The 56,027-nt window shown below is 63.5% G+C and carries 53 protein-coding genes (2 of these 53 running past the window's edge); 28 read left to right on the top strand and 25 right to left on the bottom strand.

Annotated elements, in window-relative coordinates; translation table 11 throughout:
- The 4 genes in view from ACFE8X_RS10260 to ACFE8X_RS10245 are tightly spaced (at most 3 nt apart) and all read left to right on the top strand, a layout consistent with a single transcriptional unit that may run on beyond the window.
- Nucleotides 1–712, top strand: partial view of an efflux RND transporter periplasmic adaptor subunit gene (locus ACFE8X_RS10260; protein WP_375451371.1) — the 3' portion only. 407 nt of this gene lie to the left of the window's left edge; the window shows 712 of its 1,119 coding nt (coding positions 408–1,119); the start codon falls outside the window, past its left edge; the stop codon is at nucleotides 710–712.
- Between the two features lie 3 nt (nucleotides 713–715).
- Nucleotides 716–1,792, top strand: coding sequence for an efflux RND transporter periplasmic adaptor subunit (locus ACFE8X_RS10255; RefSeq protein WP_375451370.1), 1,077 nt, complete (start codon nucleotides 716–718; stop codon nucleotides 1,790–1,792).
- Nucleotides 1,789–4,875, top strand: coding sequence for an efflux RND transporter permease subunit (locus ACFE8X_RS10250; protein ID WP_375451369.1), 3,087 nt, complete (start codon nucleotides 1,789–1,791; stop codon nucleotides 4,873–4,875). The genes ACFE8X_RS10255 and ACFE8X_RS10250 overlap by 4 nt, the downstream gene beginning before the upstream one ends.
- Nucleotides 4,872–6,020 (top strand): patatin-like phospholipase family protein, encoded by a 1,149-nt coding sequence (locus tag ACFE8X_RS10245; RefSeq protein ID WP_375451368.1) that lies wholly within the window; start codon nucleotides 4,872–4,874, stop codon nucleotides 6,018–6,020. The genes ACFE8X_RS10250 and ACFE8X_RS10245 overlap by 4 nt, the downstream gene beginning before the upstream one ends.
- A gap of 27 nt (nucleotides 6,021–6,047) precedes the next feature.
- Here ACFE8X_RS10245 and ACFE8X_RS10240 read toward each other — a convergent pair whose 3' ends face one another.
- Entirely contained in the window at nucleotides 6,048–6,842 is a 795-nt protein-coding gene (locus ACFE8X_RS10240) for a family 16 glycosylhydrolase (protein WP_375451367.1), read from the bottom strand.
- A gap of 313 nt (nucleotides 6,843–7,155) precedes the next feature.
- Between ACFE8X_RS10240 and ACFE8X_RS10235 the strand changes: the two genes are divergently transcribed.
- A complete protein-coding gene (locus tag ACFE8X_RS10235; RefSeq protein ID WP_375451366.1) occupies nucleotides 7,156–8,238 on the top strand; it encodes an acyltransferase family protein in 1,083 nt (360 codons plus the stop codon).
- Between the two features lie 3 nt (nucleotides 8,239–8,241).
- Here ACFE8X_RS10235 and ACFE8X_RS10230 read toward each other — a convergent pair whose 3' ends face one another.
- The 6 genes from ACFE8X_RS10230 to ACFE8X_RS10205 form a co-directional block, all read right to left on the bottom strand.
- The gene (locus ACFE8X_RS10230) at nucleotides 8,242–8,994 is read right to left on the bottom strand and encodes an SDR family NAD(P)-dependent oxidoreductase (RefSeq protein WP_375451365.1); all 753 of its coding nucleotides are present in this window, start codon (nucleotides 8,992–8,994) and stop codon (nucleotides 8,242–8,244) included.
- Nucleotides 8,995–9,063: 69 nt separating this feature from the next.
- The gene (locus ACFE8X_RS10225) at nucleotides 9,064–10,062 is read right to left on the bottom strand and encodes a substrate-binding domain-containing protein (RefSeq protein ID WP_375451364.1); all 999 of its coding nucleotides are present in this window, start codon (nucleotides 10,060–10,062) and stop codon (nucleotides 9,064–9,066) included.
- Between the two features lie 46 nt (nucleotides 10,063–10,108).
- Complete coding sequence (locus ACFE8X_RS10220) at nucleotides 10,109–11,098, bottom strand: ABC transporter permease (protein ID WP_375451363.1); 990 nt, start codon at nucleotides 11,096–11,098, stop codon at nucleotides 10,109–10,111.
- On the bottom strand, nucleotides 11,095–12,081 hold the full coding sequence (locus ACFE8X_RS10215; protein ID WP_375451362.1) for an ABC transporter permease: 987 nt from the start codon (nucleotides 12,079–12,081) through the stop codon (nucleotides 11,095–11,097). Before ACFE8X_RS10215 ends, ACFE8X_RS10220 begins: the two co-directional genes overlap by 4 nt.
- Nucleotides 12,078–13,595, bottom strand: a complete 1,518-nt coding sequence (locus tag ACFE8X_RS10210; protein WP_375451361.1) for a sugar ABC transporter ATP-binding protein — start codon at nucleotides 13,593–13,595, stop codon at nucleotides 12,078–12,080. The genes ACFE8X_RS10215 and ACFE8X_RS10210 overlap by 4 nt, the downstream gene beginning before the upstream one ends.
- A 2-nt stretch (nucleotides 13,596–13,597) precedes the next feature.
- The gene (locus ACFE8X_RS10205; RefSeq protein WP_375451360.1) at nucleotides 13,598–14,629 is read right to left on the bottom strand and encodes an aldo/keto reductase; all 1,032 of its coding nucleotides are present in this window, start codon (nucleotides 14,627–14,629) and stop codon (nucleotides 13,598–13,600) included.
- A gap of 149 nt (nucleotides 14,630–14,778) precedes the next feature.
- Between ACFE8X_RS10205 and ACFE8X_RS10200 the strand changes: the two genes are divergently transcribed.
- The 13 genes from ACFE8X_RS10200 (at nucleotide 14,779) to ACFE8X_RS10140 (ending at nucleotide 26,293) form a co-directional block, all read left to right on the top strand.
- The gene (locus ACFE8X_RS10200) at nucleotides 14,779–15,660 is read left to right on the top strand and encodes an amidohydrolase family protein (RefSeq protein ID WP_375451359.1); all 882 of its coding nucleotides are present in this window, start codon (nucleotides 14,779–14,781) and stop codon (nucleotides 15,658–15,660) included.
- A gap of 16 nt (nucleotides 15,661–15,676) precedes the next feature.
- The gene (locus ACFE8X_RS10195) at nucleotides 15,677–16,468 is read left to right on the top strand and encodes a FadR/GntR family transcriptional regulator (RefSeq protein WP_375451358.1); all 792 of its coding nucleotides are present in this window, start codon (nucleotides 15,677–15,679) and stop codon (nucleotides 16,466–16,468) included.
- A 7-nt stretch (nucleotides 16,469–16,475) separates the two neighbouring features.
- On the top strand, nucleotides 16,476–16,793 hold the full coding sequence (gene rhaM / locus ACFE8X_RS10190; protein ID WP_375451357.1) for an L-rhamnose mutarotase: 318 nt from the start codon (nucleotides 16,476–16,478) through the stop codon (nucleotides 16,791–16,793).
- Nucleotides 16,790–17,974 carry an L-rhamnonate dehydratase gene (gene rhmD / locus ACFE8X_RS10185; protein WP_375451356.1) on the top strand — a complete coding sequence of 395 codons (1,185 nt, stop codon included), beginning with the start codon at nucleotides 16,790–16,792 and terminating at the stop codon, nucleotides 17,972–17,974. The genes rhaM and rhmD overlap by 4 nt, the downstream gene beginning before the upstream one ends.
- Nucleotides 17,975–18,082: 108 nt before the next feature.
- Complete coding sequence (locus tag ACFE8X_RS10180; protein WP_375451355.1) at nucleotides 18,083–18,886, top strand: ATP-binding cassette domain-containing protein; 804 nt, start codon at nucleotides 18,083–18,085, stop codon at nucleotides 18,884–18,886.
- 59 nt (nucleotides 18,887–18,945) lie between these two features.
- The gene (locus ACFE8X_RS10175) at nucleotides 18,946–19,986 is read left to right on the top strand and encodes a sugar ABC transporter substrate-binding protein (protein WP_375451354.1); all 1,041 of its coding nucleotides are present in this window, start codon (nucleotides 18,946–18,948) and stop codon (nucleotides 19,984–19,986) included.
- Between the two features lie 15 nt (nucleotides 19,987–20,001).
- Nucleotides 20,002–20,991, top strand: a complete 990-nt coding sequence (locus ACFE8X_RS10170) for an ABC transporter permease (RefSeq protein WP_375451353.1) — start codon at nucleotides 20,002–20,004, stop codon at nucleotides 20,989–20,991.
- The gene (locus tag ACFE8X_RS10165) at nucleotides 20,988–21,986 is read left to right on the top strand and encodes an ABC transporter permease (protein WP_375451352.1); all 999 of its coding nucleotides are present in this window, start codon (nucleotides 20,988–20,990) and stop codon (nucleotides 21,984–21,986) included. The genes ACFE8X_RS10170 and ACFE8X_RS10165 overlap by 4 nt, the downstream gene beginning before the upstream one ends.
- Before the next feature lie 34 nt (nucleotides 21,987–22,020).
- On the top strand, nucleotides 22,021–23,211 hold the full coding sequence (locus ACFE8X_RS10160) for an enolase C-terminal domain-like protein (protein ID WP_375451351.1): 1,191 nt from the start codon (nucleotides 22,021–22,023) through the stop codon (nucleotides 23,209–23,211).
- 17 nt (nucleotides 23,212–23,228) lie between these two features.
- Nucleotides 23,229–24,002, top strand: a complete 774-nt coding sequence (locus ACFE8X_RS10155; protein WP_375451350.1) for an IclR family transcriptional regulator — start codon at nucleotides 23,229–23,231, stop codon at nucleotides 24,000–24,002.
- 10 nt (nucleotides 24,003–24,012) lie between these two features.
- The gene (locus ACFE8X_RS10150) at nucleotides 24,013–24,315 is read left to right on the top strand and encodes an L-rhamnose mutarotase (protein WP_375451349.1); all 303 of its coding nucleotides are present in this window, start codon (nucleotides 24,013–24,015) and stop codon (nucleotides 24,313–24,315) included.
- A gap of 30 nt (nucleotides 24,316–24,345) precedes the next feature.
- Nucleotides 24,346–25,263, top strand: coding sequence for a dihydrodipicolinate synthase family protein (locus tag ACFE8X_RS10145; RefSeq protein ID WP_375451348.1), 918 nt, complete (start codon nucleotides 24,346–24,348; stop codon nucleotides 25,261–25,263).
- 1 nt (nucleotide 25,264) lies between these two features.
- Nucleotides 25,265–26,293 carry an aldo/keto reductase gene (locus ACFE8X_RS10140; RefSeq protein ID WP_375451347.1) on the top strand — a complete coding sequence of 343 codons (1,029 nt, stop codon included), beginning with the start codon at nucleotides 25,265–25,267 and terminating at the stop codon, nucleotides 26,291–26,293.
- 18 nt (nucleotides 26,294–26,311) lie between these two features.
- Here ACFE8X_RS10140 and ACFE8X_RS10135 read toward each other — a convergent pair whose 3' ends face one another.
- From ACFE8X_RS10135 to ACFE8X_RS10100, 8 genes are all read right to left on the bottom strand, one after another.
- Nucleotides 26,312–27,673, bottom strand: coding sequence for an HD-GYP domain-containing protein (locus ACFE8X_RS10135; RefSeq protein ID WP_375451346.1), 1,362 nt, complete (start codon nucleotides 27,671–27,673; stop codon nucleotides 26,312–26,314).
- Between the two features lie 91 nt (nucleotides 27,674–27,764).
- A complete protein-coding gene (locus ACFE8X_RS10130) occupies nucleotides 27,765–28,967 on the bottom strand; it encodes an MFS transporter (RefSeq protein WP_375451345.1) in 1,203 nt (400 codons plus the stop codon).
- Nucleotides 28,968–29,048: 81 nt separating this feature from the next.
- On the bottom strand, nucleotides 29,049–29,795 hold the full coding sequence (locus ACFE8X_RS10125) for a ribonuclease activity regulator RraA (RefSeq protein WP_375451344.1): 747 nt from the start codon (nucleotides 29,793–29,795) through the stop codon (nucleotides 29,049–29,051).
- 22 nt (nucleotides 29,796–29,817) lie between these two features.
- Nucleotides 29,818–30,972, bottom strand: coding sequence for a mandelate racemase/muconate lactonizing enzyme family protein (locus ACFE8X_RS10120; RefSeq protein ID WP_375451343.1), 1,155 nt, complete (start codon nucleotides 30,970–30,972; stop codon nucleotides 29,818–29,820).
- 245 nt (nucleotides 30,973–31,217) lie between these two features.
- Nucleotides 31,218–32,303 (bottom strand): ABC transporter ATP-binding protein, encoded by a 1,086-nt coding sequence (locus tag ACFE8X_RS10115; protein ID WP_375451342.1) that lies wholly within the window; start codon nucleotides 32,301–32,303, stop codon nucleotides 31,218–31,220.
- 9 nt (nucleotides 32,304–32,312) lie between these two features.
- Nucleotides 32,313–33,191 (bottom strand): carbohydrate ABC transporter permease, encoded by an 879-nt coding sequence (locus tag ACFE8X_RS10110; RefSeq protein ID WP_375451341.1) that lies wholly within the window; start codon nucleotides 33,189–33,191, stop codon nucleotides 32,313–32,315.
- On the bottom strand, nucleotides 33,188–34,075 hold the full coding sequence (locus ACFE8X_RS10105) for a carbohydrate ABC transporter permease (protein ID WP_375451445.1): 888 nt from the start codon (nucleotides 34,073–34,075) through the stop codon (nucleotides 33,188–33,190). Before ACFE8X_RS10105 ends, ACFE8X_RS10110 begins: the two co-directional genes overlap by 4 nt.
- Nucleotides 34,076–34,230: 155 nt before the next feature.
- A complete protein-coding gene (locus tag ACFE8X_RS10100) occupies nucleotides 34,231–35,745 on the bottom strand; it encodes an ABC transporter substrate-binding protein (RefSeq protein ID WP_375451340.1) in 1,515 nt (504 codons plus the stop codon).
- 237 nt (nucleotides 35,746–35,982) lie between these two features.
- Between ACFE8X_RS10100 and ACFE8X_RS10095 the strand changes: the two genes are divergently transcribed.
- From ACFE8X_RS10095 to ACFE8X_RS10080, 4 genes are all read left to right on the top strand, one after another.
- The gene (locus tag ACFE8X_RS10095; protein WP_375451339.1) at nucleotides 35,983–36,687 is read left to right on the top strand and encodes a GntR family transcriptional regulator; all 705 of its coding nucleotides are present in this window, start codon (nucleotides 35,983–35,985) and stop codon (nucleotides 36,685–36,687) included.
- Nucleotides 36,688–36,708: 21 nt separating this feature from the next.
- Nucleotides 36,709–38,079: a mandelate racemase/muconate lactonizing enzyme family protein gene (locus ACFE8X_RS10090; protein WP_375451338.1), complete on the top strand. Its 1,371-nt coding sequence runs from the start codon at nucleotides 36,709–36,711 to the stop codon at nucleotides 38,077–38,079.
- A 156-nt stretch (nucleotides 38,080–38,235) separates the two neighbouring features.
- The gene (locus ACFE8X_RS10085; protein WP_375451337.1) at nucleotides 38,236–38,562 is read left to right on the top strand and encodes an NIPSNAP family protein; all 327 of its coding nucleotides are present in this window, start codon (nucleotides 38,236–38,238) and stop codon (nucleotides 38,560–38,562) included.
- 10 nt (nucleotides 38,563–38,572) lie between these two features.
- Nucleotides 38,573–39,772: a mandelate racemase/muconate lactonizing enzyme family protein gene (locus ACFE8X_RS10080; protein ID WP_375451336.1), complete on the top strand. Its 1,200-nt coding sequence runs from the start codon at nucleotides 38,573–38,575 to the stop codon at nucleotides 39,770–39,772.
- A gap of 17 nt (nucleotides 39,773–39,789) precedes the next feature.
- Here the strand turns inward: ACFE8X_RS10080 and ACFE8X_RS10075 are convergent, their stop codons facing one another.
- The gene (locus tag ACFE8X_RS10075) at nucleotides 39,790–40,662 is read right to left on the bottom strand and encodes an SMP-30/gluconolactonase/LRE family protein (protein ID WP_375451335.1); all 873 of its coding nucleotides are present in this window, start codon (nucleotides 40,660–40,662) and stop codon (nucleotides 39,790–39,792) included.
- Between the two features lie 9 nt (nucleotides 40,663–40,671).
- Nucleotides 40,672–41,394: a FadR/GntR family transcriptional regulator gene (locus ACFE8X_RS10070; RefSeq protein ID WP_375451334.1), complete on the bottom strand. Its 723-nt coding sequence runs from the start codon at nucleotides 41,392–41,394 to the stop codon at nucleotides 40,672–40,674.
- A gap of 186 nt (nucleotides 41,395–41,580) precedes the next feature.
- Between ACFE8X_RS10070 and ACFE8X_RS10065 the strand changes: the two genes are divergently transcribed.
- Entirely contained in the window at nucleotides 41,581–42,585 is a 1,005-nt protein-coding gene (locus ACFE8X_RS10065) for a mannonate dehydratase (RefSeq protein WP_375451333.1), read from the top strand.
- A gap of 61 nt (nucleotides 42,586–42,646) precedes the next feature.
- Here the strand turns inward: ACFE8X_RS10065 and kdgD are convergent, their stop codons facing one another.
- Nucleotides 42,647–43,552: a 5-dehydro-4-deoxyglucarate dehydratase gene (kdgD, locus tag ACFE8X_RS10060; RefSeq protein WP_375451332.1), complete on the bottom strand. Its 906-nt coding sequence runs from the start codon at nucleotides 43,550–43,552 to the stop codon at nucleotides 42,647–42,649.
- A 174-nt stretch (nucleotides 43,553–43,726) separates the two neighbouring features.
- Here kdgD and ACFE8X_RS10055 point away from each other — a divergent pair, with 174 nt between their 5' ends.
- Nucleotides 43,727–44,512, top strand: a complete 786-nt coding sequence (locus tag ACFE8X_RS10055) for an NAD-dependent epimerase/dehydratase family protein (protein ID WP_375451331.1) — start codon at nucleotides 43,727–43,729, stop codon at nucleotides 44,510–44,512.
- A gap of 11 nt (nucleotides 44,513–44,523) precedes the next feature.
- On the opposite strand, the gene ACFE8X_RS10050 is transcribed toward ACFE8X_RS10055, so the two are convergent.
- From ACFE8X_RS10050 to ACFE8X_RS10025, 6 genes are read right to left on the bottom strand one after another with little or no spacing between them, the layout of a single operon-like run.
- The gene (locus tag ACFE8X_RS10050; RefSeq protein WP_375451330.1) at nucleotides 44,524–45,207 is read right to left on the bottom strand and encodes a response regulator; all 684 of its coding nucleotides are present in this window, start codon (nucleotides 45,205–45,207) and stop codon (nucleotides 44,524–44,526) included.
- On the bottom strand, nucleotides 45,204–47,843 hold the full coding sequence (locus ACFE8X_RS10045) for an ATP-binding protein (RefSeq protein ID WP_375451329.1): 2,640 nt from the start codon (nucleotides 47,841–47,843) through the stop codon (nucleotides 45,204–45,206). The genes ACFE8X_RS10050 and ACFE8X_RS10045 overlap by 4 nt, the downstream gene beginning before the upstream one ends.
- Before the next feature lie 43 nt (nucleotides 47,844–47,886).
- A complete protein-coding gene (kdpC, locus tag ACFE8X_RS10040) occupies nucleotides 47,887–48,450 on the bottom strand; it encodes a potassium-transporting ATPase subunit KdpC (RefSeq protein WP_375451328.1) in 564 nt (187 codons plus the stop codon).
- A 9-nt stretch (nucleotides 48,451–48,459) separates the two neighbouring features.
- Nucleotides 48,460–50,520, bottom strand: coding sequence for a potassium-transporting ATPase subunit KdpB (gene kdpB / locus ACFE8X_RS10035; protein WP_375451327.1), 2,061 nt, complete (start codon nucleotides 50,518–50,520; stop codon nucleotides 48,460–48,462).
- A gap of 13 nt (nucleotides 50,521–50,533) precedes the next feature.
- Entirely contained in the window at nucleotides 50,534–52,243 is a 1,710-nt protein-coding gene (gene kdpA, locus ACFE8X_RS10030; protein ID WP_375451326.1) for a potassium-transporting ATPase subunit KdpA, read from the bottom strand.
- 17 nt (nucleotides 52,244–52,260) lie between these two features.
- Nucleotides 52,261–52,347 (bottom strand): potassium-transporting ATPase subunit F, encoded by an 87-nt coding sequence (locus tag ACFE8X_RS10025; RefSeq protein ID WP_375451444.1) that lies wholly within the window; start codon nucleotides 52,345–52,347, stop codon nucleotides 52,261–52,263.
- A gap of 352 nt (nucleotides 52,348–52,699) precedes the next feature.
- Between ACFE8X_RS10025 and ACFE8X_RS10020 the strand changes: the two genes are divergently transcribed.
- Both ACFE8X_RS10020 and phnN read left to right on the top strand, forming a co-directional pair.
- On the top strand, nucleotides 52,700–53,848 hold the full coding sequence (locus ACFE8X_RS10020) for an alpha-D-ribose 1-methylphosphonate 5-triphosphate diphosphatase (protein ID WP_375451325.1): 1,149 nt from the start codon (nucleotides 52,700–52,702) through the stop codon (nucleotides 53,846–53,848).
- A complete protein-coding gene (gene phnN, locus ACFE8X_RS10015; protein ID WP_375451324.1) occupies nucleotides 53,845–54,414 on the top strand; it encodes a phosphonate metabolism protein/1,5-bisphosphokinase (PRPP-forming) PhnN in 570 nt (189 codons plus the stop codon). The genes ACFE8X_RS10020 and phnN overlap by 4 nt, the downstream gene beginning before the upstream one ends.
- Before the next feature lie 8 nt (nucleotides 54,415–54,422).
- Here the strand turns inward: phnN and phnF are convergent, their stop codons facing one another.
- On the bottom strand, nucleotides 54,423–55,160 hold the full coding sequence (phnF, locus tag ACFE8X_RS10010) for a phosphonate metabolism transcriptional regulator PhnF (protein WP_375451323.1): 738 nt from the start codon (nucleotides 55,158–55,160) through the stop codon (nucleotides 54,423–54,425).
- A gap of 79 nt (nucleotides 55,161–55,239) precedes the next feature.
- Between phnF and phnG the strand changes: the two genes are divergently transcribed.
- Entirely contained in the window at nucleotides 55,240–55,695 is a 456-nt protein-coding gene (gene phnG / locus ACFE8X_RS10005; RefSeq protein ID WP_375451322.1) for a phosphonate C-P lyase system protein PhnG, read from the top strand.
- On the top strand, nucleotides 55,695–56,027 hold the 5' portion of the coding sequence (gene phnH, locus ACFE8X_RS10000) for a phosphonate C-P lyase system protein PhnH (protein WP_375451321.1). It continues 264 nt past the right edge of the window; the window shows 333 of its 597 coding nt (coding positions 1–333); the start codon lies at nucleotides 55,695–55,697; its stop codon lies off the right edge, out of view. Before phnG ends, phnH begins: the two co-directional genes overlap by 1 nt.

The following is a 56,027-nucleotide window of genomic DNA, read 5'->3' as shown; positions in this document are numbered from 1 at the left end:
CGAACGCCAGCAGCGCCTGTTCGACCAGGGGCTCGCCACGCGTAGCGCTTATGACGGCGTGGTGGAGGCGTTCACCACCAGCCAGAGCGCCCTCGAAAGTGCCCAGGCCACCCTGGGCAGCGCCAACGAGGCGCTGGCGCAAACCGAGTTGCGCGCTTTTGCCGATGGGATCGTTACCGAACGCAGCATCGAGGTGGGGCAGGTGGTGCAGGCGGGGCAGACCAGCTTTACCGTGGCCAATGGCGGGCTGCGGGAAGCGGTCATCAATGTCAATGAAGGGGTTTTGACCGACACCTTCGAAAACCAGTCCTTCATCGTATCGATGTCGGGGGCTCCGAACATCAATGCGCCGGCGACCCTGCGCGAGATTTCCCCCACCGTCGATCAGGAGTCGGGGTCGGTCAAGGTCACCTTGGCAATCCAGGCACCGCCCAGCGAAATGACCCTTGGCTCGGTGGTCCAGACCACGGCGGCCTACCAGTCGGTCGAGGCGATCGTGTTACCGGCCAGCGCCCTGACCTCCGACAATGGCCTGCCGGCGGTGTGGGTGGTGGCGCCCGAGAGCAACAGCGTTTCGCTGCGCAAGATCGAGCTCAGTGCCTTCGATTCCGAGGCCCTGGTGGTCGCCAGCGGCATCGAGGCGGGTGAACGCATCGTGACGGCGGGCGCCAGCCTGCTTTATCCGCAACAGGTCGTCTCCTTCAAGGAATAGAAAATGAACGCTGTTGTCGTGAGCGCGGCAGGGATTGCTTGTGCCCTGGTGCTGGCCGGGTGCCAACCGGCGCCGGAAAAGCCCGAGCCGGTGCGGCCGGTACTGACCAAGACCATGGCGCTGGAAGCTCCGACGGCCAGCCGCTTTGCCGGCGAGATCGCGCCGCGCTTTGAAACCTCGTTGAGCTTTCGCATGTTTGGCCGCGTCGTCGACCGGTCGGTCGAGGTGGGCGATTATGTGAAGGCCGGCCAGCAGATTGCCCAGCTCGACGCGACAGCGCAGGAACTGGCGCTGCGCTCGGCGACGGCCAACCTGGCGGCGGCTGAAGCCCAGCTCACCAACCTGCTCGCCATCGAGCAACGCCAGCGCAGCCTTTTGGAACGCAATGCGATTGCCGACGTCGATTTCGAAAGTGCCGAGCAGGCGCGACGGGCCGGCCAATCCTCGGTGGCGCAGGCAGAGGCACAACTCACCAAGGCCCAGGAGCAGTTGGGCTATGCCACCTTACGGGTCGATACCGCGGGCCTGGTGACAAGCGTCGAGATCGAACTGGGCCAGACCGTGACGGCGGGCCAGACGGTTGCGACGGTGGTGCGTCCGGAGTCCAGCGAGGCGGTGGTTTCGGTCGCCGAAGCGGTGGTCAATACGCTCAAGGTCGGCGACCGCTTCACCATCGTCAAACAGGTCGATCCCTCAATTGCCGTGTCGGGCACGATCCGCGAGATCGCGCCGCAGGCCGATGCCGCCACCCGCAGCGTCGAGGTCAGGATCAACCTTGTCGATCCGCCGGAAAGTTTCAAGCTTGGCTCCACCATCATGGCGATGCTGGTCCAGCCCGAGCCCGATCGCCTGGTCGTTCCGGCTACGGCGGTCGTAACGGCGGAGACGGGCAGTTCCGTGTGGGTGGTCGATGCAGCCGCGCAGACGGTGGCGCAGCGCAGCGTGACGGCCACCCCGATCGATGACGCCAGCATGCAGATCACCGCAGGCCTGGCGGTGGGCGATATCGTCGTTGTCGCGGGCGCCCACTCGCTGGAGGCCGGTCAGCCGGTCCGTTTCACTCAAGGAGACGCGCCATGAAGGGCTTCAATCTTTCGGAATGGGCGCTCGATCACCGCTCGCTTGTTTGGTACTTCATGATCATCTTCACGGTGCTGGGGGTATCGTCCTACATCAATCTGGGGCGCGAAGAGGATCCCAATTTCACCGTCAAGACCATGGTGGTGGTTGCCGAGTGGCCGGGCGCCTCGGTGGACGAGACGCTCAACCAGGTCACCGACCGGATCGAGAAGAAACTCGAGGAGCTGAGCCAGCTCGATTATACCAGCAGCACCACGACTGCGGGGCGCACGGTGATCAACGTGACGCTCAAGGACAGCGTGGCGGGCAGCGCCGTGGTCGCCACCTGGACGCAGGTGCGCAATATGATCGGCGATATTGCGGGGCAATTTCCCGAGGGCGTGGTCGGGCCGTTCTTCAATGACCGGTTTGGCGACGTGTACGGCAATATCTATGCCTTCACCTCCGACGGGCTGAGCGACCGCCAGCTGCGCGACTATGTCGAGGGTGTGCGCAAGCAGGTGCTGGGCGTGCCCAATGTGGGCCGCGTCGATCTGGTCGGTACCCAGGACGAGGTGATCTACCTGGAGTTTTCGGCGCAGAAGCTGTCCGCTTTCGGCATCGACCAGCAATCCATCGTCGCGGCGCTGCAGGCGCAGAACGCCGTCGTGCCCTCGGGCGTCATCCAGGCGGGGTCGGAGCGGGTTGCCATCCGCGTGGGTGGTTCGTTCACCTCCGAAGACAGCATCGAGAACGTCAATCTGCGCGTGGGGGACACATTCTTCCGCCTGTCCGATGTCGGCACCATCACGCGAGGTTATGTCGATCCGCCCAGCCCCATGTTCCGCTACAGGGGTCAGGACGCCATCGGGCTTGCCGTGGGCATGGTGCCCTATTCCAACCTGCTCGAATTCGGCAAGGCGCTGGATGCGACCATCGAGTCAGCGGTTGCGGACCTGCCGATCGGGGTCGGGGTTCATCTCGTGTCCGACCAGCCCGAGGTCGTTGAGGAAGCAGTCAACCATTTCGTGACCGCCCTCATTGAATCCATTGCGATCGTGCTCGCCGTGAGCTTTGTGAGCCTGGGCATGCGGGCGGGCTTCGTGGTGGCGCTGGCCATTCCGCTGGTGCTCGCCATCACCTTCGTCATCATGGAATATCTTGGCATATCGCTGCAGCGCATTTCACTGGGTGCGCTGATCATCGCCCTTGGCCTTCTGGTCGATGATGCGATGATCGCGGTCGAGATGATGGTGTCGCGCCTCGAAGTGGGGGACAATCTGCGCAAGGCGGCGACCTATGTCTATACGTCCACCGCCTTTCCCATGCTCACCGGCACGCTGGTTACCGTTGCCAGCTTCATCCCGGTCGGGCTCAATGGCAGTTCGGCCGGCGAGTTCACCTTCACGCTGTTTGTCGTTATCGCGGTTTCGCTCGTGGTATCGTGGATCGTTGCGGTGGTGTTCACGCCGCTTCTGGGCGTGCTGATCCTGCCCAAGACCATCAAGCACAAGGCCAATGGGCCGGGCCGGTTCACGCGGGCGTTCAGCGCGGTCCTGGTGTTTTGCATGCGCGCGCGCTGGCTGACCATCGGGGTTTGCGTGCTGGGGCTAGTGGTTTCGGTGATGGGGCTGAGCCTGGTGCAGCAACAGTTCTTCCCGGCGTCGGACCGTGTGGAACTGGTCGTCGATTTCAGCCTGCCCAAGGACAGCTCCATCGCCCAGACCAAGGCGCAGATGGATCGGTTCGAACAGGAACAATTGGCGGGCAATCCCGATATCGACCATTGGAGCTCCTATGTCGGGCAGGGCGCAACGCGTTTCCTGCTGTCATTTGATCCCGAGCCGGCCAATCCCTATTTCGGGCAGGTCATCATCGTGGCCAAGGATCTGGAGGCGCGCGACCGGCTGCGGGGGCAATTGCAACCCTGGCTCAAGCAAACCTTTCCGGGCACCGACGCGTTCGTCAAATTGCTCGACATCGGCCCGCCCGTGGGACGCCCGGTGCAATATCGCTTGAGCGGGCCTGACGTGGAAACCGTGCGCACGCTCTCCAACCAATTGGCGGCGGTTGTCGCCCAAAACAGCCATCTCAGCGATGTGACCTTTGACTGGAACGAGCCGTCCCGTGTGGTCAAGATCGACGTGCTGCAGGACAATGCCGCCCAGCTCGGGGTCACCTCGCAGGATATCGCCGCGGCCTTGAACGGCATCGTCGGTGGCGCCTCGGTCACCCAGGTGCGCGACGCGACCTACCTGATCCAGGTCGTCGCCCGGGCCAATGCCGACGAGCGCAACTCGATCGATGTGCTGCGCAGCGTCCGCATCGGCACCAGCACCGGCCGCAGCGTGGCGCTGGCAAGCGTGGCGACCTTCCGCTACGAGCTCGAACAGCCTCTGGTCAAGCGCCGCGCGGGCCTGCCAACCATTACCCTCAAGGGCGGGCTGATCGACGATACGCAACCGGCCACCATCGTGGCTCAACTCGCCCCGACGGTGGATGCGTTCACCGCGCAGCTGCCGCAGGGCTATGCGGTGGCGGTCGGCGGCAGCGTTGAATCCAGCGCCAGCGGGTCGGGCCCCATCGTCGCGGTTGCGCCGCTGATGCTGTTTGCCATGGCGACGCTGCTGATGATCCAGCTGCAAAGCTTCCAGCGCCTGTTCATCGTTTTCGCCGTTGCCCCGCTTGGGCTGATCGGCGTCGTGGCGGCGCTGCTGCTGAGTGGTGCGGCGCTCGGTTTCGTGGCGATCCTGGGGGTTCTGGCGCTGGTCGGCATCCTGATCCGCAACTCGGTGATCCTGGTGGTGCAGATCGAGCATTTACGAGAGACCGGCGTGGACGCCTGGACGGCGGTGGTGGAAGCCACCGAGCATCGGATGCGGCCGATCATCCTGACGGCGGCAGCTGCCAGCCTGGCGCTGATCCCGATTTCGCGCGAAATCTTCTGGGGGCCGATGGCCTATGCCATGATGGGCGGCATCATCGTGGGCACCGCGCTGACGCTGCTGTTCCTGCCTGCGCTCTACGTGGCCTGGTTCAGGATCAAGGCACCGGCCAAGGATGGCGGACACGGCCAAGCCGCGGAGGAGGCGGCGGCATCATGATCAACTCGAGGTATGGCAATGTGCTGGCGCGTTTGAGCCTCATCATCGCTGTTTCGGCGATGCTGGCCGGGTGCACGACGGCGGGACGGGTTCCGTTTACCAGCACCGAGCAGGCAGAGGCCGGTATTGCGGGCATCCCCGGCGCCCGCATCTGGGCCGACGATTCGGGCGCGTTTTTGGGGGCAATGCAACGCGAGCGGGCGAGCGGCGGTCTCGACGCGACCAACTTCAAAATGCTGGCGCTATCGGGCGGCGGGGCCGAGGGGGCGTACGGGGCCGGGTTTTTAGGGTGCTGGACCAAGAGCGGGATGCGGCCGACGTTTTCCATCGTGACCGGCGCCAGCGTCGGTGCATTGATCGCGCCCTTCGCGTTCCTGGGCCCGGCCTATGACGGGGTGCTGAAGCGGATGTTCACCTCCGGAGACACCGAAGGCTTGCTGCAATTTGCCGGGCTGAATGGCCTGTTCGGCTCGGGGCTGTTTCGCGAGGAACCGCTGGCCAAGCTGGTCGATACCTACGTCACTCCGCAATTGCTGGTCGCGATCGCCGCCGAGCATGCGGCGGGACGGCGGCTGTTCGTGGTCACGACCAATCTGGATTCCCAGCGCACCGCCGTATGGGACATGGGCACGATTGCCAGCAGCAGCGATCCCCAGGCGCTGGCGCTGTTCAAGTCGGTGCTGTTGGCCTCGACCAGTATTCCGGGGATTTTTCCGCCCGAGTTGATCGAAGTGCAGGCCAATGGCCGCGTCTTCAAGGAAATGCACGTGGATGGCAGCGTGACCGCCAATATTCTGGTCGTTCCCGAAGCCATCCTGACGTCCCGCATGGCCATCGGCGACATCGATCCGGAAATCTATGTGGTGGTGAACGGCAAGGTCGGTCCCGACTTCAAGCTGGTGGATCCGGGACTATTGCCCATTTTCCAGCGCTCGTTTGAAACCACCATCAAGTCCAATACCCGCAATGCGCTGATCGCGAGCACCGATTTCGTGCGCCAGCGCGGCTGGACCTTGCGCGTCGCTGCGATACCGGACGCCGCCCCGGGCCTGGGCTCCACCGATTTCGACACGCGCAAGATGACCAGCCTTTACGATTTTGGCTGCGCGACCGCTCTCAGCGATGCCCGCTGGTCGACCCGCTAAGGGCGGCTGACGCCGGATATCGCGGCCCTAGCCGCATAGAATGGACTGGGGAAACTGGCAGGTTTCGCCGGCAGCGGTGAAGCCGACCCAATCGACTTCCATCTTGATGGGCGCGGTGATCGGGGTGAACTCTCCCATCCAGTCGGTCAGCGTATCCGTTCCCCACAGGCTGAAGAAAATGCGTTGCGGATTGGTGGGAATGCGGAACGCCTCGTCGATGGTGCGGACGGGTTTGCCATTGATGAAATACTGGATCGTTTGGGGGCCCCAGGTCACGGCATAATCGATGAAGTCGGAGTCCGAAGCATAGGGCAGCTTGTGCTGCTGGCCGCTGCCAACCTCGCCATCGCCACTGATGCCATTGACGAAGGTGGTGGTTTCCACCGTGCCGGTATCGCGCAGCAGCACTTCGAAGTCGATCTCGTCATGCGGCTTGCCTTGGGTGGGGCCGATAAAGGTGAAAAACGCCGCGTTCAGCCCGGACCCTGCCGGGGTCTTGAGGCGCGCTTCGAAGGTACCATAGCCGATGGCTTGCCGCGTCTGCAGGGACCCGCAGCTATATTGGCGCGCCTTGTAGGGCTGGGGAGAGAACCCGATATCGAGCATGCCATCGGCGGCTTTCACCAGGCCTTTCGCCCAGGTGCAATTCTGGTAGGTGCCGGTGGCCCAGCCGTCGGAAATGTACCAGCGCTTGAGGTCGAGGCTGTCGAAGTCGTCAAAGAAGCTGGCCTGCTGCGCCAGGGCGGCGGGGGCAGCCAACAGGCATGGCAGGAGGGTCAGGGCCTGAAGAGCACGGGTTCGCGGCAATCGGGTTTTTTGCATCGCTTATCTCTTGCTGGTGTGGGTTTGGGGATGTGGCAAGCGGTCGGCCATGCGGCCGCAATCTTGCACCGACCCCTTCAGCTTAGCCGTCGATTCGGACTGAAAGTTGCCGTGTGCGTCCCGCTCCGGTCAAGGCAGGCTTGCGCTCATGGTGCAGCTCATCGCGGCTAACGATTTGCGATTGATGGGACATTTCCCGATCGAGATGGCTGGCGCGATGACAGCGCAACGGCCCACCAGCTTGACAGGTCTGCCGCTGCCCGCCGCTATGGCGCCCATCACGGCACGATCCAACCTGCGGCGGGAGCGGCGAATGAGCACTGACGTTCTGGAAACTACCAGCGCTCCTCCGGCGGTGCCCAACAGCAAACCCCGCGATGCGGTCGACATTTATTCCCAGCGTTTGTCACTGGCGCGGCTGATCCTGATCGTCCTCGTGGTCTATGTGCATTTCCCCCTCGAGGTGCCCAGCGTGCGCAGTCTGGGCATGATCGGCTGGCTTGAGCCAGCCTTTATCGCCAATGCGACATTCCTGCGGTTTTCGGTGACCATCCTGACCATCATGTCGGGTTTCATCATGTTCGCCAAACATGCCGACGAGCGGGGCATGGCGACGATCAACAAGAAGGTGCGCACCTTGCTGGTGCCCTTCCTGTTCTGGAATTTGTCGCTGGTGGCCGCGCTTTACCTGGCGCAGCGGCTGGGCATATTGAGTGGTCAGCGGCTGAACCTGCTGACGGCGGATGCTCAGACCTGGGCCGATGCGACGCTGGCCTGGAGCACGCGGCCGGTCAATTATCCGCTCTATTTCCTGCGCGACCTGTTCGTGATCTCGGTGATCGCGGTGGTGGCTTCAAGGCTGGTGCGTGCCCAGGTCATTGCGATCATCGCCATCTGCGTACTGGTGGCCGAATACAATCTCGACGGTAACCTGATCCTGCGCACGCCGATGCTGATCGCCTTTTTCATGGGCGCGGCCCTGGCGATCTACCAGGTGAAACTGGACGTGCTGGACCGCGGGCTGCCCTATTTCGCCGCATTGCTGGTGGTGGCCTGCGTCGTCCACTATTACTATCCCAGCGCCAATAGCGGGCTGCTGCTCAGCATTCTGGGTGGGCTGACCATGTGGACGCTGACCGCCTTGGTGCACAGCTCGAGCACCCTGCAGGGCCTGGCACGGTTCGCCAAGTTCGCGTTTCCGATCTATCTCATCCACGGCATCATCTTGTTCGGCGTCTTGGCGCTGGGGGTCGAAGTCTCCAATTCGCCGCTTGGTCTGGCCTTATGGCTGTTGCTGCCGCTAATCATCGCGGTGGTCAGCGCCCTGCTGTTCCGGCTCTTCAGCCTGGTCCTGCCAAAATTCGCCTCGTTCACCACGGGTGGCCGGGGCGCCTGATCGTCAATAGGTCGCGCGGCCGCCGGAGAGATCGAAGACGGCGCCGGTGGTGAAGGAATTTTCGGCCGTTGCCAGCCAGCAGATCATCGAGGCGGCTTCGCTCAGTTCCAGCATGCGGCCACGCGGGATCTTGGACAGGATCATCTTGAGGAAATCGGGGTCCTGGCTCATGGCCATGGTGGTCTTGGCTACGGCGGGGGTTACCGCATTGACGGCGATGTCGTACTTGGCCAATTCCTTGCCCAGCGACTTGGTCAGGGCCAGAACGCCGGCCTTGGTCGAGGAATAGGCCGAGGCGTTGGGATTGCCTTCCTTGCCCGCGACGGAGCTCAGATTGACGATGCGGCCGTAACCGGCGCCGATCATATGGGGCACCACGGTGCGGCAGACAAAGAAGGTGCCGACCAGCCCGATTTGAACGACATCCATGAAGTCCTGCGGCGCGTATTCCCACGTCGGCGCGTTGGGGCCGACAATGGCGGCATTGTTGATCAGGATATCAATCTTGCCGAACCGCTCGAGCACGGTGGCGACGGCGCTTTGCACCGAGGCCAGATCGGCGATATCGGCGCGCACCGGCAAGACCTTGCCATCCTGCCCATATTTGGCGGTGAGATTGGCCAGAAGCTTTTCGTCGCGGTCCCAGATGGCGATGGAGCCGCCATTGGCAAGCATGAGTTCGGCGACCCTCAGGCCGATACCCTGTCCGCCGCCAGTGATGATGGCAACGCGGCCGGCAAAATCATAGGTGTTCATGGCTGGTGTCCGGATTGGGAATTGGGCGCCGGCCCGCCGGCCGACGCCCGTTTGTGCGCTGTAAGGTTTCTAGAAGTCGAATTCGTCGATGTTTTCGGCGTTGAAGGTGGTCAGTTCGGCCTGGGTGTTCATCGCGTTCTTGTCGGCAATGCTGATGGTTCCCAGGTTCGGCACGTCGAAGGTGCCGCCGACTTCGTTCTTGATGGTGCCGCCAAGCACGCCAACGGCGAAGTGTGCCGCGAGCCAGCCTTCATTGTAGGGCGACCAGAGCTGGAATGCCGATACGGTGCCGTCCTTGACGAAATCGCGCATTTCGCTGGGCAGGCCAAGGCCGGTCACATGCACGGTCGAGGCGATGCCGCGCGACTGCACGACCTGGGCGGCGGCGGCGATACCCACGGTGGTGGGCGCGATAACGCCGACCAGATTGGGGTAGTTGGAAAGCAGGGCTTCCATTTCGGTGGTCGACTTCTCGGGCTGGTCATCGCCATAGACGGTGGCGACCAGGCTCATGTCCTTGTATTTTGGATCGTTCTTGAGCGTGTCGTTCATTGCCGCGATCCAGGTGTTCTGGTCGGGCGCTTCGGTGGTGGCCGACAGGATGGCGATCTCGCCCTTGTAGCCGATCATCGAGCCCATCAGCTCGACCTGGTTGGGGCCGGTCTTGGTGAAGTCGACCGGCAGGATGGTGGCGTCACGGTGGGTTTCGTTGCCGACCAGGTCACCATTGACGGTGAGCACCAAGATGCCCTTTTCGCGTGCGGAATCGAGCACCGGATTGAGCGCATCGGGACTGTTGGGCGCGATGGCGATGACGTTCACGCCGCGCTGGATCTGCGCTTCGATGAACGGGATCTGCGAGGTTGCCTCGGCGGTGGCGGGAGCGACGAACTCGAATTCGCAACCCAGCGACTTGCAGCCGTCTTCGAAGCCTCCGGTGATGCTGTCGAAGTAAGGATTGCCGGTGTTCTTGCCGATATAGACGATTTTGACCGGGTCGGCGGCCTGCGCGACGCCGGCCATGGCCATGCCGAGCGCGAGCCCGGCGAGCAGAGTTTTCTTCAGCACTTCTGTCCTCCTTTGAGTGCCGGTTTCGATCCGGCGGAATAACCCGTCACCGCTGGGTGCGGGAATAGATGAAATTGGTTGCGATGATGGAGACGATGAGCAAAACGCCCAGGACGACAAGCTGGACCGCCGGCAGGACATTGGCGACGGTCATGCCGGTCGCCACCACCACCAGCAGCCAGGCCGCCAGGAACGTGCCCAGAATCGTGCCGCGACCGCCAAAGATGTAGGTGCCGCCCAGCATGGCCATCAGCACCATCTGCAACTCGCCGCCCAGGCCCAGATCGTAGCGGACCGAGCCCAAGCGCGATGCGGTCAGCAGGCCGGCGGCGGCGCTGACCAGGCCCATCAGCAGGAACAGGCTCATCTTGATGGCGTTGCTGCGAATGCCGGCGTGGCGGGCGGCCACTTCATTGGTGCCGATCTGGTAGATCTGGCGTCCGAAAATGGTCATGCCGAGCACGACGCCAAGCCCGATCGACATGACGATGAAAATCAGGACGGTCAAGGGAATGCCGGCGACCAGCACGGTATTGACGCCGATGAACCAGTCGGGCACGCGAATGGATTTGTCGCCGGCGATCACCTGGGCGAGCCCGCGATAGAGCGTCAGCGTGCCGATGGTGACGATGATCGAGGGGATCTGCAGCCGGATGACCATCAGGCCGTTGATGGCGCCCATGACGAGGCCCGCGACAAGGCCGATCGCGACCGCGACGGGAACCGGGATGCCGGCCTGCTGCGCATAGGCGAACAGGCATGCCGAAAGCGCCATGTTGGCGGCCGGCGACAGGTCGATTTCCCCGGCGATAATGACCATGGTCAGCACTAGCGCCACCATGGCGAACTCGGCCGACAGGGTGAAGCTGCGCAGGATATAGCCGACATCAAGGAAGTAGGGCGATAGCAGGCTGGCGCCGAACAGGGCGACGATCAGCAGCACCAGCGTCATCGCCTCGGGGCGAATGACGATGGTCTGCCAGCGCGGACGCGGTGGCGGCGCATCACGCGTCGCGGGGGTCTGGATGGCACTCATGCGCGCACCCTCGAGAGGCTGGCGATGCCCTGCTGGCGCACGGTGCGGTCGATCAGCAGCGCGATGAGGATGACGGCGCCATAGATGGCGCTTTGGGTGGTGCCGGGAATGCCGAGCAAGGGCAGGGCGGCGGCAACGCAGCCGAGCAAGAGTACGCCCAGCATGGTACCCAGCACCGTGCCGACGCCGCCATTGATCGAGACGCCGCCGATGACGACTGCGGCGATCACCTGGAATTCAAAGCCCGAGCCGGTATTGGAGGGGTTCACGAACCCCCAGCGGCTGGCATAGAGGATGCCGGCAAGGCCCGACAGCGCCCCGGAAATGGCAAACACCAGCAGCGTCACGCGGGTCACATCGACGCCGCGCAGCGGGGCGGCGACCGGGTTGGAGCCCAGCGCGAAAATCTGCCGGCCGACGCGGGTGTGCATGACGAACAGGTAGGTCAGCAGCGCGATACCGAAGCTGATGAAAATGATCCAGGGAACCCCGAAGATGGGCGAGGTCTGGGACATCGATTTCAATGCCGAAGGGATATATTGCCGGTCGATCTGCTTGGCATTGGAGACGATATAGGTCAGTCCGCGATAAAGGTTCAACGTGCCCAGCGTGACGATGATGGCGGGCAGGCGGAACAGCGTGACCAGCACGCCATTGAGCAGGCCGAGCAGGGCGCCGATGCCGATGGCGACGACGAAGCCGAGCGGCCACCAGATATCGGGATAGAACTTGAACATCATGCCGGTGACCATGGCCGAAAAACCGAGCATGGAGCCGATGGACAGATCGACATGGCGCGCGACGATCACGAGCATTTGCCCCATGGCGCCGATCATGATGAGCGGGGTCAGCAAGAGGATGATGCGCAGGCTGTCGAGGGTCAAGAATTGCGGCTTCTGCGTGCCGACGGCCAGGCAGAACAGCACGATCATCACCGCAATGCCGGCTTCGCGCCGCACAAGGATGGAGCGGAGCGCGGTCATGCGGCCACACCCGCGCGGACGGTGCGTGGCACGGCGGCGCTCATGATGGCCTCCTGCGATGCTTCGGCGCGTGCTATATCGGCGGTCAGGCGGCCTTCGGACATGACCAGGATGCGGTCGCACAGCGCTAGCAATTCGGGCAATTCCGACGAGATCAACAGGATGGCCCGGCCGGAGGCGGCGAGTTCGCCGATCATGTCGTAGAATTCCGCTTTGACGCCGATATCGATACCGCGCGTCGGCTCGTCCAGGATGAGGACGCTGGGATCGGTCAGGAGCCAGCGCGCAAGGATGGCTTTTTGCTGGTTGCCGCCGGACAGCTCGCCGATCGGCTGGCGCAGGGAAGCGAGCCTTATGCTCAGGTTGCGCACCGCGTCCTGGGCAAAGCCCTGTTCCAGCGCCCGGCGAATAAAGCCGGCTGGTGCGATGCGGCGGGGGACTGCGGCGGTGACGTTTTGTTCCACCGAAAGCGTGCGGAAAATGCCGGCGGCGGCGCGATCCTCGGGCACGAAGGCCAGGCCAAGCGCGATCGCCTGGGCCGGCTCGCTGATGGCGACGCGCTGGCCCGAGACGGACACGGTGCCGCTTGCGGCAGGCGCCACCCCGAAGATGGCGCGGGCGACATCGGTGCGACCGGCGCCTACAAGGCCGCCCAGTCCGACGATTTCGCCCTTTCGCACCGCAAAGCTGATGTCGTGGAAAACCCCCGGCAGCGACAGTCCCTCGACCTTGAGCGCAACCTCGCCGATCTCGGTACGGGCCTTGTGCCGGAATTCCTTGAGCGGGCGGCCGATCATCAGGCGGATGATGTCGGCGTCGGTGAGATTGCCGATGGTGTCGGTGGCGATCTTGTTGCCATCGCGGAAAATGGTGACGCGATCGCAGAGCGCGCGCACCTCTTCGAGGCGATGGGAGATGAAGATGATGGTGCGCCCCTCGTCGCGTAGGCGGCGGGCGATGCCGAACAGGGTTTCGACTTCCTTGGGCGTCAGCGGCGCGGTGGGCTCGTCCATGATGATGAGCCGGCTGTCCGAGGCGAGCGCCCGGGCGATTTCCACCATTTGCTGGTCGGCGATGGAGAGGCCACGCATGGGCCGCGTGACGTCGATGCGCACGCCGAGCAGGTCCATCAGGGCGCGCGCGTCGCGCGTCATTCTGGCCCAGGGCACAGGGCTGAGCCAGCCGCCATCGCCGCTGCCCAGCACAAGGTTTTCGGCGACCGACAGGTCCGGAAAGGAGATCGGCTCCTGGTGGATGAGGGTGATCCCCAGCTTTTGCGCGACGATGGGATTGAGGATGTCGACGCTCTGGCCATTGAGGGTGATGGTGCCGCGCGTGGGGCGGTGCACACCGGCGAGGATCTTGGCGAAGGTGGATTTACCGGCGCCGTTTTCGCCGAGCAGGGCATGAATTTCGCCATGCCGCAGCTCCAGATCCACATCGCGCAGCACTTCGACGGCAGCGAACTGCTTGGAAATGCCTTTGGCACTGATCAATGGCGTTGAATCGGGCATGGTCAGCGTTCCGGAACCGGGGCGTCGGGATCGAGCAGGCCGCCGGCCTTCAGATCGGACCAGAATTGGGGCGGTATGGCAATGGCGAGCGCGGCGACGTTCTGCGTGACCTCGCCGGGTGCGGCGGCCCCGGGGATGACGGAAACCACGGCCGGGTGGGCCAGGGGAAATTGCAGCGCCGCTACCGGAAGGCTGACATCATGGGCCTGGCACACGGCCTCGATGGCGCGCACCTTGTCCTGCACTTGGGGGGCGGCCTTGCCATAGGCATATTTGGCGCCGGCGCCCGATCCGGTCACCAGGATGCCCGAGGCAAAGGGCGCGCCGATGATGACGCCGACCTGGCGATCGAGACACTGTTGCATATCGGTATGCAGCACCGACTGGTCGAGCAGGGTGTAGGGCATGGCGATGATGGCGAAATCGACATCGATCTCGCCCAGCTTGCGGCTGAGCTCGCCGGGAATGTTGTTGCCGACGCCGACCGCCCGGATATCGCCATTGGTCTTGAGTTCGGCGAGCGCTTTCGTGCCGCTCTCGAGCAGCTGTCTGGTGTGGAACTCCACCAGTTCGGGCGTGTGGAACAGCGTATCGAGATCGTGGATGACGAGGCTATCGACCCGGTTCAGCGCCAGCCGCTGCAGCACCTGCTCATAGGCGCGCATGATGCCGTCGTAGGAATAGTCGAAGACCACTTCGAACGGCAGGCCGCCGGCCCAGGGCTCGGTGCTGAAGGAAGCCGGATCGACGGGGCGCGCCAGGATGCGGCCGACCTTGGTGTTGACGCAAAATTCGGCGCGCGGCCTGGTGCGGAGGAACCCGCCCAGGCGATGCTCGGACAAGCCGCGGCCATACCAGGGGGCGGTGTCGTAGAAGCGCACGCCCGCGTCCCAGGCCGCTTCCAGCGTCGCCTGCGACTGTGCCTCGTCGAGCTTTTGATAGAGTTCACCCAGATGGGCAGCGCCAAAACCCAGGACGGGCAGCTCCAGCGCGGTGCGACCGACGCGGCGACGGTCTGAAAGTGTCAATGACATCGCGAGCCCCCTCCGCCGGCTGGTTACGGCTCTGCGGCCGCCTCAATCGCGATAAACTTGTCAGACAAAAATAAGTTTGACAAGTTCTAAAGTTCTGCCATTTCTCCTAGCAGCATCATGTTGACGATTGCGGGCGTGGGACGACACCAATGCCAAATTTTCCCATCATCGACACCCACCTGCACATCTGGGATCACAGCCGCCTGGCCTATGCCGGCTTTATCGGCGATCCCCTGTTCGGGCGCGATTACCATGTCGAGGATTATGCCGCAGCGCTGGGCGATGTCGACGTCGAGGCCATGGTGTTTTTGGAATGCTATGCCGATTTTACCCCGACAGGCGGGCAGTACCTCGAAGAAATAGCGTTTGTCGAAGAGGAAGCTCTGCGCGACCCCAGGCTGCGGGCGATCGTGCCGATGGCGCCGCTGGAATGGGGCGGGCGGGTCGAGCCGATGCTGGAACAGATGGCCAGCGCGCATCCAACCGTGCGCGGCATTCGCCGCATCGTGGAGTTCGATCGCGATCCGCGGGCGCTGACGCTGAGCGAAGATTTCATCGCCGGCGTCAACCTTTTGGAGAAGTTCGGCTACCATTTCGAAATCAACGTCAACCATACCCAGATGGATATCGTGCGCGAGTTCGTGCGCCGCATTCCCGACGTGCGGTTGATCCTGGATCACTGCGGCAAGCCGGGCATCGCCGAAGGGGCCATCGCGCAGTATCGCGATGATGTCGCCGAATTGGCGCGCCATCCCAATTTGTGGATCAAACTGTCGGACCTGCCGGTGGAGGCCGACAAGCGCCACTGGAGCGAGGCGGATCTGCGCCCGTTCATCGCGGCAACGCTGGAGAGCTTCGGGGTCGAGCGCACCATTTATGGTGGCGACTATCCGGTGTGCCTGCAGGCGACGACGCTGCCGCGCTGGGTCGAGGTGCTCGACAACGCCTTTGCCGGGCTGGGACTGAGCGAAGCGGACACGCGCAAGATTTATCGCGACAACGCCAACAGCTTTTATCGGCTGGGGCTGTAGGGCAGTGCCCGGACCCATGGCAAAGCGCACCGCACAAACCGCCGATACGAGCCCCGACCTGGCCGCCATGAGCCTGCTCGACGACGGGGCATCCGATTTCGGCGGCGGCATGCTGGAGCGTCGCTCGCTGGCCGAGCAGGTGGCCAATCGCGTCATGGCGATGATCAAGAGCGGCAATCTCAAATCGGGGGATAAATTGCCCACCGAGGCGCAGATGGGCATAGCCTTCGGCATCTCGCGGCCGCCATTGCGCGAGGCGCTCAAGGCCTTGACGCTGATGGGCGTGCTGGTCAGTCGCCAGGGTGGCCGCTACAGCGTGACCGACCTGTCGCCCAGCCGGCTCGTGGCCCCGTTCAACACCATGCTGTCGGTCGCCGATTATGACGTGCACCAGCAGTTCGAGGCGCGCACGGTGGTCGATCTGGAACTGGTGCGGCTGTGTGCCCTGCGCGCCTCGCGCGAGTTGCGGCAGCGCATCCACACGCTGGCGGTGGACGGCATCGGGTTCGATCACGATCCGGTCGCGTTTCGCCTGCTCGATATCGAATTTCACCAGGCTATCAATGGCGGCGCGGCCAATGATCTGCTGTCGGCCCTGGCGCAGGTGCTTTACGATCTGGGCCTAGATGTGCGGCGCACGGCCAGCGAAATGCCCGGCGTGATCGCGCGTAGCGTGAACCAGCACATCGCGGTCGCCGATGCCCTGGTTGCCGGCGACGCCGAAGCGGCCGTCCTGGCCTATCGACGCCATCTCGAACATGTCCGCGACACCACGATCCAATCCATGGCCGCCGGCAAACCGCAGTGAGTCTCCAATGGCAGAACGCATAGCCTTCCGCATGAATTTGAATCCGGGCGAGGCCGCCGCCTACGAGCAGCGCCATGACGCGATTTTCCCCGAGCTGGCGCAAGCGCTCAAGGATGCGGGCGTGTCCGATTATTCGATCTGGCTCGATCCCGAGAGCCACCACCTGTTCGGCATCCTGACCCGCACCGATGATCACACCATGGATGCATTACCCGACACGGCGATCATGCAGCGCTGGTGGAAGCACATGGCGGACATCATGGAAACCGACGCCGACAACGTACCGGCGCAGGTGCCGCTCAAGCGCGTGTTCCTGCTGCCATGACCCGGGCGTTCCGCGTCAAGGACCTGCGCGTCCATACCATCCGTCCGACGGCGAAGGCGGGGACCTATTTCAAGCCGGGTACATCCAATCACTGGCTGGTAGATTCCCTGATCTCCAACCCGATGTCGGGCTATCCGCAATATCGCGACAAGCGGTCGAGTTGGGGGATCGGCGTTCTGGGTGCCCTCGTGGTCGAGATCGAAACCGAGGATGGTACGGTGGGCGTCGCAACCGGCAGCGGCGGCGCGCCGGCCGCCTGGCTGATCAAGCACCATTTCGCCCGCTTCATCGTCGGCCAGGATGCGCGCAACCTCAATGCCATCTGGGACCAGTTATATCGCGCGTCCTTGCCTTATGGGCGCAAGGGACTGCCGATCATGGCGATCAGCGCGGTCGATCTGGCGCTGTGGGACCTGGTGGGCAAGGTGCGCAGCGAGCCGGTTTACAATCTGATCGGGGGGTTGAGCCGCGACGAGATCACGTTCTACTGCACCGGCCCGGCGCCTGACGCGATCAAGGCGCTCGGGTTCTGGGGCGCCAAGGTGCCGCTGCCGCACAGCCACTTCGATGGCGAGGAGGGCTTGCGGGCGAACGTGGCGTTCCTGGCGGCCCATCGCGCCACTGTCGGTCCCGATTATCCGCTGATGGTGGATTGCTACATGTCGCTGACGGTGGACTATGCCATCAGGCTGGCCGAGGCGGCCAAGCCCTTCAATATCCACTGGTGGGAAGAGGTGCTGTCGCCCGAGGATGTCGAGGGTTTTCGCGCGATCAAGCAGGCCCACCCCACGCTCAAATGGACCACGGGCGAGCATGAATATACCCGCTATGGCTTCCGCCGCCTGATCGAGGAGCGCACGCTCGATATCGTGCAACCGGACGTAATGTGGGTCGGCGGGCTGACCGAACTGCTCAAGATCGCCGCGCATGCCTCGGCCTACGATATTCCGGTCGTGCCGCATGGCAGCGGGCCTTATTCCTATCAGTTCATCGCCAGCCAGCCGGGGCCGGCCTTTTGCGAATATGTCGCCGCCAGCCCCGATGGCCGCACCATCCTGCCGGTGTTCGGCGATCTGTTCGAAGGCGAGCCAGTGCCGCAGAACGGCAAGCTCAAACTCTCGGAAGCGCCCGGTTTTGGCATGGTTCTGGCAGATCGGGATGCGCTGGACGCCGTCCTCTAGACCATTGGCCCAAGCCGTAACAGATGTATTGACACCCGGCCTCGCAGCACGTTAGCGTTCTACATATGGTACGAGTGTTCCAAATATGGAACACCAGGAGGCGTACTGATGAACGATCCGCTGTCCAGGCCGGTGCTCGAAGCCCGTCATATCGCGCGGCATTTTGGTGCCGTGATCGCGCTGGCCGATGCATCCCTGACCCTCAACAAAAACGAGGTGCTGGGACTGGTTGGCGACAATGGCGCCGGCAAGTCGACGCTGCTCAAAATCCTGTCGGGTATCGTCAGCGCCAGCAGTGGCGAGGTGCTGGTCGATGGCGCGCCGATCCAGTTGCGCCGGGCGCAGGATGCGATGGATGCTGGGATCGAGACGGTTTACCAGGACCTGGCTTTGGTCGACACCATGACCGCCTACCAGAATGTCTATCTAGGCCGCGAAGAGATTTCCAAGAACCCGGTGGCGCGGTTTTTCAACCTCGTCGACGACCGGCAGATGCGGCAACGGGCCCGCGAAGTGCTCGATAGCCTGCAGGTCAAGATTCCCTCGATCAACGTCACGGTCAAAGGGATGTCGGGCGGCCAGCGGCAATGCCTGGCCATTGCCCGCGCCCTGCTGTGGGGCCGGCGCATCGTCATCCTCGACGAGCCCACGGCGGCGCTGGGCGTGCGCGAGACCGGGCAGGTGCTCGATGTGATCCGCGAACTGCGCAAGCAGGACGTCAGCGTCATCATCGTCAGCCACAACATGGCGCAATTGATGACCGTGGCCGATCGCATCACGGTCATGCGGCTGGGGCGCTCGATCGCCACGCGCACCGTCAAGGATACCCAGGTGTCCGAAATCGTCGGCCTGATCACCGGAGCCATTCCGGGCGATGCCCAGGAGGAGGCCAGACACGCTATCCCCGCCTAGAACCGGAACACCCGGCAGCGCGGGATTACCAGACTTATCGCATCCTTGAGGAGGAACACATGTTGCGTCGATCTCTGCACGGCATCGCCATGATGACGTTTACACTCGCGCTTGCGGCCACCGCGTCGGCCCAGGACAAATTCAAGCTCGGCATGGCCGTTGGCGGCAATACGTGCTGCGAATGGATGAAGTCGCAAGGCGACGTCGCCCGCGCGCTGGCCGAAAAGAACGGCTGGGATTACGTCGAGCTCTCCAACAACAACGACCCTGCCACGGCGCTCAAGAATGCGCAGATCTTCGTGCAGGAAGGCATCGATGCGCTGATCCAGTTCAACGGGCAGCCGACCGCCAATCCGGCCATCGCCGCAGTGATGAAAGCCGCCAATATCCCGGTGGTCACCTATGACATCGCCGATCCCGGCATGTATTTCGTGGGCATCGACAATCTGGCGGCGGGTATTGCCGGCGGCCAGCAATTGGGCGAACTGATCAAGGCCAAATGGGACTGCAATCCCGACCTGGTAATTTCCGCCGAGGGAGCCGCGGCCGGCATCGTCAACGAGTGGCGGACGGGCGGCATGCGCACCGGGCTCAAGGAAATCTGCCCCGACATTCCCGAGGCGAAATATGTCTCGTTCGAAAGCCAGGGCGATGCCGCCGTGGGCCTGCCGGCGGCGCGCGACCTGCTCGCTGCCCATCCCGATGCCAAGACCATGGCCGTGGTCGGCCTCAATGACGGCGGCGTGCTGTCGCTGATCAATGCCGCCGAACAGCTCGGCCGCGCCGACGATGTGATCGGCTGGGGCCAGGACGGCGCCTTCATCACCGGCGACAACGTCAATCCGCATCTGGCGGGCTCGGTGTTCTACTTCCTCGAAGGTTACGCCGTTTACGCCGTTCGCGACGTGATCGGGCCCATCGCCGCGGGCACTATCCCCCCGCTCAAGGCCGATGCGGGCGATCCCGCCTCGCGGGTGGAGCCATGCCCGGTGTCGGCCGAACAGGCCAAGGCCGTCCCGGACCTGCCCGAACGCGTAGCGCAATTGCTCGCCGCACCCGCAGGCACGACCGAATACGAACTGTTCTGCCCGAACAAATAATTGCCCGAGTCCACCATGTCCCTTGGCCAAACCATCGACGCCCTGCCGCAGACCAGCGGGCTGCGCTTGCGTCTGCATGGCTGGGGGACGGGGGCGATGCTCATGGCCGCGTGGCTGCTGCTGATCGCAGCCACCGGCATCTACCGCGCCGATTTCATCTCGCACCAGACGCTGCTGGCGGTGGCCTTTACCATGTCCATCGTTGGCGTGCTGTCGATCGGGCAGGGACTGGTCGCCATATCGGGCGGCTTCATCGATCTCAGCCAGCCCGCCGGCCTGATCGGCGCGAGCCTGGTTGCAGTGCGGTTGTCCGAAGCCGGCCTGCCGCTCTGGATCGTGATCGCGGGCGCCATTGCCGCGGGCATGGCCTGGGGCGCGTTCAACGCCGCCATCATCGTCTTCGCCAAGCTCAATCCGGTCATTGTTACCCTGGCGACCAATTTTATCGGCCTGGCGGTGCTGTTCCTGGTGTTCCAGCTGGCCGAAGTGCCGCTCGGCAGCCCTATTTACGCGTTCGGGCGGGCGAACCTGCTTGGATTGCCCGCTATCTGGTGGCCGATGGTCGCGCTCGTGCTCGTTGTCGGCTTTCTGTTGCCGCGCACCCGTTATGGCCGGCGCGCCATTGCCGTCGGCGGCAACCGCATGGCAGCGCGGGCGCGCGGCATTTCGCTCAAGGCGACGCGGTTCGCCATCTTTATCGCGGCCGGCGGCTTCGTCGGCTTTGCGGCGGTCTTGTTCGCGGCCACGAGTGGCCCGTTCAATCCGGGCTCGGGCAGTGCCATGCAGCTCAACATTATCGCCGGGGTGATCCTGGCCGGCATATCCCTGGCGGGCGGGCGCGGCAACTTCTGGATGCTGCTGCTCAGCGTCGGGTTCTTGTCCACCATTCCGACCGCGCTGGTGTTCTTCGGGCTGTCCTCGGACACCCAGTCGATCTTCCAAGGCCTGATCCTGATCATCGCCGTCGCGATCGACGGATTGCGGGCGCGCCGGGGGACACCATGAGCCAGGTCGCCGATAGGCGCGAAGCCTTCGTCATCCCGCATCATCCGGTGCGCGACCTGCTCACCGGTTCGGTGGCCAGCATCGCGCTGACCTTCGTCGTCGTGCTGGCGGTAGGGCTGTTCTGGGTCGGCCCCCGCTTTCTCAGCTTTGGCAATATGAGCATCATGGGTTCGTTCCTGATCGTGCCGCTGATCGTGGGGGCCTTTGCCGGCTTCGCGCTCCTGTCGGGCGTGGTCGATCTGTCGATCGGCTCGATGGTGGGCTTTTCCTCGGCGCTGTTCGCCATGTTCCTGACCCTGGGCTGGGACCCATGGGCGGCTGCCCCCGTAACGCTCCTCGCCTGCCTGGGCTTCGGCGCCATCAACGCCATCGCCATTGTCGGGTTCGGCGCCGAGGCGATCGCGGCGACGCTGGGCATGCTGGTCGCCCTGCGCGGCATCACCTGGGTGCTGCTGGGCCCGCAGGGCTCGATCTTCTCGTTCAATCCCGGGCTGTTCGCGCTGGTCAACCAGGCGGTGTTCGGGCTGCCGCTGTTTTTCCTCCTGGCCGTGGCGCTGACGCTGGTCGCGGCCCTCCTGGTCTCCAAGAGCCGGCTGGGCCGGCATGTGCAAGCGGTGGGCGGCGATGAACGGGCCGCCGCGCGCGCCGGCATTTCGGTCAGAAACGTGCGGGTGGTGGCCCTGTTGCTCAGCGCCTTCGGTGGCGGGCTGGGCGGCATCGTCTTTGCCGGACAATTGGGCAGTGCCGCGCGCGCCACCGGCGTCGGCCTCGAGTTTCAGGTCTATGCCGCGCTGATGATCGGCGGGTTTTCGATCCTGCGCGGCGGGGTCGGCAATCCGATCGGGGGCGCGCTCGGGCTGCTGGCCGTCGCGGGGGTGTCCAACATTCTCGATCTGCGCGCCATCAGTCCCTATTACGTCAACATCATAGTCGGCCTGCTGCTGCTGGCCGCCGTCCTGCTCGACCGCTTCCGCGGTGGCGACGCCTACGAATAATTCCGCACTCCGCTGTTACAAAGGCCCATCTCCCGTGAAAATCACCGATATCCGCATCAAGACCTTCCGCACCTATGCCGATCGCTGGGACGTGGGCCATGCCCTGCCGGTGCCCAAGGCCGACCTGATGCAGACCATCCTCGCCATCGAAACCGACACCGGCGTTACCGGCTACTACCTGGGTGGCGGCTCGCATGGCGATGCCGAGGGGCTCAATGTGGTGGATCAGCAGATGATCCGCGGCCGCATCCTGCCGCTGCTCAAGGGACAGGATCCGCTCGATCGGGAAATGGTGTGGAAGTGGCTCTGGGTCGCCAATATTCCCGAAAACGTCGCCAGCGTCATCGACAATGCCCTGTGGGATCTGGCCGGCCGGGCGTTCAACACGCCGGTCTATAAGCTGATGGGCGGGGCCGGGCGCGAAAAGGTCAAGGCCTATGCCTCGACTTATCCCAATATCGGGGTGCCGCGCGTCTATGCCGAGCACGCTTTGGCCTGCAAGACTGAAGGCTACCAGGCCTACAAGATTCATCCGCATTATTTCTGGAATCCCGAAACCGGCCAGCCCACGCCCGGCCGCCCGAGCAATATCAAGGCCGATATCGAAACCTGCCATCTGGTGCGCGAAGCCGTCGGCCCCGACTACGTGCTGATGTTCGATCCCTGGGGCACCTACATGACCATGGAGGAAGCCATCCAGGTCGGCCGCGAACTCGAGAAGCTCAATTTCTATTGGTACGAGCACCCGATGCCCGAATACCGGGTCGAGAGCTATGTGCGGCTGTCGCGCGAATTGTCGATCCCGATCCTGTCGCCGGAAATCGTCGCCGGTGGCGTGTTCTCCAGAGCCGAGTGGATCCTGCGTGGCGCCGGCGACATGAGCCGCATCGACGTGGTGCGCGGCGGCATTACCGGGGCGCGCAAGACCGCGATCGTCGCCGAAGCCTATGGCCTGCGTTGCGAAATGCACATGGCCGGCTGGGGCAATCTTCAGGTCATCGGCGCGACCTCGGAGGACACTTCGGAATATTATGAGAAGGGCCTCCTGGCGCCCGGCGTCGATTATGACGCGCCCCATCCCTATCTCAAAAATACCTGCGACCGGATCGATGCCGAAGGCTACGTGCATATGCCCTCCGGGCCCGGCATGGGCTATGAGATCGAGTGGGACTATATCGACGACAATTTGATCGATCCCTTGGCCCTCGAAAAGAAGTTCTGGTAGCGGGACATCGAGCTTTCATGTCGAGCATCAAGCGATCGGTACAGGTAATGGACCTTCTGGCGCGCAAGAGCCCGCTGGGGGTGCGTGCCATTGCCGCCCAACTGGCGCTGCCGCTCGGCTCGGTCCACCGGCTGCTGCTCGACCTCGAGGAAGAAGGCATTGCCGAGCGCACGCCTGATGGCGAATGGGAGTTGTCGTTCCGGCTGCTCGAAATCACCGGCAGTCAGCTCGAGCGCATCGAACTGCCGCGGCTCGCCCGGCCCTATGCCGAAAGAATCGCGCAGGCAACGGGCGAGACCGTCAATCTTAATGCCTTGAGCGGCCGCTACGGGGTGTGCATCGACAAGGTTCGCGGCAATGAAGGCATGCAGCTCGATATGCGGATCGGTGCGCGCGGCCCCCTGCATTGCGGGGGAGCCGGCAAGGCGATGCTGGCCTATATGTCGGCGGACGAGCAGGCCAGGGTGTTAGAACATCCCCTGGTGGCGCTGACGCCCAAGACCATGACCGACCTTGATGTGCTCAAGGCCGAACTGGTGCGCATCAAGGCGCGCGGCTATTCGATCGACGACCAGGAAGTGGTGATCGGCGTCTATTGCGTTTCGGTGCCGATCCTGGATCGCAATGGTCATCCGGCCGGCTCGATGAGCATTACCGGTCCTTCTGTGAAGACACCCGGCGCCGACATCCTGCCCAAGGTAGCATTGCTGAACGAGGCCTGCGGCGCGGTCAGCCGGCGCATCGGCTATCTTGGCGCCTGGCCGCTGCTGGCCCAACCGGTCATGGCTTAGGGGGGAAGTGATGCGGCATGCATGGGTGATGAAGCTCAAGCCGGGCAATGAGGCGATCTATAAGCGCAAGCATGACGAAATCTGGCCCGAAATGCTCGACCTGATGGCGCGCAGTGGCACAAGCAACTTCTCCATTTATCGCTATGGCCTGCTGCTGTTCGCCTATCAGGAACTCGAGAAGCCACCCATGCCAGGCGCCCCGATTGATGCCATCGTGTGGAAATGGTGGGAGATGATGGCGCCCTACATGGAAACCAATGCCGATTTCTCGCCCTGGCAGGAGCCGCTCGAGGAAATGTTCCACGCCGACTGACATCCGTCCCATCCAGCTTCGAGAGATCGCATGCCCCTTCCAATGCTTCATGGCGTCATCCCCATTCTCGTCACCCCGTTCCATGAGGATGGGCGGATCGATGAGGAGAGCCTTGCCAACCTGGTCGACTTCAATATCGACGCCGGCGTGCATGGGCTCGGCGTGGCGCTGGGCAGCGAAATCTTCAAGTTCAACGAGGCCGAACGGGCGCAGGTTACGGCCTGCGTCATCCGCGCCGCTGCCGGGCGCGTGCCCATCGTCATCAATACCGGCGCAGCCGGCACGGACCTGGCCATCCACTATTCCCGCGCCGCCGAGGCGGCGGGTGCCGATGCGCTGATGGTGATCCCGCCCTCGTTCATGCCGGTCAGTGCCGAGGAAATCTTTGATTACTACCTGGCGATCGATCGGGCCGTGGGTATTCCGCTGATCCTGCAGGACGTGCCGCAAGGGCCGGTGCCGCCGGGTCTGGCGATACGCATCATCGAGGCGTGCCGCAACGTCAAGTATATCAAGGTGGAAACGCTGCCGGTCACCAGCAAGGTCGCGGCCATGGCCGCAGTCGCCGGCGACAGGCTCACGATCTTCGGCGGTGCCGGCGGCAGCTATTTCATCGAGGAAATGCGCCGCGGCGCCCTGGGCACGATGCCGTTCTGCAGCCAGCCGGCCGATTTCGTCGCGGTCTGGGATGCCTACCAGCGCGGCGACGAGGCCGAGGCACGACAGCGCTTCGACAGCACCATCATGGCGATCAACCGGCTCGGCAATCAGGGCGGGGACATCTTTTATCTCCTGCACAAGCAGCTGTTGGTGCGGCGCGGCGTCATCCGCACGGCGTTCGTGCGTAGCCCGACCACGGCGCTCGATCCGGTGACGGCAGGCGAAATCGAGCAATTGCTGGCCAAGATCGTGCCGGTTGCGATCCCGTTCGGCACCAGCGCCGCATAAAATGGACCCGTTCAGCCAGAGGCCGCTTGGCCGGACCGCCCTGACATTGCCGCAACTGGGCTTTGGCGGCGCGCCGCTCGGCAATCTATTCGCCGCGGTGGGCGATGCCGAGGCAGAGGCGACGATGGCGGCCGCCTGGGCGCAGGGGGTGCGCTACTACGATACTTCGCCCTGGTATGGGCGGGGCCTCAGCGAACGGCGCATGGGCAGTTTCCTGCTCAACCAGCCGCGCGCTTCACTGCGCCTTTCCACCAAGGTGGGCCGTATCTTGACCGCACCTGCCGATCCCGAGGCGTTCGCCCGGACCGAGCGGTTCTGGCCCGAGGGCCTCAAGTTCGAGCACCATTACGATTATTCCTATGGCGGAGTGATGCGTTCCTATGAGGACAGCCTGCAACGCCTGGGGATGAACCGGATCGACATGCTGCTAATTCATGATCTGGATCTGGCCAATATGGGGTCCGAAGCCCTGTTGGCGGCGCATCTGACACAGTTGGCGACCGGCGGCATGCGCGCCCTGACCGAACTCAAGGCCCATGGGCTGATCGGCGCTATCGGGGCAGGCGTCAATCGCGTCGGCACGATCGAGCGGTTCCTCGGCCTGCTCGATCTCGATTTTTTCCTCGTGGCATTGCCCTATACGCTGGCCGAACAGCCGGTGCTGGATGTGGAATTCCCGCTGTGCCAGGCGCGCGGCATCGGCATTGTCATCGGTGGCGTTTTCGCCTCGGGGATCTTGGCGACCGGAGTCGTGCCGGGCGCCCGCTACAATTACCACGAGCCGTCCCCTGCGGAAGCCGAGCATGTAAGTCGCATTGCGGCAGTATGCGCAAGCCACGGCGTGCCGCTGGCTGCGGCCGCGCTGCAGTTCCCGCTGCATCACCCACAGGTCGCCTCGGTCATTCCCGGCGCGTTCCAGCCGGTCCAGATCGAACGCAATATCGCGGCCATGCGCCATCCCATCCCCGATGCGCTGTGGGCGGACCTCAAAGGGCTAGGCCTGCTGCGCGCCGATGCGCCGACGCCTTAGCCCGGTTTGCTCGGCCGTTTACGCCGCAACGTGTTCCAGCAGCACGATGCCGCGCTTGAGGGCGTCCAGACAGGCGGGATCGAGGGAAAGACCCCGGCCTTCCTCCATGATTTCCAATGCCTTGGATACCGGCATCGGGCCGCGATAGGGACGATCGGCGGTGAGGGCGTCGAAAATGTCGGCTGTGGTGACGATTCGGGTTTCCAGCCCCAGCGCCATGCCGGCGATGCCACGCGGATAGCCTTTGCCGTCAAGGCGTTCGTGGTGGGTGCCGGCGATGGTCGCCATGTCCCGAAATACGGCGATGCGCGACAAAATGGCTTCGCCCATTGCCGGGTGCTGCTTGACGGCAGCCCATTCGTCGACGTCCAGCGGGCCGGGCTTGTCCAGCACGCTGTTGGAAACGCCCAGCTTGCCGATATCGTGCAGCAGCGCCGCGCGCTTGAGCCAGCGCCGGCGTTGCGGGGTAACCCCCAGCCCTTCGGCGATCATGTCGGAAAACAGAGCCACCCGATCGCTATGCCCGCTGGTGAACGGGCTTTTGGCGTCGATGACCTGGGCGAAACCGGCTGCGATGTCGTCAAGATAATCTTCATCGACATGACGCGCGAGGGCCGCAGGCTCAAGCGCAACCACCGCGGCCGAGAGCGTTGGCGCGTGCAGCGTCGACCAGAAGCCGGGCTTTTGGCTGGTTGCCTCGAACATGGCGACCAGATGGGGATCGAACCAGATGCCGGTGCGCAGCTTGATTTCGGCAATGGCGGCGGAGCGGCCCGCCTGGGTGTGAAAGATATCGATCACCTGCGCCAATAGCGCGATGCGGGCGTAAAGCGAAATGGTCTCGCCGATCAGTCCCAGGGGCTGGCCCTTGCCGCTCCAATGTTCGTCCAGGTCGAGAATGCCGCGCTGCACTTGCGCCGAGAACCGCATTTGCCGCGCAATGTCGGCGCCGCGCTGGCAGCGCGTTTCGATCAGTTCGCGCGCGATTTCGCCGCCATTGCGGGCGATGTTGATCATGGCCCTGAAGCGGTCGGCCAATCCCGACCGCGTGCCGGTATTGGCCAGAACGAAGCGCAGGATTTGCGGCAGGCTGTCATCGACGCTCTTGAAGCCGCGTTTGAAATCGAGATCGTCGGTCAGGTACAGCTTGCAGATGCGCGCAGCGTTGGAACTGCAGCCGATATCCTTGAGCAAAAGCGTATAATAGAGGTCCGACAGTTCGGCCGGCGATAGCCGCATCTGCATGCCGATATGCATGCCGATCCAGCAGCAGCGCAGGGAATGGCCGACGGGCTGGCCTTCGGTGATGTCGAGCGCAAAGCTGAGCGCGCCCACCACCTCGGACAGGTTGATCGTCTGGGCGTCTTGGACTGCACTCACGTCGCGCTCTCGGGCTCGGGTGGCAGGGCCACGCCGCTGGGACGTCGGCAGCGTAAGGGAAATTACCTAATAAGCCGTTCCGGAGCCATAATCAGCGCGACCGGCTCTCGACGGCGAATAGCAGCAGGGCCACGAGCCCGGCCAGCGCGCCGGTGCCCGCCGTCGCGGTCCAGCCGCCACCGTGATAGGTCAGTGTGCCCAGGAAGGAGCCGATGGCACCCCCCATGAAGGTGATGGTCATGTAAAGGGCATTGGTGCGGCCACGGATTTCGGGCGAGACGGAAAAGATCATGCGTTGGCTGACCACCTGGTTGCCTTGGACGGCGGCGTCGATCAAGACCGCAAGCAGGACCAGCCCGGCCAGGATCGCCGAGGCGAGCGCCCAGATCGTGCCGAGGAACGACAGGGCCAGCAACAGCATGGCGGCAATGGTGGCGATGCGGCTATGGCCGCGATCGGCCAGGCGTCCGGCGACGGGGGCCGCCAGCGCGCCGCCGGCGCCGGCCAGCGCAAACAGGCCGATCTGTTGTTCGCCCAAGCCAAAACGATCTGCCAGCATAAGCGGGGCCGCGGTCCAGAACAGGTTGAACGCGCCGAACATCAGCGCCTGGTAGGCAGCGCGGCGGCGCAGCATGGGCAGGCTTTTGAGCAGGCCCAGCATCGAGCCGATGATGCGCGGATAGGTGGTGCCCCCGACCGGCCGGTTCTTGGGCATCATGGCAAACAGCGCGGCGCCGATGACCAGCATCAGGGCGGCCGACAGCCAGAACACCGCGCGCCAGCCGAAGCTGGCCGAGACGAACAGGGCCACCGGCCGCGCCAGCATGATGCCGCCCAGCAAGCCGGCCATGACATTGCCCACCATGCGGCCGCGGCGCGCCTCGGGGATCAGTTGGGCAATAAAGGGCAGCAGCACCTGGGCGCCGGTCGAGCAGATGCCGATGATGAAGGAGGCAATGAAAAACGGGGCGGCGGCGCTCGACGTCGCCGCGCCGATCAGCCCCAGGCAGGTCAGGCCCAGGCTGATGAGCACGAGGCGGCGGCTCTCGACGATATCGGCCAGCGAGACGAGGAAGAACAGCCCGATGCCGTAGCCGATCTGGGTGACGCTGACCACCGAGCCGGCGACATCGAGCCCGATGCCCAGTTCGGGGCCGATCGAGGCGATCAGGGGTTGGGCATAATAAAGGTTGGCGACCAGCGCACCCGCGGCCACCCCGACAATCGTCACCAGCGCCGTCGAGGGCGCCTGCGGTTCGGGGGCAATGGAATCGGCCATCATCATCTCGTGCATTGCTGGTCTGGCGCACTGGATAGACGAAATCGGCCGCTGGCAATCGTGAAAGGTGCAGCGATTGCCAGCGCCGTCAGGCCGTTAGTCGTGCTTGATGGGGTTGGACTTGCGCCATTCCTCATATTCGGGACGAGCATCGTCGTGCAGGGGATAATACATCTGCAGCGGCGCGCCCTGCATCAGCTTCATGCGCGAGAAATCTTCCCAGTCGTGCTGCTGGGTGGCGTTCTCGATCATCTTTTCGGCCAGCGCAATCGGCACGCAGACGGCGCCATCGTCGTCGGCCACGATGATGTCGCCCGGAATGACCGTGACGCCGCCGCAGGCGATCGGCACGTTGACGGCAAAGGGCATCAGCCCGGTCTGGGTGTGGAAATTGGGCGTCACTGCGGTCAGCCACAGCGGCACGTCGAGCTTTTGCACGTTGACGAAGTCGCGGATGGCCCCGTCGACCACCATGCCGGCGCCGCCGCGACCACGGAAATAGGTCATCATCATGTCCCCGAACACGCCGGCGGTGATATCGCCGCGCGCATCGACCACCACCACGTCGCCCTTTTCCACCTGGTACAGCACGTGCCGATGCAACTGCTTTTCGACGCTGGCATATTCGCCTTCGCCGTAAAGGTCCTCGCGCTTGGGCATGAATTGCAGCGTCAGCGCCGGGCCGGCGATGGACTTGCCCTTGTTGAAGCTCACCGGGCCGGTGATGTGGCAATTGCGGATGCCCATATGGGCGAGCGTGGCGCTGGCGCTGGCGGCGCCAACGGCCTGCACGCGGGCAACGAGGTCGGCGGAGGGGCGGGTAATCTGGGCAATTTCGGTCATTGCAGGGTCCTGAAAATCGTTGCTACCAATTGGTTACCGAGCCGTCGGTGCGGCGCAGATGAGGGGCTTCCCAAAACTTGAAGCTTTGGCGCTTGATCAAGTCCTCGTTCACCTCGACGCCGAGGCCGGGCAGTTCGCTGACCTCGTAAACCGCGCCGTTGAGAACGGGTTGGGTGGTGAAGATGTCGGCGTCATCGAAGCCGTGATGTTTTTCGCCCGGCGAGGCGCGGGTTTCAAGCCAGGAAAAGTTGGCAACGGCGGCGCCGAAATGCACGGTCGCCGCGGTGCAGATCGGACCCAGCGGATTGTGCGGCATCACGTCGACATAGTGCGCCTCGCTCCAGCCGGCGATCTTCATGGCCTCGGTCAGGCCGCCGGCATTGCACACATCGATGCGGTTGAACTGGTGGATGTCGCGCTCGATGTAGGGCAGGAACTGCCACTTGCTGGCGAATTCCTCGCCGATGGCGAAGGGCACGTCGGTCATCCGGCGCAGGGCTTGGTAGGCTTCGGGCGTTTCGTCGCGGATGGGCTCTTCGAGGAAATCCAGCGTGCCGGACGGCATTTTCTGGCAGAAGCTGGCAGCTTCCGCCACCGACAGGCGATGGTGATAATCGATGCCGAGCACCACGGTGTCGCCGAGTTCCTCGCGCGCCTTGACGCACCATCTGGCGGTTTCGCCGATGCTCTGGCGCGGCTCGTAGATGCCACGGCTTTCATGGTCGGCCGGGTTGAGGCGCATCGCGGTCCAGCCCAGCGCGATCAGCTCCCTGGCCTGTTCGATCATGGCGGGACCACATGGCCCCCTGGTGGTCGCGAAAGTGGGAATGTGACTGCGCTGCTTGCCGCCCAGCAATTGATAGACCGGAACGCCCAGCGCCTTGCCCTTGATATCGTGCAGGGCGATGTCGATGGCGGAGATGGCGGCCGTCAGCACGCGCCCGCCCTCGAAATACTGGCTGCGATACATCTCCTGCCAGAGTGCCCCGATCGCCATGGGATCGCGGCCGATAAGGAATTCGCGATAATGCTCGATAGCACCGATGACCGCGCGCTCGCGGCCCGACAGGCCGCTTTCGCCCCAGCCGTAAATGCCCTCGTCGGTCTCGACCTTGACGAGCAACTGATTCCGGATGCCGACCCAGGTGGGGTAGGGGATGATGGCAGTGATTTTCATGGGTTTATCTTGTGCTCGGAAACGGAAAGCCCGGCTCGATCCGTCCCTCGCCCCTCAGGGGAGAGGGGGAGGCGCAGCCGACGGGTGAGGGGTGCGATCCTGATATATTGCGCTTCATTGTAGCATCGCACCCCTCGCCCGGCGCTGACCCGCCGACCCCGGATCAAGTCCGGGGCGGGCTCTCTCCCCTGAGGGGCGAGGTGATCCGGTGTCCGGTCGCTTTTGAACGCCCACAAGATTCTTCCTCATGCCGCCTGCAATGCCATCGTCGTCGCGGCATCGAACAGATGCAGGCGCTCCTGGTCGAACTCGATCCAAACCTGCTCGTCCGGCGCGATCACGACGCTGGGCTCAAGGCTGATATTGACCACGGCGCCGTTGACGAACACCTGGGCGAAGGTGACGTCGCCGGTGGGCTCCACCGTATAGACCTTGCCCGGCACCGAGCCGGGCCGGGCGGATTTGTGCAGTTTGAGCGTCGAATGGCGGGCGCCGAGCACGACGTCCTTGGTGGTTGAGGCGGCCGTCTTGCGCACATTGGCGGGCGACAGTGGCAGGTCCCAGCCCTCGGGGCTTTTCAGCGCAGTGCCCGAGATTTCGAGCGGGATCAGGCTCATCGCCGGGCTACCGACGAAGCTGGCGACGAAAGTGTTGATCGGGTTGGCAAAGACATTGGCGGGCGTATCGTATTGCTGCAGGTAGCCGCCGTTCATCACCGCCATCTTGTCGGCCATGGTGACCGCTTCGAGCTGGTCGTGGGTGACATAGACCACGGTGGCGTTGAGGTTGTGGTGAAAACGCTTGATTTCGCTGCGCATCTGCACCCGCAGCTTGGCATCGAGGTTGGACAGCGGCTCGTCCATCAGGAATACGGCGGGATCGCGCACCAGGGCTCGGCCCAAGGCGACGCGCTGCTGCTGGCCCCCCGAGAGTTCGCGCGGCTTGCGCTCGAGCAGATGGGTGATGTCGAGCAGCCTTGCGGCGTCCTGCACCTTGCGGTTGATCTCCTCCTTGCCGAGCTTGCGCATCTGGAGGGGGAAAGCCAGGTTGTTGAAGACGCTTTTATTGGGGTAGAGCGCGTAGTTCTGGAACACCATGGCAATGTCGCGATCCTTGGGATCGAGATCGTTGACGATACGATCGCCGATGGAAATATCGCCGCCGCTCATGGGTAAAAGGCCCGCGATCAGGTTGAGCGTCGTGGTCTTGCCGCAGCCGGATGGACCGACCAGGGCGACGAATTCGCCATCCTCGACGGTAAAGCTGACATCGTTGACGGCGTACATGTTGCCGTAAGTCTTCATGACGTGCTCAAGGACAATCCCGGCCATCTTCGGCTCCTAATGTTTGACGGCGCCTTCGGTGAGGGCACGCACGAAGTATTTCTGCAGCACGAGGAACAGCACGACGACCGGCACACTCATGATGAAGGTGGCCGCCATCAGGCCCGGCCAGTCTGTCGCATTTTCCGAAAAGAAGCGCTGGATGCCGACCGGCAAGGTCATCTGCGACTGCTTGGTGAGGAAGGTATAGGCGTAGATGTATTCGTTCCAGGCCCCGATGAAGCTGTAGATCGAGGTGGCGATGATGCCGGGCGTCGAGAGCGGCATCACGATAAAGAAGAAGGCCTGGAACCGCGTCGCCCCGTCGATGCGCGCCGCCTGTTCCAGCTGGATCGGGATGTTGTCGTAAAAGCCCTTGAGCAGCCAGATCGCCAGCGGCAGCCCGAAGGTCAGGTAGGTCAGGATCAGAGAGCCATGCGTATTCACGAGACCTAGCGCCTTCATCAGGATGAAGAGCGGCACGAGGAACACCACCGCGGGGAACATGTTGCGCAGCAGCACCGCAAAGAACAGGAAATTGCGCCCCGGGAAACGGAAGCGCGAGAACGCGTAGGCCGCCGGCACTGCCACCACCACCGCGAGGATCGTTGTGATGGTCGAAACCCAGAGGCTGTTCCAGAAATAGTGCAGGAAGTCCTGCCCGATGCGGCCCGACGGGTCGAGCAGCCGGGTGTAGTTTGCCAGCGTCGGCTCGGCCGGCCACCATTGTGGTGGGTACTGCATCGCTGCAAAGCCGGTCTTGAGCGAGGTTATGATCATCCAGACCATCGGCATCACGGTGAAACCCAGCAGAAGCATGAGGAACAGCCGTCCGGACCAGCGCCACCAGTCGATTTGGTTTCCCCGCCGCACGGCGTTTTCTGTGGTTGCGGTCATGCGCCGGCCCTCGTGTCGTCGCCGCGGGTCAGGGCACGGACATAGAAATAGCCCAGTACCATCATGATGAGGAACAGCAGCACCGCATAGGCTGCGCCGACGCCCCAGTTCTGGCGCAGGAAGGCCAGTTCATAGATGTGGGTTATCCAGATCTGCGTCGAGCCCACCGGCCCGCCGCCCGTCATGATGAAGGGGATGATGAACGAGTTGAAGTTTTGCACCACCAGCAACAGCACCGTCACTGTCGACACGCCCTGCAACTGCGGCAAAGTTACGTGCCAGAACCGCTGCCAGGCCGACGCGCCATCTACCTGCGCCGCCCGCAACAGCGATTCAGGCACGGTTTGCAGGCCGGCCATCAACATGATCATGGCGAAGGAGAACTCCTTCCACACGTTGACGACGATCAGCGCGTAGAGCGAGGTGGTGGAATTGTCGATGAAGTTAACCGGCCCCCTGGCGAGGCCCATCTGGTTGAGTAGCGCGCCGATGGCGCCGAAATCGGAATGGTAGAGCCACTTCCACACATAGGAAGCGGCCACCGCGCTCACCACCCACGGGATCAGCAGCAGGCCGCGCAGCAGAGCTCGGCCGATAAACGCCCGGTGCAGCGCCAGGGCGGCGCCCAGGCCGAGGAGGAACGAGAAGAGCGTTGACAGCACGGTCCAGACGATCGTCTGCCAGGTGACCTTCCAGAAAATCGCGCTCGTCAGGACTGTGGTGTAGTTATCGAAACCGGTGAAGGTCTTGTCGGCCAGCGACAGGCTGGCGGGCGTTTTGTAGAAGCTGAGTTCGATCGTGTAATAGACCGGATAGGCGATCACGATCAGCATGACCAGCAATGCTGGCGCGACATAGAGATAGTCGAAACGGCTGGTGTACAGGCGCTCGCCAAGGCTGGCCCGCTTGGGCGCGGGTTCAGGAACATCCCGGAAGATCGCTCGTTCCTGTACGCTGCTCACGGTGGCACTACCTTTGGCTATGACGGAAGAGACCGGCGACGAGACGGCCGCCGGCCTTGAGCCTGGTGGACTTCGGCTTAGATTCCTCCGCCACCACCACCGATGATGGTCTCGATCTTCTTGGCGGCGTCTTCCGTCGCCTCGTCGACCGTCATGTTGCCGGTGAGGGCGTTTTGCAGCATGTCCGGAACGACGATGTTCATGATCTCCGGCGATTCCGCCAGGACCGGGAACGGGATGCCGTTGGGCAGCATCGAGGTGGTCACGTCCAGGAACTTGATGGTATCCAGGCGCTCCTTCATCGCGGAGGTCAGGAAGCCGTTGATGTTGCCGGGGTTGGAACCGACCCAGGCCAGCTTGGTCGACCATTCCGGGCTGTCCCACATGCAAATCAGCGCCTTGACGGCCTGCTCGTCCACTTTGCCGCCATCAACGAATTCCGGCTTCACCACGTGGATGTTGGAGCCTCCGAACACCACGGCGCGCTTGCCGTCCGGACCCGTCGGCATCAGGCCATAGCGCATGTTGGCGACGACGTCGTCGGCAACGGACTTGTCTGCGCCGGTCGCCTTGCTGGCGAGGTCCAGCATCTTGGCGTATTCAGCCGGGTGGGCGATCATCATGCCAAGTTGGCCGGCGATGAACGGCGCCTGGTTTTCTGCCTGGGTATTGGTGAGGGCCGAAACCGGTACCGACTTGTCGATGGCGTACATCTGGTACGCGGCCTGCAAGGCGGCCTTGGAGCCGGCATTGTTTATCTCGACCGACTTGTAGGTCGGGTCTGCGGTGGCTTCGTCAAGCGAGCCGCCACCATAGGCCCAAAGCTGTGGCATGAAGCGGAACGGCGTATTGCCCGCGTTCTGCTTGGCCACGAGGCCATAACCGGAAATGCCGAGCTTGTCGTGGATCTGCTTGGAATAGGCGACCACGTCGTCCCAGGTTTTGGGCGCCGCTTCGGGGTCGAGCCCGGCATCCTTAAACACCTTGGCATTCCAGATGAAGGCCATGGTCTCGTTGTTGGTCGGCAGGCCATAGAGCGTGTTGTCGTAGGTCACCGACTTGAGAGCACCGGGCCAGAAGTCGGCGGCGGTGAAGCCGTAGTCTTCCGGTTTGACGGGGTTCAGATAGCCTTTGGCGGCGAATTCGACGCCGCCGAGTATCTGCAGCCGGATGACCATCGGGGCCGAGTTGCCGAGCAGGGCCGTGCGGAACTTGTCGAGCAGTTCGTTATAGGTGATCGACTGCACGTCGGTCTGGATGTTGGGGTAGGCCGCGTGGAACGCGTCCCAGAAGGCCTTGTCCTGATCGTGCGCGATTTGCGGATCGGCCTCGAACGGGCCGGTATACCAGTAGCTGACCGTACCCGTATAGTCGTTGGGCACGACCGCGCCGCAATCCTTGGCGGCATCGAAGTCCTTGGTGCCGGCAATGGACTTCACATAGTCAGGCGACCATTTGCTGAGGTCAACGCTTTGGGCGTAAACGGTGCTCGAGATCACCGATGCCGTCGTCAGGACGGCCAGGGCGTAGTTCATGACCTGCCGGCGTGTGGGCAAGCCAGACCGCTGCTTGCGGCCGTGCGCGTTTGTCATTGAGAGTTCCTCCTCCACGTGCGGACGCCCATGCGGCCCCCTCGGCCGAACCAGGCTTTCCATCCAGCTTGCGCTGCTTTTCGCCGGAGCCGGGCTTTGCGCCCATGTCTGCCGGTTGAACGTCGACAGTTCCAGACTAATCTTTGTCTGTCAACATTGCATAGATCGTACATTATTTTCGTCCGTTCACGTGCAAACAGGCTTGGCTTGCCCAAAAAATGGTCATAAACAGACACTATGAGCCAGATCGCCGTCAGCGCCGGAGCACCCGAGGAGGGTCTTGATTCGCCGGCATCGGTATATGAGATGATCCGCGAGGACATTATCGCGGCGCGCCTTGAATCCAACGAACGCCTCAAGATCGCTGATCTCGCCGAGCGGTATGGTACCTCCACCAATCCCGTCCGCGAGGCGCTGCAGCAATTGCGCGGCGAGGGGTTCGTGCTGATGGAGCCCAATCGCGGCGCGCGGGTGCGGCCGATCGATGAGGCCTTCGTGCGCGACATCATCGAGATCGAGGTGCTGATCGAGCCGGCGCTGACGCGCTGGTTCGTGACCATCGTCAACGATGGCGACATCGCCGAACTCGAGGCGGCGCAGGCCGACATCGAAGCGCTGAACTTCGCCGACGGCGCCAAGCACGGCGCGCTCGATACCCGTTTTCACCAGCTGATCTACGATCGCCACTACAATCGGCACGCTGCCGAACTGTGGTGGAAGCACCGCGAAATCCTGCGCGCCATCAGCCGGCGCTTTCCCACCTCGCTCAGCCGCCGGGTGGCGGTGCTGCGCGAGCATCGCGAACTGATCGAGGCCATCCGCGCGCAGGACGCCGACCGCGCCGCCGCCGTCGTTGCCAAACATGTCGAAGGGTCGGGGCGCCACATCATCGAACAAATGGGCGTGGCCAAAAGAAACGGGCCTCGCAAGCGCCCGGCTTAGCATTTTATGAGGAGGACATTGATGACCAAAGGATTGAGCGAGCCCAGCGCCGGCGACACCATCGAGGCCAATATCCGCACCAGCTCGCGGCCGAGCGATCTGCGGATCACCGATATCCGCGTCGCCGAAATCGTGGGCGCGCCGTTCATTTCGGCGTTGGTCAAGATCTATACCAACCAGGGCCTTGTGGGCCTGGGCGAAGTGCGCGACGGCGCCAGCGCCACCTATGCGCTGATGCTCAAGAGCCGCCTCCTGGGAGAAAATCCCTGCGACATCGACCGCCTGTTCCGCCGCATCAAGCAGTTCGGCGGCCATGGCCGGCAGGGCGGGGGTGTCTCGGCTATCGAGATTGCGCTGTGGGACCTGGCGGGCAAGGCCTATGGCGTGCCGATCTACCAGATGCTGGGCGGCCGGTTCCGCGACAAGGTGCGGGTTTACTGCGACACCGACGCGGACAAGCCCAGCGGCACCGAAACCGGCAAGCGCCTGAAGGAGCGGATGGACATGGGGTTCACCTTCCTCAAGATGGACCTGGGCCTGATGCAGATTGCCGATGTTCCCGGCGCGGTGGTGGCCCCGGCCGGCTCGCTCGAGGGCTATCGCATCCATCCCGGTCGCGGTCCGGTCAAGAGCATGGAGGATCGGCGCCTACGCAATGCGGTCTATGACACGCACAATGTCCGCCATCCCTTCAGCGGCCTGCATTTCACCGACAAGGGCCTAGACCTGCTCGAGCAGTACATTGCCGAGGTCCGCGAGGTCATCGGCTACGAGATCCCGCTGGCGATCGATCATGTCGGCCATATCTCGTTGCAGAACGGCATTCGCCTGGCGCGGCGGATCGAGAAATACGTGCCCGCCTGGCTCGAGGACGTAATCCCCTGGCAATATACCGAGCAGTACCGGCAGTTGCAGGAAGCCACCACGGTGCCGATCTGCACGGGCGAGGACATCTATCTGCGCGAGGGGTTCGAGCCGCTGCTCAAATCGGGCATATCGGTCATCCACCCGGACGTTCTGACGTCGGGGGGCATACTCGAAACCAAGAAGATCGGCGACGCCGCCCAGGAGCACGGCATCGCCATGGCCATCCACATGGCCGAAAGCCCGATCGCGGCGATGGCTGCCGCCCATGTCGCGGTGGCTACGGAAAACTTCATGGCGCTCGAATATCACAGCGTCGAGGTGGACTGGTGGGACGATATCGTCACCGGCCTGCCCAAGCCGCTGGTCAAGAACGGCTTCATCACCGTGCCGGACAAGCCGGGGCTGGGCATCGACGACGTCGTCGACGAGGTCATCAGCCAGCACCTGCAGGACGGCGTCACGGGCATCTGGCAGCCTACCGATCAATGGGATCAGGATTATTCCTGGGACCGCACCTGGAGCTGATCTTTTACCTCGCCCCTTTGGGGAGAGGTCGACCCGAAGAGGCGGGTGAGGGGGCCTTCCTCCTCACACCATCAAGAAAAGACCCCCTCACCCGGCGCTTGCGCGCCGACCTCTCCCCGAAGGGGCGAGGTGAAGGAAGAAGGTTCTGGAGGAACCATGATCTACGAATTGCGCATCTACGATTGCCTTCCCGGCCGGTTGCCGGCTTTGCTGCAGCGGTTCACCGATCACACGCTGGGACTATGGGAGCGGCACGGCATTCGCCAGGCCGGGTTTTTCACGACCGTGGTCGGGGACAGCAACCAGCGCCTGACCTATTTCCTGGCCTGGGAATCGCTTGCCGAGCGGCAGGCCAAATGGACGGCGTTCACGACCGACCCGGACTGGCACACCGCGCGTGACGCCTCCGAGCGCGATGGGCAGATCGTCGCCAATGTCACCAATCAATTGCTGGCGCCGACGGCCTTTTCGTCGGTCAAATAGGGGGACCACCATGAAAATCACCGACCTGCGCTGCGCCGTCATCGGCCGGCATCCCATCGTGCGCATCGTCACCGATGAGGGCATTTATGGCCTGGGCGAGGTGGAATATACCAAGCCCTATCTCAAGCCCTGGGTGCTGCATTTCCGCGAGGCCTTGATCGGGGAAGACCCCACCGATGTCGAGCGGGTGATGATCAAGATCCGCCAGCGCGGCAGCTTCAAGCCTTATGGCGCCGCGGTCAGCGCCATCGAACATGCGCTGTGGGACATTGCCGGCAAGGCCGCCAATGTGCCGGTCTACAAGCTGCTCGGCGGCAAGGTGCGCGACCAGGTGCGCGTCTATAACGGCTCGATCCGCCAGAAGCGCACCGGCGACCGGCCCGAGGACTATGCCGCCGACGTCAAATGGATGATGGAGCAGAAGCAGAACTTCTTCATGGTCAAGCAGGGCATCAGCTTTCATTCCAACATGAAGGACAACATCGACGATTTCCACTATGGCCCGCGCCAGACCAAGGCCGGCTACCATGGCGCCATGGACCAGGGGCAGATCTCCGAGCATGGCTTCAACCACATGCTCGATTGCGTCATCGCCATGAAGGAAGTGCTGGGCGACAAAGTGTCGCTGGCGCTCGATTGCGGGCCGGGCTGGTTCCTGCCCGACGCGATTCGCTTCGCCAATGCGGTGGAAAAATACAACCTGATGTGGCTCGAGGACATGCTGACCGGCGACTACGTGCCCTGGGTCAACCCGCAGGCCTATCGCGAACTGACGCTGTCGACGACGACGCCCATCCATACCGGCGAGCAGATTTACCTGCGGCACAATTTCAAGGAACTGATCGAAACCCAGGCGGTGCGCGTCATCGGTCCCGATCCCGCCGATATCGGGGGCATCGCCGAGCTGAAATGGGTCGCCGAACACGCCTATATGCATTCGATCATGATGGCGCCCCATGGCACCGCCAATGGCCTTCTGGGCCTGGGGGCGCTGATCAATGTCTGCGCCACGCTGCCGTCCAATTACATCGCCTTTGAATATCCCAGTGCATCCGATCCCTGGTGGGAAGATATCGTCATCGGCCTGCCCGATGAGATCGTCACGGATTCCATGGTCGATCTGCTCGAAGCGCCGGGCCTGGGCCTCGATATCGATGCCAAGGCCGCCAAGCCCTATCTCAAGGAGGAAGATGCCGGCTTTTTCGACTAGGCCGGCACACGCACCGGCTAGGCGATGGCGCCGAACCGGTTGACCGGAACGCCCGGCGTCGTGACGCGAAAGCTGACGATGCCGTCGCGTCCGGGGCTCTTATCGCCCGAATCAAGGCTGGTGACGTAAAGGGTTCGCAGGTCCGGGCCGCCAAAGCACGCCATTGTGGGATTGCGCAGCGGCACCGGAACGAAGTCGAGCAATTCGCCCTCCGCCGAAAAACGGTTGATGCGACTTGCCGACGGTGCGGCCGACCAGTAGGCGCCCGCCATGTCGCAGGCGCCGCCATCGAAGCGGCCATTGGCCTCGTCGTGCTGGCGTAGCCGGCGGCGGTTGTGCGCCTCGCCGGTGGCGGGGCTGAAATCCCAGGTGTCGAGCCAGATGTCGCCCCGCGAGTCCGAATGGTAGAGCCTGGTGCCGGCCGCATTCCAGGCCAGGCCATTGGAGATGGCGATGTTGTCGGCGATGGTGCGCACGGCCCCGTCCGGCGCGATGCGATAGAGGCGGGCGCTGGGCTTCCCCTCGCCACTGGTATCCATGCTGCCGACCCAGAAGGCCCCGTCGGGGCCGACCTTGCCGTCGTTCAGCCGCATGCCGGGCTTGGCATGATCGATGCTGGCGACGATCCGGCGCGTGCCGGCTAGGGAATCGAACAGCACGATGTTGCGGCACAGCGCCACGACGAGCCGGTTCCCATCGGCCAGCCCGAAGCTGGCCACCGCCTCGCCAAAGGCCCATCGGGTGCGCGCGCCGCTCGGAATATGCAACGCATGAATGACGCCGGCGGGAATGTCGCACCAGAGCAGGCGCTCCCCTTCGGCGTCCCAAACCGGGCTTTCGCCCACTCCGAACCGTTCGGCAACGACGATGTCAATCTCGGGCGGGGCCATGGCGCTTGCTCAGCCGTGCGGTGTGTCGTGCAGCAGGCTCCATTCGCGATAGCGCCGCCGCCCGCCCTCGAGGTGCTGGCGCATGGCGGCACGTGCCGCATCGGCTTGGCGCTCGTTGATCGCCTCGAAAATGCGGCGATGCTCGCGCTGGATATTGTCCAGGAACTCGGCCTTGTCCTGCTGGTCGGCGAAGCTGGCGCCCAGCGCCCGGCGCGGGATCAGCCGTTCGCCCATTTCGTCGACGAACAGGCGGAAGCGCGCATTGTTGGTCGCATCGGCGACGGCCCGATGAAAGGCCCGGTCGGCGTCAGTCGCCAGGGAATTGTCCTGCAGGTGACGCGCAAACTGGCTCATCGCCTGTTCCATGCGCAGCAAATTGGTTTCGGTCCGCCGCTCGGCGGCCAGCCCCGCCGCCTCGATCTCCACGCTCATGCGAAATTCGATGAAATCGAGCACGTCCCCGATGTCCTGCGGCGCTTCCATGAACATGGAGCCGCCGGCTCTTGCGGGTTCGCTGACGTAAACGCCACTGCCGCGCAGCGAGCGCAACCGTCCGTCGGCCTTGAGCCCGGCGATGGCCTCGCGCACGACGGTGCGGCTGACCGAGAACTGCTCGCACAACCGATCGGCCGTCGGCAGCTTATCGCCGATCTTGAGATTGGTGCGGTCGATCAACTGGACCAGGTCCTGCTTGACGCGATCGGTCAGGCGCATTGCTTGTGCTTCAACCATGCCCGCTCGACCGCCTCACGCCTGTGGTTCCCCTAGTCACCGATATGCGCCTGTCGGCGCTAACGCAATGCTAGCACAATGGGTGTCCATGCGACACCAAATCGGCCGGATTCCAACGCACCTTCTTGTAGCATGGCAAAATCTTTCATACAACTTTGGAGAAATCATAAAACAGGGCGGATCGCGATGTATGTCGGCACTCAACTCGGCGGCGACAAATTCGCGGAAGTGGGGGATCGCTATTTGCGCCAGCTTGCCCAACTGGGTGTCAGGCATGTGTGCATCGATCCCGCCGGCAGTGCCTATGGCTGGACGCGCGAGGTGCTGGCCCGCCATATCGAGCGGATCGACAAGGCCGGCCTGGTGCTCGACATGGTGCAATTGCCCCTGCCGTCATCGGGTGTCGACAGGAGCGAGGCGCCAGCGATCATGCTGGGGCAGGATCCCGAGCGTGGCCAGCAGATCGATGGCATCTGCACCCTGATCGAGACTTTGAGCGGCCTGGGCGTTGCGAGCGTAAAATACAATCTGAACATCCTGGGCATTCCGCGCACCGCCTCCGAGCGTGGCCGGGGCGGGGCCCTGCTGTCGACCTTCCGGCATGACCAGACCAGCGATGACACGGTGTTGACGCGGGCCGGCCTGGTCGATGCTGATGAGTCCTGGGAGCGGATCACCTATTTCCTCGAGCGCGTCGTGCCGGTTGCCGAAGCTAACAAAGTGCGGCTGGCCTGTCATCCACACGATCCGCTGACGCGGCCCGGCTATCGCGGCGTCGATCGGGTGCTTGGCGATGCCGAAGGGCTCAAGACCTTCGTGTCGATCGCTGAAAGCCCTTATCATGGTCTGAACTTCTGCCAGGGCACGATCGCCGAAAGCCTGGACAATCCGCGCGACGAGATTGGCGCTATCATTCGCTGGTTCGGCAGCCGCAAGAAAATCTTCAACGTGCATTTCCGCAATATCAAAGGTGGCCGCTATTCCTTTACCGAAGTGCTGCCGGACAATGGCGATATGGACATGGCCGATAGTTTGCGCATCTACAAAGAGGTTGGCGTCGATTGCATGATCATGCCCGACCATGTGCCCGACATCGATGGCGAGGCCCCGTTCGAGACCGCTTTCGCATTTGCCTTTGGCTATATTATCGGCCTGTTCCAGGCCAATGGCTGGGACCCGTACGGAGCTTAGAACCGGCGCCTTCGCGACGAAAAATCCCGCAGCGCGATCCGCGGGTTTTCCTTGAGAGCCTTCAGCTATGGGCCGCGATCAGGGCTGCCAGGGTCTGGCGCTCGCTGTCGTTGAGCTCGACCAGCGGGCTGCGCACTTTGCCGGCAGGCCGTCCAACCAGCTCGGCGCCCGCCTTGATCATGGCCACGGCATAGCCGCGGCGGCGATCGCGCAGTTCGACCAGGGGTAGGTAAAAGCTTTTGAGCAGGGCGTTGATGGTCGTCGTGTCACGCCCGCGGACGGCCTGGTAGAAGCGCAGCGCCAGTTCGGGCACGAAGTTGAAGACGGCCGAGGAATAGGTGGTGACGCCCATTTCCAGATAGGGCTGGGCGAAGATTTCCGCCGTGGGCAAGCCGCCGATATGGACCATGCGGTCGCCGATCCGGCTGGCGATGCTGATCATCAATTTCAAATCGCCCATGCCGTCCTTGTAGCCGATCAGGTTGGGGCAGGCGTCGGCCAGTCTTTCCAGGGAATCGGGGGTCAGTCGCGTGTTGTCGCGTGCATAATAGATCACTCCGATCCCCACGGCATCGCAGATCGCCTTCATATGGGCGACGATGCCCTCCTGTTCGGCAAACATCAGGTAGTGGGGCAGCACCAGAATGCCAGAGGCGCCGGCTTTTTCGGCCCGTCGGGCCAGGTCGACGGCGATGCGGGTGCCGTAGCCTACGCCGGCCAGCACCGGCACGTTGGGCGCGCTGTTGGCGACGGCGGTGCGGATTACGTCGTCATATTCGTCATAACCGATCGAAAAGAACTCGCCGGTGCCGCCGGCGGCAAACAGTCCCGCCGCCGCAAACGAGGATAGCCATTGCAGCCGCCGGGCATAGGACTGCCGGTCGAACTCGCCATCGGCATCGAAGTCGGTTACCGGAAACGACAGGAGCCCGGCCCCGATCGCGGCCTTGATGTCCTCGAAGCTCACGCTCCTCTCCCACCGCAATAATTAGTATTATTGCCTTGAACTATCATTGCCGTAAAGTCGCTGTCAACGCCCGAAACCGGCCGTCAATGATGAACCATTGCCAAAAAGTATGATCTGTCGTTGACAAGTCCATAGTTGTCGTACTAATGCCGGACCACGCCTGAAGGACCGACAATGCCCAAAATCCTGCTGACCGGCGCTTCGGGGCGCCTTGGAGGTCATTTGCGCTCCTGGTTGTCGGCGCGTGGCCGGGCTGTGCTGGCGAGCGATATTGTACCAAGCAGCGATGGTTCGCCCGTCGAGATTGCTGACCTTGCCAATCTGGATGCCGTTAACCGACTGATGGCACAAGACATTTCTGCCGTGGTCCATTTCGGCGGGATATCCGGGGAGGCTGGTTGGCAGAGCCTGCTTGAGGCCAATATCGTGGGCACCTACAACATTTTCGAGGCGGCGCGCCGGGCCGGCGTCGAGCGCATCGTCTATGCCTCGTCCTACCATGTGCAGGGCTATTACGAGCTGGACGCAGTGCCGATCGGGGTTGGCGATGCCTATCGCCCGGATACGCTTTACGGCGTCTCCAAGGTGTTTGGCGAAGCCCTGAGCCGGCTCTATTTCGACAAGTTCGGCCTGCAATGCCTTGCCATTCGCATCTGCACCGCCGGCACTCCGAGCACCCCGCGCGAGGCCCGGTTATGGTGCAATCGCGACGATCTGGCCGCTCTGGTTGAGTGCGGGCTCGACGTGCCGGTGCTCGGCCATCGCACGGTCTTCGGCATTTCAGACAATCCGGAAGCGTTTTACCTCAACACGCCCGACCCCGAGCTGGGCTGGGTGCCGCAGCACAGCTCAACGGAATTGGGCGAGCCCGATCCGCGCCAGCCCCTGGACCCAGATGATCCGCGGCATCGGCTGACCGGCGGAGTCTTCGCCAATTGGGGGCATTTTGACGACCAGTAAGGCTGGTGGGCCTATTTTTCGGCCAGCCGATAGCCGACGCCAGGCTCGTTCAGGATAAAGCGGGGCGCGCCTTGGGCGGGCTCGATCTTTTCACGCAACTGGCCGATCAGGACGCGCAGATATTGCACATCCTCGACATGAGCGGCGCCCCAGACCTGCGCAAGAATCTGGCGGTGCGTCATGACGCGGCCGGGATTGGCGGCAAGCAGGGTCAATAAATCATACTCCTTTGGCGTCAGGTGAATATGAATCTCGCCCTTGGTCACTGCATGGCGGCTGGTGTCGATCCGCAGGTCGGCGATGGTGATGATCGGATCGGCCGGACTGTCGGCACGATGGCGCAAGGCGGTCCGGATGCGGGCCAGCAGTTCCCCGATGCCAAAGGGTTTTTCGACATAATCGTTGGCGCCAAGGTCGAGCGCATCGATCTTTTCGCTTTCGCGGTCACGCGCGGACAGCACGATGATGGGCACCTGCGACCAGGCGCGGACGTCGGCAATCACGGCCTTGCCGTCGCTGTCCGGCAGGCCCAGATCGAGCACCACGACATCGGGCGCGCGGGTGGCGATCAGGCGCTTGGCCTCGGCGGCGGTGCCCGCTTCGATCACCTCGTAATCGACGGCGATTAGGGCGGGGCGCAGGAAGCGCTGGATTTGTGGCTCGTCATCGACGACGAGAATGCGCGGCTTGGTCACGAATTGGCTCCGGCCAGGGGCAGGCGGATAGTGAAGCGTGTACCACGTTTTTTGATGGCCGGGCTTTCGGCTTTGATGGTGCCGCCCATGGCCTCGATAAAGCCCCGGGCAATCGACAGGCCGAGCCCCGTGCCGGCGGCCCGGCCGTCGCCCTTGGCGCGGCGATAGAATTTGCCGAAGATGGCTTCGAGTTCGTCGGCGGGAATTCCCTTGCCCTGGTCGGTCACGCTGATGCCGGCAAAGCCATCCGCAATGCGGGCGAAGATGGCGACGGGCGCATCCTTGCCCGCATATTTGCGGGCGTTATCTAGCAGATTGAACAGCACCTGTTCCAGCATAGCCGCATCGCCCAGAGCCGGCGCGAGATGTTCGGAAAGGCTGACTTCGACCGCCAGGTCGGGGTGGACGGATTTGGCCCGTGCCACGGCGGCAGCTATGGTGCCCGCCAGATCGATCGGGGCGCGGCGCAACTGGATCATGCCCGATTCGATGCGGGTCATATCGAACAGGTTGGTGACGAAACGGTTGAGGCGGCCGGTTTCCTCTTCGATGGAGGCCAGCAGGTCTTCGCGGCTGGCGACCGGCATGCGCTCGCCGAGTTGGCGCAGCGTCGTGACTGCGCCGGTGATGGAGGCCAGCGGCGTGCGCAAATCGTGTGACAGCGACGACAGCAGGGCCGACTGCAGCTTTTCGCCCTCTTTGGCGACGGCTGCATTGGCGTTTTCACGCACGAGGCGTGCCCGATCGATGGCGATGGCGGCCTGCTCGAGGATGGCAGCGACCTGGCGGTCTTCGTCGGGTGTCAGGGCGCCGCGCTTGTCGTCAAGCGCAATGCCGAGCACGCCGACCATCCGCTGGGCCGAGCGAATGGGCCAGAACAGGAATGGAATTTGCGGCAGCGTGCCGGTGGTGAAGCCGGCATTTTCCTTTTTCTCATAAGCCCAGCGGGCCGCGATCATGGCGGTTTCATTGAGCTCGATATCGGGCGGCCAGGCGACCTGGGGTACCAGTTCGCCGGTTTCGTCGGGCGCCAGCAGCACGATGGCTTGCCCCAGCACGCCATTGAGATGGGCAGCGGTGGCCGTCAGTACGCTTTCCAGCCCATAGGCGGCCGAGAGGCGGCGGGAGAAGTCGTAGAGGCCCTCGGTGCCGCGCGCATACTGGCGGGCGCGCTGCATCTGTTCGCGCAGGCGTGCCGCCAGCGTCCCGGTAACGCCGGCAACGGCGATGAAGATCAGCAGCGCCAGGATTTCGTTGGGGCGGGCGACCGTAAGGGTAAAGAGCGGGTCGATGAAAAAGAAATTGTAGGCCAGAAACGACAGGCCAGCGGCGAGCATGGCGGCGAACAGGCCATTGAACGCACCGGAAATGATGACGGCGAGCAAAAACAGAATGGACAGGTTCTGCAAGGCGACAATCTGGGACAAGCCCTTGCCGAACAAGGTCACCGCAGCTACCGAAATCGTCGGGATGACCAGGGTCTGTATCCATTCGGGCAGGCTGCGGACGCGCCAAAACCGCCTGCGACGGGCTTTGGTGGCTTCGCCAGGCACCAGATAGATGCCGATGTCACCGGCGGCGCGCATCAACGCGTCGGGCAGCGAGCGGGAAAACAGACGTTCGCGCAGGCTCGCCCTGGGGCGGCCGATGACGATCTGGGTGACGTGTTCGCGGCGAGCGAGACGGATGATTTCGGCGACATAATCATCGGCGGTAAGGCGGCGAATTTCAGCGCCCAGGCGTTCGGCCAGCGCCAGTGTCGCTTCCAGGCGCGATGCGCCTTCGGCACTTGGCGCGCTGTTGATGCGGCCCAGGGACACCACCATCCAGCGGGCATTGAGGCCCGTGGCGAGGCGAGATGCGGTGCGCACCACGCTTTGGGAGAGCTGGTCGGGGCCGACGCAAACCAGCAGGCGTTCGGCGGTCGCCCAGGGTCCTTCCACGGCCTGTTGGCGCAGGATATCGACCATCTGGTCATCGACGCGGTCGGCGGCGCGGCGCAGCGCCAATTCGCGCAGGGCGGTCAGATTGGATGGCTTGAAGAAGCCGTCGGCAGCGCGCTTGGCATTGGCGGGCAGATAAACCTTGCCTTCATGCAGGCGGGCGATCAACTCGGCGGGGGGCAGATCGACGACGACGACTTCGTCGGCCTGTTGCAGCACGCTATCGGGCACGGTTTCGCGCACCGGCACACCGGTGATCTGGGTCACCAGGTCGGCCAGGCTTTCCAGGTGCTGCACGTTGAGCGCGGTCCACACATCGATGCCGGCACCCACCAGTTCGGCGATGTCCTGATAGCGCTTGGGGTGGCGGGAGTCGGCGTCATTGGTATGGGCCAGTTCATCGACGATGATGATGGCCGGCTTGCGCGCGAGGGCCGCGTCGAGGTCGAACTCGCCATAGGCATTGAGGCGCGGCGACTTGCGGCGCGGCAGGATGTCGAGCCCGTCCAGCAACTGGCTCGTTTCGGCTCGGTCATGGGTTTCCACCAGGCCGATGACGATATCGGTGCCTTCCGCCCGCAGGCGCCTGGCACGCGCCAGCATGGCATAGGTCTTGCCGACGCCGGGCGCCGCACCGAGAAAAATCGTGAGCTTGCCGCGACCTTCGCCGGCGGCAAGCTCAAGCAGAGCCATGGGATCGGGCCTGGTCGTAGCGGCGGTCCTGGCCATTGTGGTCCTAGTTGGTGGCGCTCGCGTCCAGGGCCAGGTTGAGGGCGAGGACGTTGACGCGGGGTTCCCCGAATATACCCAGAATCGGCAGGTCGGTACCAGCCGCAACCAGAGCCGTCACCGCGGCCGGATCGAGCCCGCGTGCGGTGGCGACCCGGGCAACCTGAAGCGCGGCATAGGCGGGGGAGATGTCGGGGTCGAGCCCCGAACCCGAGGTGGTAACGGCGTCGGCGGGAACCAGCGTGGTTTGACCCAAAGCGGTGACCGAGCCGGCGATCCGCTCCAGCATTGCCGCCGATGTGGCGCCATAATTGGAGCCGCTGGAGGCGCCGGCATTGTAAGGGTCGGGACCCGTTGCCGAAGGCCGCGGCCAGAAATATTGCGAGCTGGCGAAGTTTTGCCCGATGAGGGACGAGCCGATGATGACGCCTTCCCTTTCGATCGGGCTGCCCTTGGCGGCCTGGGGAAAGACCGCACCGGCAACGCCGGTGATGGCCAAAGGATAGATCAGGCCAGTCAGGATGGTGAAGATGAGCATCATGACAATGGCGGGACGAAGCTGGCTGAGCATTTTGCGCTCCTAGATGATGTTGATGCTGGTGATCAAAAGATCGATCAGCTTGATGCCGATAAAGGGCGCGACAAGACCACCCAGGCCGTAAACCAGCAGATTGCGCGACAGCAGGGCCGCAGCACCGACCGGGCGGTATTTGACGCCGCGCAGGGCCAGAGGGATCAATGCGATGATGATCAGGGCATTGAAGATCACCGCCGAAAGAATGGCCGATTGCGGGCTTTCCAGCGCCATGACGTTGAGAGCGCCGAGCTGTGGATAGGTCACCAAAAACAAGGCCGGGATGATGGCGAAGTACTTGGCCACGTCGTTGGCGATGGAGAAGGTGGTCAGCGAGCCGCGCGTCATCAGGATCTGCTTGCCGATCTCGACGATCTCGATCAGCTTGGTGGGGCTGGAGTCCAGGTCCACCATGTTGCCGGCCTCGCGGGCGGCCTGGGTACCCGATTGCATGGCGACGCCGACATCGGCCTGGGCCAGGGCGGGCGCGTCATTGGTGCCGTCGCCGCACATGGCGATGAGCCGGCCGCCGACCTGTTCCTTGCGGATATAATCGAGCTTCTGCTCTGGGGTGGCTTCGGCGATGAAATCGTCGACGCCGGCTTCCGAGGCGATGGCGGCAGCGGTAATCGGATTGTCGCCGGTCACCATAACGGTCTTGATGCCCATGGCGCGCAAGGCCGCAAAACGCTCCTTGATCCCGGGCTTGACCACGTCCTTGAGGTGGACGACGCCGAGCAGGCGACCGCTATCGGCAACGCCCAGGGGCGTGCCGCCCGAGCGGGCGACTTTTTCCACGGCGGCAAGAAACTCTGCAGGCGCGCGATCGCGGGTGAGGCCGGCAAATTTCAGCACCGAGTCGATGGCGCCCTTGCGGATCTGGCGGCCTTCGATGTCGATGCCGGAAATCCGGGTCTGGGCGGTGAACGGGATCGTCGTGGTGCCGTTGCCGGCCAGCTCGGGCTCGGCAAGGCCGAAATCGGCTTTGGCGAGGGCGACGATGGAGCGCCCTTCGGCGGTTTCGTCGGCCAGGCTGGCGAGCAGCACGGCTTCCGCCAAGGCCTTTTCGGCGACACCGGCCACCGGCAGGAACTCGGTGGCCATGCGGTTGCCATAGGTAATGGTGCCGGTCTTGTCGAGCAGCAGGGTGTCGACGTCGCCGGCGGCTTCAACCGAGCGGCCCGAGGTGGCGATGACGTTGAAGCGGATCAGCCGGTCCATGCCGGCAATGCCGATGGCCGAGAGCAGCCCGCCGATAGTGGTGGGGATCAGTGTCACAAGGAGCGCGGCAAGCACGACCACGGACAGGTCAGTGCCCGAATAGGCGGCGAGACCATAAAGCGTCACCACGGCAATGAGGAACACCAGCGTCAGGCCCGACAGCAGGATCGACAGCGCGATCTCGTTGGGGGTCTTCTGGCGCTTGGCGCCTTCGATCAGCGCGATCATGCGGTCAACGAAGGTTTCGCCCGGCTTGGTGGTGATGCGAATCCGCAGCCAATCGGAGATGACCTGGGTGCCACCGGTGACGGCAGAACGGTCGCCGCCGCTTTCGCGGATCACCGGAGCGCTTTCCCCGGTGATAGCGCTTTCATTGACCGAGGCCACGCCGTCGATGATTTCGCCGTCGCCGGGGATCAGGTCGTTGGTCTCGACATAAACGACGTCGCCGATGCGCAGGGAACTGGCAGGAATGAGCTCGAAATCGGTCCGGCTGCGGTCGTCGGGCGTCTTGAGCCGCTTGGCGAACAGGTCCGACTTGGAGCGCTTGAGGCTTTCGGCCTGCGCCTTGCCGCGCCCTTCGGCCACGGCTTCGGCAAAGGTCGCGAACAGCACGGTGAACCAGAGCCAGATGGCGATCTGGCCCGAGAACAGGGGCGTGCCGGTGCGCGACACGAGTTCCTGCACCCAAAGCAGGGTGACGAGAACCGCCACGACTTCGGTGACGAAAATCACCGGATTGCGCAGCAACTGGCGCGGGTCGAGCTTGATGAAGGCGTCACGGAACGCCGGCAGGAGGATGGCCGGGTCGAACAGCGAGGTAGCGGCGGCTGTCTTGGTTGACATGATTGATCTCGATTCAGAAGGTCTGGCCGGCGAGCATGACGAAGTGCTCGACGATGGGCCCGAGGGCCAAAGCGGGGAAGAACTGCAGCCCGCCCAGAATGATGATGACGCCGATCAGCAGCCCCACGAACAGTGGCTTGTCGGTCGGGAAGGTGCCGGGGGAGGCCGGGACCTTGGTCTTGGCGGCCAGCGAGCCGGCGATGGCCAGCACCGGCACGATATAGGCGAAGCGGCCGAGTGCCATGGCAATGCCCAAAGTGGTATTGTACCAGGGAGTATTGGCCGAAAGCCCGCCAAAGGCGGAGCCGTTATTGCCGGCCGCCGAGGTATAGGCGTAAAGAATTTCGCTCAATCCGTGCGGCCCGCCGGTCAGGATGGAGGATACGCCGAACGGCAGCACCACCGAAACGGCGGTAAAGCCGAGGATGACCAGCGGCAGGATCAGCACGGCCAGCATGGCGAACTTGATCTCGCGCGCCTCCACCTTCTTGCCCAGCAGTTCGGGCGTGCGCCCGACCATCAGCCCCGCCACGAAGACGGCAAGGATGGCAAAGACCAGGATGCCGTAGAGCCCCGAGCCGACGCCGCCCGGCAGCACTTCGCCCAGCTGAATGAGGAACATCGGGACCAGACCGCCCAGCGGGGTGAGCGAGCCGTGCATGGCATTGACGCCGCCATCGGACAGGCCGGTGGTGACGGCAGAATACAGCGCGCTCATGGCCTGGCCGAAACGGACTTCCTTGCCTTCCATATTGCCCAGAGACGGATCGACGCCCAGCGCGGTGATCATGGGATTGCCGAAGGTTTCGGCCCAATAGATGGCGCCCACGCCGACAACCAGCAATATGACGGTGACGGAAATCAGGGCCCAGCCCTGGCGGCGATTGCCCACCATCTGGCCGAAGGCATAAACCAGCGCCATCGACACCGAGAGCATCGAGATAATGTTAAGGTAGTTCGAAAAGGCGTTGGGATTTTCGAAAGGATGAGCGGCGTTGACGTTGAGGAAGCCGCCGCCATTGGTGCCAAGCTGCTTGATGGCTTCCTGGCTGGCGATGGGGCCGAGCGCGATGGTCTGCTGGGCGCCTTCGAGGGTGGTGGCGGTCATGGAGCCATCAAGGGTCTGGGGCAGGCCCATGGCGACAAAGACCAGTGCCACGACGATGGCGAGCGGCAGCAACACATAAAGGGTGGCGCGGGTCAGATCGACCCAGAAATTGCCCAACTCCTTGATGCCCGAACCGATAAAGGCGCGAGTCAGCGCCATGGCAATGGCGATGCCGGTGGCGGCCGAAACGAAGTTGTGCACCGTCAGGCCGAGCATCTGGCTGAAATGGCTCATGGTGGTCTCGCCACCATAGGACTGCCAGTTGGTATTGGTCACAAAGCTCATGGCAGTGTTGAACGCCAGATCGGGCGCCACGGCCGGAAAGCCCTGCGGATTGAATGGCAGCACGTTTTGCAGCCGCAGGATCGCATAGAGCAGCGCAAAGCCGGCCAGCGAAAACAGCAACACGCCGATGGCATAGGCCAGCCAGCCCTGGCCACGCTTTGGATCGACCCCGGAAACGGCATAAAACCCGCTTTCGAGCGGGCCAAGGACGGGAGAAAGGAATGTGCGCTCGCCAGAAAAGACCTTGGCCATGTAGAGGCCGAGGGGCTTTGCCGCGAGCAGGGTCACGATCAGGACAAGCCCGATCTGCACCCAGCCTGGGAAGGACATGAGAAAACTCCGGTGGGTCAGAACCGCTCGGGAACGAGCAGGGTCACGAGCAGATAGGCAGCCAAGGCGAGCGCCACGACGAAGGCAATGATGGGGATGATCATGGTGGTCACAGCCGCGTCAGGGCGCGGGCATAGAGCGCGAGCCCCAAAAACAGGGCCGCTCCCAGGACGAGAAAGACGATATCGAGCATTATTGCCTCCATTGGCTGGACGCGAAAAATAGTGCAGCGGCCCGTCAAATCTCGATATGAATTATCCCTGCGCAGCATAAGGATTGCATAAGAATGCGATGCGAAGAGCCCCTGATGCTACGTCTTGCCGGAATGGGGCGTTCGTCGCTGAACTGTCATCAAAATCGGATAGCGCGGCGGGATCGAACCGGACCTCCTGCGCCCTTGTGAGCTTGTTCGAAGCTGGTCCTTATTTCCAATTCAAACTCTAGATTGCTTGAGCCATGAACCCTACTCCCGCCTTCGATATGGTGCTGAGCAATGCCCGGATCGTTCTGGCCGACGAGGTCGTGCTAGGATCGGTGGTGCTGCGCGATGGCCGCATTGTCGAGATCGGCGGACCCTCCGAAATCGGGGAAAACCTCGACGGCGACTATCTGATACCGGGACTGGTCGAGCTGCATACCGATCATCTGGAAAACCATTATGCGCCGCGCCCGCGGGTGCGCTGGAACGCCCTGGCTGCCGTGCAGGCCCATGACGCGCAAATTGCCGCGTCGGGCATTACCACGGTGTTCGATGCTCTTCGGGTGGGCACCGACGAGCAGGCGGATATGGGCGGCGCCGAGATGACGGTGCTGGCCGATGCGATTGCCGCGTCCAAGGCTGCCAACCGGCTGCGGGCCGATCATTTCATTCACCTGCGCTGCGAAGTGTCGGCGCCCGATTGCCAGACCAGTTTCGAGCAATTGCAGCATCACCCACTGGTTCGGCTTGCCTCCTTGATGGATCACGCGCCCAATCAGCGGCAATTTGCCAGCTTCGAGGCCTACAAGGCCTATTACCAGGGCAAGCTCAAGATGAGCGATGCGGCACTGGCGGAGTTTTCGGCCCGCCGTATCGGCGATTCCGAAACCTATGCGGGCCCGCATCGCAAGGCGATCTCCCAGTTTTGCCGGGACAATGGCATTGTGCTGGCCAGCCACGACGACGCCACCATCGGCCATGTCGATGAGGCGATCGCCCAGGGCATCGATGTCGCCGAGTTTCCCACCACGATCGAAGCCGCCCGGGCCTCGCACGACGCCGGCCTCGCCGTGCTGATGGGCGCCCCCAATGTGGTGCGCGGCGCTTCCCATTCGGGCAATGTTTCGGCGCGCGACTTGGCCCAGGCGGGGATCCTCGACATCCTGTCGTCGGACTATATCCCGTTCAGCCTGATCCAGGCGGCGTTCGCGCTCGGCGATTCGGTAGAAGCGATCACGCTGCCGCATGCCGTGCGACTGGTGACCAGTCATCCTGCGGCGGCGGGGGGTCTGATGGATCGCGGCCAGATTGCCATCGGCAAGCGCGCCGACCTCGTGCGCGTCCGCCTCGATGACGATATTCCGATCGTGCGCACGGTGTGGCGCGAGGGGCAGCGGGTCATATGAGCGGAGTGTTCGTCGCCATTGTCGGCCCCAGCGGTGCGGGCAAGGACAGTTTGATCGGCTTTGCGCGCGAGCGGTTGAGCGATCGGCCCGAATTTGTCTTCGTGCGCCGCGTGGTGACGCGGCCCGTCGATCGTGCCAGCGAAGATCACGATAGCCTGGGCGTACTCGAATTTGCGTCGGTCGAACAGGCGGGCGGCTTTGCCCTGGCCTGGGATGCCCATGGCTTGCGCTATGGGCTGCCGGCCGCGATCGATGCCGATATCCAAGCGGGGCAAGTGGTCATCGCCAATGTGTCGCGCCAGGTGATTGCCCAGATCGAGGCCCGCTATGCGCGCACCATCGTGGTCGCGCTCTCGGCGCATCCTGATATCATCGCCCAGCGCCTCGCCAATCGCGGCCGCGAAACGGCCGGCGCGATCCGCCAGCGCCTCGATCGGAGCGTTGCGAGCCCACTTGCCCATGCCATAGACATCGACAATTCCGGCGCGCTCGTTTTGGCCGGGGAGCGCCTGGTCGACATCTTGCTCGAAGCCGCCCAGCGCCAGGTCTGGCCGGCGCGGGCCTGAGCGGTTCTTTAAACCACCAGTTCCAGCAAATCGGCTGGAAACCGGCTGAGGCCGTAAAGGATCGGGCGTCCGGCAGGATCGACGTCGACAGCTTCGGAGACGAGCAGGATCGCGCCGGGGGCGAGCTTGAGCAGAGCGGTTTCCTCGGCGTCGGCGTGCCGGGCTGAAATCCTTGTGGAAGCGCGGGTGTAATCGGCGATACCAAACTGGGCGAACACGGCGGTGGTCGAGGCCGTGACGGCAAATCGTTCGGCGAAATCGGGGAAATCGCGGTAGCCGATCCAGGTGGTGGCCCGCGACACTGGCCGCCCGTCGGCCGATGAAACCGTATCGAGCCGGGTCACCTTGGCCCCCGGAACGATCGCTAGCGCCGCCGCGACTGCCGCTGTCGCGTTTTCCAGGCGTGAGCCCAGAACTTGCCGCCGCAGGGCTCCGGCCTGCCCAGCCAAACCTTCGGAAAACCGCGTGCGCTTGCCGATCCGATAGCTCAATCGTTTGGCCTGATCGACGAAGCTGCCGCGACCCTGTTCGGTGCGCACCACGCCCTCGGCAGCCAGGGCCTGCAGCGCGCGCCGCACCGTGTGGCGATTGGCGGCGAAGCGCTGGGCCAATAGCGTCTCCGCCGGCAACCGATCACCCTGCGCCAGCTTGCCGCCAACGATATCGAGCCGGATGGCATCGGCGATGCGCCGCCAGATCGCGACGCCGCTCAGGTGAGAATCCGATGGAACAGGTCTTTTTGTCATTGCAAATTCACACGAGACGCCTAAGACGAAAAACACGATATGAGTTGTCTATTTTATTAGACAAGCAAGGGCAAGGGCAATGAGCGCGCAAACCGCAGCAGACATCGAACCCCGACGGCTGGCGCTCAACGCGTTGGCGGCCGCCGATGGCGAAGCGCTGGCTTCGGCCTGGGCGGCCTGGAGCGACAAGCCGGCGTTCAAGGGCGTGCGTGGTCCCGAAACCGGGCTGGTCATGGTGCGGGGACGGGCAGGTGGCGGCGGTGCGCCGTTCAATCTGGGCGAGGCCACCGTCAGCCGGGCGACGGTCAGGCTGGACACCGGCGAGATCGGCCACGGCTACTGCCTGGGGCGAGACCTGGACAAGGCGCGCCTGATCGCGGTGTTCGATGCCTTGTTCCAGCGCGAGCCGGCGGCGATCGAAGCCCGGGTCCTAGCGCCTTTGCGGGCCAGCGCGACGACCGCCGACAACAAGCGCCGGCAAGAGACCGCAGCTACCAAAGTCAATTTCTTCACCATGGTTCGGGGCGACAATTAATGGACAGCCAGGTTCTCGACGGCGGTTTCACCCATCCGGTGATGCAGTCGCAAACGGCCTTCCGCGCCGTCATGGATGCGCTCGCCAATCCCGGCACGATCCAGGCGCTTGGCTTGGGCCTTCTGCCCCCAAAGCCGCTGTCGCCGGAATTGGCTGCCGTGGCGCTGACGCTGTGCGATCATGACACGCCGCTCTGGCTCGACCCGAGCTTCGCCAATGACGATGTGCTGGCCTGGCTGCGCTTCCACACCGGCGCGCCGGTCACCTCGGCGCGAGCCGAAGCGAAGTTCGCGTTTACCCGAGAGCCGGCCATGGTGCTGGCTGATTTCGAC

It is taken from the genome of uncultured Devosia sp. (assembly GCF_964244875.1).
Classification (GTDB): domain Bacteria; phylum Pseudomonadota; class Alphaproteobacteria; order Rhizobiales; family Devosiaceae; genus Devosia.
The sequence above is the reverse complement of the archived record's forward strand: the minus strand, read 5'-3'. Positions and strand labels throughout refer to the sequence as shown.

What these genes read in the sequence shown, in the direction of transcription:
- ACFE8X_RS10255 (WP_375451370.1), top strand. Translation starts at nt 716, where the DNA reads ATGAACGCTGTTGTCGTGAGCGCGGCAGGGATTGCTTGTGCCCTGGTG.
- ACFE8X_RS10250 (WP_375451369.1), top strand. Translation starts at nt 1,789, where the DNA reads ATGAAGGGCTTCAATCTTTCGGAATGGGCGCTCGATCACCGCTCGCTT.
- ACFE8X_RS10245 (WP_375451368.1), top strand. Translation starts at nt 4,872, where the DNA reads ATGATCAACTCGAGGTATGGCAATGTGCTGGCGCGTTTGAGCCTCATC.
- ACFE8X_RS10240 (WP_375451367.1), bottom strand. Translation starts at nt 6,842, where the DNA reads ATGCAAAAAACCCGATTGCCGCGAACCCGTGCTCTTCAGGCCCTGACC.
- ACFE8X_RS10235 (WP_375451366.1), top strand. Translation starts at nt 7,156, where the DNA reads ATGAGCACTGACGTTCTGGAAACTACCAGCGCTCCTCCGGCGGTGCCC.
- ACFE8X_RS10230 (WP_375451365.1), bottom strand. Translation starts at nt 8,994, where the DNA reads ATGAACACCTATGATTTTGCCGGCCGCGTTGCCATCATCACTGGCGGC.
- ACFE8X_RS10220 (WP_375451363.1), bottom strand. Translation starts at nt 11,098, where the DNA reads ATGAGTGCCATCCAGACCCCCGCGACGCGTGATGCGCCGCCACCGCGT.
- ACFE8X_RS10215 (WP_375451362.1), bottom strand. Translation starts at nt 12,081, where the DNA reads ATGACCGCGCTCCGCTCCATCCTTGTGCGGCGCGAAGCCGGCATTGCG.
- ACFE8X_RS10210 (WP_375451361.1), bottom strand. Translation starts at nt 13,595, where the DNA reads ATGCCCGATTCAACGCCATTGATCAGTGCCAAAGGCATTTCCAAGCAG.
- ACFE8X_RS10205 (WP_375451360.1), bottom strand. Translation starts at nt 14,629, where the DNA reads ATGTCATTGACACTTTCAGACCGTCGCCGCGTCGGTCGCACCGCGCTG.
- ACFE8X_RS10200 (WP_375451359.1), top strand. Translation starts at nt 14,779, where the DNA reads ATGCCAAATTTTCCCATCATCGACACCCACCTGCACATCTGGGATCAC.
- ACFE8X_RS10195 (WP_375451358.1), top strand. Translation starts at nt 15,677, where the DNA reads ATGGCAAAGCGCACCGCACAAACCGCCGATACGAGCCCCGACCTGGCC.
- rhaM (WP_375451357.1), top strand. Translation starts at nt 16,476, where the DNA reads ATGGCAGAACGCATAGCCTTCCGCATGAATTTGAATCCGGGCGAGGCC.
- rhmD (WP_375451356.1), top strand. Translation starts at nt 16,790, where the DNA reads ATGACCCGGGCGTTCCGCGTCAAGGACCTGCGCGTCCATACCATCCGT.
- ACFE8X_RS10180 (WP_375451355.1), top strand. Translation starts at nt 18,083, where the DNA reads ATGAACGATCCGCTGTCCAGGCCGGTGCTCGAAGCCCGTCATATCGCG.
- ACFE8X_RS10175 (WP_375451354.1), top strand. Translation starts at nt 18,946, where the DNA reads ATGTTGCGTCGATCTCTGCACGGCATCGCCATGATGACGTTTACACTC.
- ACFE8X_RS10170 (WP_375451353.1), top strand. Translation starts at nt 20,002, where the DNA reads ATGTCCCTTGGCCAAACCATCGACGCCCTGCCGCAGACCAGCGGGCTG.
- ACFE8X_RS10165 (WP_375451352.1), top strand. Translation starts at nt 20,988, where the DNA reads ATGAGCCAGGTCGCCGATAGGCGCGAAGCCTTCGTCATCCCGCATCAT.
- ACFE8X_RS10155 (WP_375451350.1), top strand. Translation starts at nt 23,229, where the DNA reads ATGTCGAGCATCAAGCGATCGGTACAGGTAATGGACCTTCTGGCGCGC.
- ACFE8X_RS10150 (WP_375451349.1), top strand. Translation starts at nt 24,013, where the DNA reads ATGCGGCATGCATGGGTGATGAAGCTCAAGCCGGGCAATGAGGCGATC.
- ACFE8X_RS10145 (WP_375451348.1), top strand. Translation starts at nt 24,346, where the DNA reads ATGCCCCTTCCAATGCTTCATGGCGTCATCCCCATTCTCGTCACCCCG.
- ACFE8X_RS10140 (WP_375451347.1), top strand. Translation starts at nt 25,265, where the DNA reads ATGGACCCGTTCAGCCAGAGGCCGCTTGGCCGGACCGCCCTGACATTG.
- ACFE8X_RS10130 (WP_375451345.1), bottom strand. Translation starts at nt 28,967, where the DNA reads ATGCACGAGATGATGATGGCCGATTCCATTGCCCCCGAACCGCAGGCG.
- ACFE8X_RS10125 (WP_375451344.1), bottom strand. Translation starts at nt 29,795, where the DNA reads ATGACCGAAATTGCCCAGATTACCCGCCCCTCCGCCGACCTCGTTGCC.
- ACFE8X_RS10120 (WP_375451343.1), bottom strand. Translation starts at nt 30,972, where the DNA reads ATGAAAATCACTGCCATCATCCCCTACCCCACCTGGGTCGGCATCCGG.
- ACFE8X_RS10115 (WP_375451342.1), bottom strand. Translation starts at nt 32,303, where the DNA reads ATGGCCGGGATTGTCCTTGAGCACGTCATGAAGACTTACGGCAACATG.
- ACFE8X_RS10110 (WP_375451341.1), bottom strand. Translation starts at nt 33,191, where the DNA reads ATGACCGCAACCACAGAAAACGCCGTGCGGCGGGGAAACCAAATCGAC.
- ACFE8X_RS10100 (WP_375451340.1), bottom strand. Translation starts at nt 35,745, where the DNA reads ATGACAAACGCGCACGGCCGCAAGCAGCGGTCTGGCTTGCCCACACGC.
- ACFE8X_RS10095 (WP_375451339.1), top strand. Translation starts at nt 35,983, where the DNA reads ATGAGCCAGATCGCCGTCAGCGCCGGAGCACCCGAGGAGGGTCTTGAT.
- ACFE8X_RS10090 (WP_375451338.1), top strand. Translation starts at nt 36,709, where the DNA reads ATGACCAAAGGATTGAGCGAGCCCAGCGCCGGCGACACCATCGAGGCC.
- ACFE8X_RS10085 (WP_375451337.1), top strand. Translation starts at nt 38,236, where the DNA reads ATGATCTACGAATTGCGCATCTACGATTGCCTTCCCGGCCGGTTGCCG.
- ACFE8X_RS10080 (WP_375451336.1), top strand. Translation starts at nt 38,573, where the DNA reads ATGAAAATCACCGACCTGCGCTGCGCCGTCATCGGCCGGCATCCCATC.
- ACFE8X_RS10075 (WP_375451335.1), bottom strand. Translation starts at nt 40,662, where the DNA reads ATGGCCCCGCCCGAGATTGACATCGTCGTTGCCGAACGGTTCGGAGTG.
- ACFE8X_RS10070 (WP_375451334.1), bottom strand. Translation starts at nt 41,394, where the DNA reads ATGGTTGAAGCACAAGCAATGCGCCTGACCGATCGCGTCAAGCAGGAC.
- ACFE8X_RS10065 (WP_375451333.1), top strand. Translation starts at nt 41,581, where the DNA reads ATGTATGTCGGCACTCAACTCGGCGGCGACAAATTCGCGGAAGTGGGG.
- ACFE8X_RS10055 (WP_375451331.1), top strand. Translation starts at nt 43,727, where the DNA reads ATGCCCAAAATCCTGCTGACCGGCGCTTCGGGGCGCCTTGGAGGTCAT.
- ACFE8X_RS10045 (WP_375451329.1), bottom strand. Translation starts at nt 47,843, where the DNA reads ATGGCTCTGCTTGAGCTTGCCGCCGGCGAAGGTCGCGGCAAGCTCACG.
- kdpC (WP_375451328.1), bottom strand. Translation starts at nt 48,450, where the DNA reads ATGCTCAGCCAGCTTCGTCCCGCCATTGTCATGATGCTCATCTTCACC.
- kdpB (WP_375451327.1), bottom strand. Translation starts at nt 50,520, where the DNA reads ATGTCAACCAAGACAGCCGCCGCTACCTCGCTGTTCGACCCGGCCATC.
- kdpA (WP_375451326.1), bottom strand. Translation starts at nt 52,243, where the DNA reads ATGTCCTTCCCAGGCTGGGTGCAGATCGGGCTTGTCCTGATCGTGACC.
- ACFE8X_RS10025 (WP_375451444.1), bottom strand. Translation starts at nt 52,347, where the DNA reads ATGATCATCCCCATCATTGCCTTCGTCGTGGCGCTCGCCTTGGCTGCC.
- ACFE8X_RS10020 (WP_375451325.1), top strand. Translation starts at nt 52,700, where the DNA reads ATGAACCCTACTCCCGCCTTCGATATGGTGCTGAGCAATGCCCGGATC.
- phnN (WP_375451324.1), top strand. Translation starts at nt 53,845, where the DNA reads ATGAGCGGAGTGTTCGTCGCCATTGTCGGCCCCAGCGGTGCGGGCAAG.
- phnF (WP_375451323.1), bottom strand. Translation starts at nt 55,160, where the DNA reads ATGACAAAAAGACCTGTTCCATCGGATTCTCACCTGAGCGGCGTCGCG.
- phnG (WP_375451322.1), top strand. Translation starts at nt 55,240, where the DNA reads ATGAGCGCGCAAACCGCAGCAGACATCGAACCCCGACGGCTGGCGCTC.